The following is a 48,221-nucleotide window of genomic DNA, read 5'->3' as shown; positions in this document are numbered from 1 at the left end:
AAGAAAGTGTTTGGGTTGGAAGACCGCCTACGAATCATTCATGGAGGCAGTGTCGCACTTGGCTTGACAATCCGTCACATAAAAAGGATGCACAAATAGCCGTTCGATTCGCTTGCTTTTCAAATCGCTCAATGGTGACCTCACAAATGATTGTATCTCCCGTAAATACCGGCCTGATAAACTCAAAATTCATCGTGCGGGCGAGTACGTTGTAATCTCCCCCTACTTTGGTTGGCAAGGTAGCAGTTAATAACCCTTGGACGACCAGCCTTCCCTGTTCGTCCGGGGTAACATGATGAACTCCTTCATCACCGGAAATTTTCGTAAACCCTTTCACGTCTTCTGCCGTAAAAGTTCGTTCAAACGTGATAACCTCTCCCACTTTTAATGACACAGGAATCTCCTCCCTTATTTTCGAATGCCGACTGATTCGCGCTCGTCCAGATAACTTCGCTCAATCATCTACATGGCCTGCGTCCTCCGCCATTCACATGCGACAAATATTCAAAGGCAGTTGTTCCATACACGCTTTTAAAGTGTTTATTTACATGCGCCAAATCAACAAAACCACATTCGGCGACTGCTGAATAAATATCTCTCTTTTTTTCTATGAGTTGTTTAGCACGTTCTATCTTGCAATTAAGAAAGTACTGGTATGGTGAAATTCCGGTATGCGCCTGTTCCGGATGAAAAAGCATCACACCATTTTGATACGATAATTGCAAACTGCCATCCAACGTATAATGTTGAATCCCCCGCAATGTGACACCGATTGCATATTCCTTGTGGGAATGCTTTTTATACGTAAACTCCGTAATACTTGCCGCTAGGGCAGTAATACCTGCCGATTTTTTATAGATAAATTTGTCCATCCCGGTTCACCTCTTCCTTCGCTTCCCTACACCCATATCATTATGGCAGCATAAACCAAAAATAACGCCATGATTACATTCACTGTCTTTTTATGCTTCTGTAAAAACTGCCTGAAGATTGTACCGAAAACAATCCAGGTAATCATCGTTATCGCGATCACACTGAGAGTCACCGCAGGCATAGCGTTGTAGTAGGGCATGATATAGCTGGGAAAAACATTTAAAAACTGCATAAGGAAGCCGGTCAGAAAGGGGCCGGTCTGGTTTACAGTTCGGTCTGATGAATCCATTTTGTAAATTTGGTAAGCGAGATAGAACATATAAATGGTTCCGATTATCTGCATGATAATGAAAATTTTGGGGATGATCGTCGCCAGCATCGTATTCAACGTACCAGAAACAGCAAGTAAGATTCCAAAAGCAATCGTTGCTCCATACGTATATTCCATTGCCTTTTTTGTCCCCAAATGATTCACTGTGGACAATATGACGATGTTAGTAGGTCCTGGTGTAAACGTAACAATAAAACAGTAAATTAGCAAAGATGTAATATTCATGAGAAAAACTCCTTTCAGGATTCTCATGTAATTTACACCTTAAAATGAATGGCGATATAGTACATTATTGCAGGATGCCGATACGTCTGTTGTGTAATATCATTGCGCAGCCAATGCCTCGGGCATTTTTTCGCCGTTGTCTTCGCACACACACTTCGTTTATGATCGAATCATGAATGAAAGGAGTGTGTCGCCAAATGAACACTAGCCCGAATATTGCGGAAATTACCTCCCTGATCGGCGAGCCGTCCCGCGTCTCCATGCTGGTCAGCCTGATGGGCGGCAAAGCGCTTCCGGCCAGCGAGCTTGCCCGCCTCGCCAGGATCACCCCGCAAACAGCCAGCACCCATCTGGCCAAGCTGGTCGAAGGGGGGCTTTTGCAAAGCGAATCCCATGGCAGACACCGCTACTACCGACTGGCAAGCCCCGAGGTCGCTCACGCCATGGAGGCGCTTTTGACGATTGCGAACCCGGTGCCTGTGCGCTCGTTGCGCGAGTCCGAGCAACTGCGGGTGTTGCGCTATGCGCGCACGTGCTATGACCATCTCGCAGGAGAAGTCGGCGTCGCCCTGACGCAAAAAATGATAGAGCTGCGGCTTTTGGAAGCATCCGGCCAAGACTTTGTGCTGAATGAAGCTGGCAAAGTTAAGCTGCAATCACTCGGCGTCGAGGTGGACGCCCGCCCGAAAAGCAGACGGCGCTTTGCCCGCCAATGCCTGGACTGGAGCGAACGCCGCCATCATCTCGCAGGCAGCCTCGGCGCTTCTCTGACCAACCGCTTGTTTGAGCTAGGCTGGATCGAAAGAATTCCCGGCGGCCGGGCTGTACGCGTCACGCCGGACGGCGCGGCCGGATTTCTCGCTGAATTTGGCTTGGAAGTCAAAAGCGGCAAGGAACGCGTCTAGGCGAGCTTTCCTGAGGCCTTACGCTTTCGCCTTTGCCGCATGCGAGGAAGCAAGCAACTGTTTTTGGGGGCCAAACGTCCAGTTGACGAGAAATATGCCCGCAAAAATCAACAGGCCCCCGGCGTACACGTGCCACATGACGACCTCCCCCAGCAGCACCCAGCCCGAGAGCACGCCGAAAAACGGGGCGAGAAACAGAAAAGCGCTGATGCGGCCCGGATCTCCCTGACTGAGCAAGTAAAACCAGGTGGCGAACTGCACGATGGAAGCCATGATCGCAAGCCACAGCACGATCAACAGCGAAGCAGTGGTCACGATCAGCTTGGGCGTCTCCAGCGTCACGCCCATGAGCAGAAGCAGCAGGCCGCCGAACAGCATTTGATAGGCCGTCATCACCCAGACGTTAAAGCGGACGCCCCACCGTTTGACGAGGATCGTGGCAATCGACCAGGCGAGTGCCGAGCCTAGCCCGAACAACGTCCCCGACTCCCACTGCAAATGAAAGCCGAGCGTGATGAACACGCCGCACAGCCCGATCAGCACCCCGAGCCATTGCGAGAGCCGGTAGGTGACTCTGAGAAACAACGTCCCCCAGATGACGACGAGCAGCGGATTTAGGAACGTCAAGATCGAAGACTCGCCCGCCGTAATCGTGCGCAGGCTCAAAAAGATACAGCCCATGACCGCCGCCGTCTGCAAAAAGCCGATCAAACCAAGCTGCCCCCACTCACGCCCCGATCTCGGGAGCGGTTTTTTCCGTACCCACAGCGCCAGCAACAGCCCGGCGAGCGTAAAGCGCAGACCGACGAGCAAAAGCGGCGAGAAGTAGGCCAAGCCGATTTTTCCTACCGCAAACGACGAGCCCATCAGCGACGTCGTGACCACCACGAGCATTCCGAACCACAACCGATTCATCTCGTTTCCTCCTTCTTGCAAACAGGTAGCAAGTGATACCGTCAGTGTACACAAAGGAAGTTACGATGCGGATCGAAGTGTATAAGTTCGCCGTCGCTACAGCTCGTATTTTTCCACCAGCCTGATCCCGATTCGCTCCAGCAAAAAGGCCAGCGCCTGCCATATCCAGCGCCGATAGGGCGGCAGATGCCTGACGTAGACCGCGGTGTACTCCGGCTCGCCGATCGCGCCCCTGTCCGCCTTGAAGGCGCCCACTCCCGCGCTCTGATGCAGCAGCAGTCCTTCCCGCTCCGCCTCCTGCACCAACAGGCTTGACAGCATCCGGTACAGCCCCGTCTCTCTCGGCAGTCTCGTATCGTAGCCGAACAAAGGCGTGGTCATGACTCCGTTGCGCACGAAGTAGCCGAGAATCCCGTCCAGCCGCCCGTCCTTTTCCAGTCCGATCAAAGTCAAAGTCCGCCTGCGCATCGCCAGCCGGACGAACTCTTCGCTAAACTGCGGGTTTAGCCGCGAGTATTTGTCCAGGTACAAAGCGTTGTACAGCTCGACGATCCGCTCTGCCTGCCCTTCCGCCAGCTCATCGTGGCGCAGGACGCGGTAGCCCGATTTCGCCAGCAGCTTGCGGTCGCGGGACAGCGTATTGCGCACCCGCCACGTGCCCTCGCCCGGCCAATCCGGGTGGAACAGGTAGACGTAGCGGCTCGGCACCATGATGCAGCCCGCTTGCTTCAGACCGCTGTACAGCTCCGGGCACAGCCGCTGGCAAACAGAGCGAAAAGCAATGACGTGGCGCGGGAACTTTTTGGCGCAAAAGCGCGCAATCTCCCCGGCCTGCTCCGCCGTCCAGGCGTGGTACAAATTCGTCGACAACAACCAGTTGTTCACGATCGCAATCTGATTGCAGCGGCTTCTTTTCATCCATAGTCCAACTCCTGCCAGAACGGGGGTAAACAGCCTCTTCAACAGCCGGGAATCCAGCATGTCCAGTTCCTCGCGCGCATAGGCGACAAAGTGCGTGTACGGCGAGCACACATACGAGTTGTCGTACTCCGCGTCATTGACCGTCACAGGCATGACTCGCCCTCCTGCCAGCAGCCCGAGCAACTGCGTGCGCACGTTGTGGACGTGGCGCGTCGGCGTATCTGCCAGAAGCGCCGTCAAATAGTCGCGAGCGTACTCCCCGTCCTCAAGCTGCCCCCAATCCATGCGAGCCAGCTCTTGTGCCTCGCAAAGCCTAATTTCGTCCTTGCTGCTCATCGAACGCAAACACCCTCTCCACGCGCCGCAGTTTTTTCGTGCCCGAGTGAAGCTGGTACGGAACAAAGTCAATCGCTGGCACTTTTCCCCCATGCGAGCGAATGACCGCCGCGAGACTTTGCCGCACTTGCCGCTTTGCGTCCGCCGCCTGTGCGCCGTTCACGAGCAGCGCGACTTCCACCTGCTCCATGCTCAGTTGACGAACCGTATATTCCTCGATCTCGGCAGACGCGGCGATCACCGCCCGCCGGATGAAGTCCGGGAAGATCGAGACGGGGCGGTTCTCGGTTTCGTGCCAAAACCAAAACAGATCATCCGAGCGGCCCTCGACCGACTCCAGCGCCATGAAGATTGAACCGCACGGGCACGGCGTGCGCCTTTCCGTCAAAATGTCATTCAGACGGTAGCGGATGATCGGCTGCGTCTCGCGGGAAAAATCGGTCAGGATCGGGAAAAACCGCTCTTTTCGCTCATCGAGGTACTCTTTTTCCATCACCAAAATGTCTTCGTTTACGTGCAGCGTCCCGTGCGCGCAACTGACCGCCAAAAGCCCTTCCGTGCATTGATAAATCTGGTGAACCCGCTGATCGAAGCTCGCCTCGATGTACGCCTCGTCCAGCGGGTCGAGCACCTCCGCCACCGAGATCACTTTCACAGGTGACACCCGCAGGCTTCCTTGCCGCTGCGCTTTTGCCAGCATGCGCAGCATGGACGCCGGGGCCACCAGAACAGTCGGCTGATAGCGATTCAGCCGCTCCAGATGTTCGGCCAGCGCATGCTGCAAGTCGAAAAAGGCGAACTGAATGCGCCGCCTGTCGACCGCCTCGTACAAATTGCTGTTGGCCCGCAGGAAAAAGGCAATCCGCTGCTCGGACCAGAGCTGCCCTGGCAGCGCTTTGGCGAGAATCGTTCCGGCCCACTTCGCCTGTTCCTGTGGCCCGACGAGAAACAGCCCGCGATTGCCGGACGTGCCCGACGACAGGCCGACCGTAATCCCTTTGATCTGCGGCGTGAAGTCGCGCGTGTTCTCCGCCGCAAGCGCGATGCGAAACGCCTCTTCTTTAGCGATGCGCCGCGTGTTCAGTTCGTCAAAATGCTCCATCATCAGCTTTTTGTCAATCGGCGCAAGCTTGCGCCACTCGTCGAGCCGCAGCGTCCCCATCCGTTTCAGGTAAAAGGGAGAGGCCGGCAGCACGCGGGCAAGCAGCGTCTGTACTTGGCGATCCTGCCATTTTTCCAGTTGCTCGCGCGTGGAAAAGCGCCGCGCAAGCCATTTCGTCCGTATGTATTGCCCAAGCAGCGTCATGATCTCCATGAAAAATCTCCGCCCTCTCTCGTCGTCTCCCACACTTCCCCGCAATGGGTCGGCATGATCCGCACGTCCGCGCACTGGCGCGACAACAGGTGCAACCTGTGCAGCTCATCCCGGTATGCCTGGCGATCGGACATGATGAGCCTGGCCAGCGGATGCGGCAGCAAATTGCCCCGGTACGCCTCGCTCGACCAGGCCGCATCTGCGCATAAAAACAGCTCGCCGTGATCGCGGTCGCGCAGGAACAGCCCGAATTGCCCTTTGGCATGGCCGGGGAGGTCGACTGCGAGCAGGCTCCCGTCCGCAAACAGGTCGTACCCTGTCGTATAGGGCGCGTACTTTTGCGGCAAAGCAGTCGGCGCCATGCGGTCAACAAACGTCGCGCGCTCTTCGAAATCATCCGGCATGAGGTCCGGCAAATACGCTTCGCGCACGGCCGCCAAGCCTGTTTTGCCCTTGACGTGCAAATAGGCGCTCTCGAAGCAATACAGCCGGGCGCGCGGAAAATCGCGCAAGCCGCCGATATGGTCGGCGTGAAAATGCGAGAGCAAAATGCCCTGCACCGCGTCCGCCGCGATTCCGTGCCGCGCAAGCTGCGCCCGGACGCTTTGCTCGGCCTGTGTGACGACAGGCGTGATTTTGCTGTAGAGCGAATACGGAAACGCGCTCGTCGCCTCGAAAAACCGCGGCGAGTAGCCCGTGTCAAACAGCCACAGGCCGTGCTCCGGGTGCTCGATCAGCCCGGCGAGCGCATGGAAGCGGATCATTTTCAACTTCCCGCCTTGGCGCGAAAACAGCTCCAACTGGCGGCAGTAGCCCGTATCCAGCCATGTCAGTTTAACGTCCATGCTCCGTCCTCCACCATGCTGCAAAAGTGTCGATCCCTTCCGCGATGCTCACGCGCGGCTTGTAGCCAAGCTCCCGCCGCGCCTTGGAAATGTCCAGCGTCTGCGATTTGGCGAGCACCCCGACCGAGTAGCGCGTCAGCACAGGCTCGCGGTAGCCCAGGACGGTGCGCGAGAGGCTCTCCAGCACCCATGCGGCCGCGTAGGCTTTCCAGTAGGGCACTTCCTTTGCCCGCAGCGGCATGTCCAGCCGCCTGAACACGTCTGTCAGCACGTCAACGAGCGTGACAGGCTCTCCGTTCGTAATGTTGTAAGCTTGCCCAAACGTGCTGCCGGGCGAGTCCATGCACAACAGCAGCGCGTCGACGACATTGTCCACATACGTCAAGTCGATCAGCGCTTTTCCCCCGCCGATCAGCGGGACGTACTTCTGCTCGTTGGCGCGAATCAGCCGCGGCAGGATCGCATTGTCTCCCGGCCCGAACAGCGCGCGCGGCCGAATCGTAATCGTCGGCAGCCCTTCGCGGTACGCCTTGGCCACCGCAAGCTCTGCCAGGTGCTTCGTCTCTGCATATGTATTGGCGAATCGGCGCGGCAACGGCTGCTCTTCCTGGATGCCGTACGCATCGGCAAACGCAAAGTAAATGCTCGGGCTGGATACGTGAACGAGCCGCTCGATCCCGTGCTGCTTGCAGCCTTCGATGACGTGAACGGTGCCGCTCACATTCGTCTCGTACATGTCCCCGTACTTTCCCCATGGCGAGGAAAACGCGGCAACGTGCTGGACAATCTCCTGGCCGCGGCAGGCGTCCGCTACAGCCTGCCTGTCCCGGATGTCGGCGCGGACAAAGCGGATGCCGCGCTCCTGCAGCTTGCGCCCGATCGTTTCATCCCGCCCCAGCGCGGTCACCTCATGCCCCTCTTCGTGCAGCCGCTGCACCAGCTTTTGCCCAAGGAAGCCTGTGCCCCCTGTAACGAGTACGCGTTTTTTCATCTGCCTTTCCCTTCCTTTCCGGTAGAAAAAATCCGCTTTTGGCCGTTACTGCGGCGTTTCTCCGTTCCATTCGATATCGCTCGTACTGCAAGCGAGCAGGCTCGTCTTCGTCCGCAAGCTCTGCCAGGCCAGATCGCCGAGCATCATAAACTGGTCGAAAAACGGCCGCGGGTCCTCCGCGCGAAACAGCACGTCTCTTGCGTTGCACAGGTCGCGGACCCAGCGCGTCCAGCCGCGCCAGTCTTTGACGTTCGCCAGTCCGTAGGTCAGCATCGCCATCGTCAGCATGCAGGTCTGGCCCGCCTGCGGGACGACCGCTTCCGCCCTGCCTTCCGCTCCGCCCTGCGATTTGCCCGCCAAAAAAGCGTCCGCTGCGGCTGTTTGTCCCGCAAACAGATGGATGCCGCTCGTCAGCCTCGGGTTGCACTCGATCACGTACAGCTCGCCTGTCTTGCTCTCGATGAAGTCAAAAGCGATTTGCCCGCTAAGCCGGTGCCTGCGCACAAAGCGGGTGACAAAATCTTTGACGCCTGCGTGCGCGGCATAGGCGAAATGAATCGTCGCCCCCTGCCCCGCCGTATGCACCGTCTCGTAGTCCGCGTACAGCGCAAGCTCCCCTTCGCGCGCGACCGCGTAGCTGCACAACTGGCGCCCCGCGATAAACCGCTGGACGAGCCACGGCTGACGGGCGGAAGGGACGGGCAGCGCAGACAGCCTGGCCCGGGACGGCTCGGAGATGATCTGGACGTGGGCAGCGAATCTGGAGTAGACGGGCTTTAGCACGACCGGGCCTGTCGCCTGGCGAATCGCCGCATCCCGCTCATCTGCCGATTCCGCCCGAACCGTATGCGGAACGAGCGCCCCCGCGCCTCGCGCCAGCTTCCCGAACTCCGATTTGTCATGCAGCGTCCGCAGCACGGCAAGCGGCTCTACCAGCACATCGCCATGCGCAAGCAGACGCTCGCGGCCGTGCGCGACGTAAAAAATTTCCTCGCACGTCGGAATGAGCAGGTCGACCCGTTCCTTGCGCATGATCTGGCACAGCTCGTCGATGTACGCCTCTGGCTGCGTCCTGGGCGGCGGGACGCGATACGAGCGCTGCACGTAGCGGGAATGCGCGCACAAATGCCGGGCCGCGCTCTCGGCCACAATCACGCGCTGTCCCGCTGCACGCAGCAAACGGGCCAGCTCCAGCGTGGCAGGCGCCCTGCCTCCGGTCAGCAAAACCGTCCGCTCAATACGCAAGGACGATGCCCCCGAGCGACAAGCCAGCGGACGTGCCCAAGAGCAGCATGTAGTCTCCCCGCGCCACCCGCTCTTGGCTGATCGCCTCGTGCAGCGCCATCGGGATGGAAGCCGCAATCACATTGCCGTGGTCTTCCATGATGTTGACCATCTGCTCGGCGGAAAAGCCCAGCTTGCCTTGCATGATGCGCAGCGCCATGCCGCTCGCCTGGTGAGGGATCACGGCCCGAAGCTGTTTTTTGCCGACAGCCGCACTGGCGAGCAGGCTGTCTACAAACCCGGTAATCAACTGCGAGGTCAGCCGAAAAATTTTGCGCCCATCCATGTCAAAAGCAAAGTCGTCCTCGTACCCGTTCACGTACTCGCGCGGGTGCAGCATCGTTCCGCCGCCGCGAATTTCCGAGTAGTGGGCCCCTTCGCTATACGTTTTCATCGCCGAGCCAAGGATGCGGGACGCCTCGTGATCCGGCGTCCGGCCGACGACCACAGCCGCCGCGCCGTCTCCGAACAGCACGCAGCTTTCTTTTTGCTTCCAGTTCAGTCCCGCCGAGGCGATCTCCGTCGAAACGATCAGCACGCGCTCATACACGCCGAGCGCCATCGTACAGGACATGACATCCAGTGCCGTTACAAAGCTCAGGCAGGTAGAATTGATGTCAAAGCAGGCGATCCCCGTCCCTGCAAGCCCCAGCTCTTCCTGAATCAGCGCCGCCGTGCACGGAATCTCCTGCTGGGCCGTACCGCTCGCGCACACGATGCAGTCGAGCTCTGAAAGCGCGATGCCCGCCGCCGCGACTGCCTGCCGCGCCGCGCTTGCGCCCATCTGTGCCGCAGTTTCCCCCGTCACATAATGTCTGACGCGAACCCCGGATTTCTTTTCCGTCCATCCGGCGGCAAGCCCCAGCCGCTCATCCAGCTCGGCTGCCGTCACTTGCCGTGCAGGCAGGTACTTCCCGGTGCCCAACAACTTGATTCTTCTCTCCATCATCTGGCTCTCCCTCGGTTTTGATGTCTCTCACACTGTATGCCGTCACTTTTATCCATTTTACGAAAAAGAATGGCAGCTTGTGGGGATTATTTCTCAAAAGCAAAAAACTACCTTTCGCCTGTACGCAAAAGGTAGTCTCCAACAAAGACGTTTGTGCTAGCTTTTTCGTTTCCCCCACGGCTTGAAAACAGACAAAAGAAATAACAGGAAAAGCGAGAGCACCTGCAAGACAATGCCCGTCCAGAGCTGCCCGCTGTTGACGAGAAAAGCCGAGTTTTCCGCCGCCGCAAGCCCTTCTGCCCGGGAAATCGTCACCGCCTGCAGCGTCCACACATACATGCCGATTGGCCCGAGCAGTACAGCGACCAGCGTGAGCACTTCCTTGGCGATTATCCAGTAGTAGCGAAACAGTCCCCAGTGCGTCCAGACAGACAAAAGCACTCCGGTCACAATCGTCCCGATCGTCGACGCCCGCACACTCGTTTTCGCCAGCGCATGCATGGCGGTGTAACAGGCAGTAAAAATGCCCGCATCGTCCGTATTCGCCGCCACGATGCTCAACACGAGAAAGATGACGGCTCCGCCCAGCATGATCGCGGAAAAGAGCAAGTGCAAAAGCAGCAGCCATTTTTTCTGGTTCAAACCGATTCTGGCCATGGTTTCACCTCTGTGCGCTCCCCACCGCTACAGTTGAAAACGGTACCCGACTCCCCAGACCGTTTCGATGTACTGCGGCTTGGATGGATCGCTTTCGATTTTTTCGCGCAGCTTGCTGATGTGCACGGTCACAGTCGCAATGTCGCCAAGGGAATCCAGTCCCCATATTTTTTCAAACAGCTCGTTTTTGCTGAACACCCAGTTCGGATGCGTCGCCAAAAAAAGCAGCAGCTCATACTCCTTCGAGGTCAGCGGAACTTCCCCGCCATTGACGTACACTTTGCGCGCGAGCTTGTCGATCCGGATGCCGCGGATGCGCAGTTCGTCCTTCGGCGCGCGCTGCGCCGCTTCGGACACGAGGCGGTCGTAGCGCGCCAGATGTGCTTTCACCCTCGCCACCAGCTCGCCCAGGCTGAACGGCTTGCTGATATGGTCGTCTGCGCCCAGGCCCAGCCCGCGAATTTTGTCTACGTCTTCCTTTTTCGCGGAGACGAGCAGGATCGGAATGTTTTTCGCCGCGCGCACCTCGCGCAAAATGGCAAATCCGTCTACCACGGGCAGCATCAAGTCCAGGATGATGAGGTCGTAATCCTCCGCCAGCGCCTTTTGCAAGCCGACCTCGCCGGAGTGCGCGACTTCGACCGCATAGCCGTTCGCTTCCAAATAATCTTTTTCCACCTCGGCGATCACTGTATCGTCTTCAATAATGAGAATGTGCTTCATCCGCTTCACCCCCTGTCCCTTTTTGCAGTGGCAAGGAAACATGAATGCTCGTCCCGCGACCGACCTCGCTGTGCGCCCAGACCCGTCCGCCGTGTCCTTCCACCAGTTGCCTGACGATGGCAAGCCCGAGCCCGCTGCCGCCTGTAGCGGTAGTGCGGGCACGGTCCGCGCGGTAAAAGCGGTCGAAGATGTAAGGCATCGCTTCCTCGCTGATCCCCGTCCCGTTGTCGGCAACCGTCACGATCGCCTCGTCGGCTGTCGCTTCCAGTTGTATCGAAAGCCGCCTGTTTTCCTGCTCCATGTATTTCAGGCTGTTGTCGACGATGTTCATTAACACCCGGTGCAGCTTTTCGCGGTCCGCCATGACGATAAGCGGCTCGCCCGCCGTCCCTGCCGCGCTGATGTGCACACCGGACAGCCGCGGCTCCAGACGCAGCTCCTGCACGCAGTCTGCCACATAGGCGCGAATGTCGACCGGTTCCAGATGAAACGGCAGCTTGTTCAAATCCAGCCGCGAATACAGCAGCAGCTCGTCGATCAAGCGATCCATCTGCACAGATTTGCCCGCGATCATTCGCATATATTTTTCGCGCTTGGCCTCTGTGTCGGCAATTCCGTCCAGCACCGCTTCCACGCACGCCTTGATCCCCGTGATCGGCGTTTTCAAATCGTGCGAGATGCTGGAGATCAGCTCTTTGCGGTTTTCCTCGTATTGCAGTTGCAGCCGGATCGAATCGTGCAGGCGAACGCGCATTTCTTCGAACGCTTCGCCCAGCTCGCCCAGTTCGTCTTTTCGCCCGAGCAGGACAGGACGTTCCAGGTTGCCTTCCTTGATCTCGTGCGCCGCCTGCTTGAGCGCGTACAGCGGGCGGATGATGCTGCGCGAGACGAGGTAGGTCAACACGCCGTTCGTCAGCCCGACAATGGCGAGGAAGCTGACGACCATGGCCGCAAAGAAAGAAACGCCTGACGTAAACGCAGGGCTGTCATCGCGAAGAAAATAGAGCGTGCCCTCGCTTTTGTCCGCAAAGGCAAACGAATGCATCTCGACGGCGTAGCCTTTGCTGCTCCACGGCGGCAAGCGGCGCGTGCGCTCATCGTGCGCAGGCGGCTGCATATACTTCGCCCAGTCCGCCTGCTCAAGCGAAGGGGAAGCGAACAGCACCGCCCCGTTTTTAGCTAACATCAGCGCTCCGCCAAGACGCCGCAACTCTTCGTCTGTCTCGGCCAGCACGTCCTGCTGCAAAAGCCGCTCCGCGTCGTAGCGGGCCAGAAAAGCAAGCCCGGCGAACAGCTCGTCCCGCCGTTCTTGCGTCTGCCGGAACAAGGGCTTCCCCGGCTCTTTTCCTGTTCCGTGCGGGAACGACTCCCCCAGGAAAAAAGCGCCCAGCAACGAGGCCACCAGTGCGAAGCAGACGACGGGAACGACAATCATGGCGATATATGATAGCAGCAGTCTCGTTTTGATCGACATGGCCGTTCCCCTCCCGCGCGTATGATTGCTGCCATTATACTACAGTCGTTTGCAAAAGGCTTACTGCGCCTCGTGCTGTCCCCAGCCGCCTTGTTTCCAGTGGCTTCGCAGCTCCTCGCGGGTGACCTTCTCCACCTGTTTCCCCGTCAAGTCAATCTGCTCAGGCACAGTTGCGGCCAGGTCGGACAGGCGGATGTCCACAGACAGGCGCAGCGTGTGCTCAGTACCTGCCGCGTCTGTGCCCACCAGCTCTACCTCGGCGGTTTGCCGCTCGATCTGGTTCTTTTCGTTCATCGTCGCGTTCAGCACGACTTGCGCAAGCTGGACGTCTTCTTGCAGAAGCGGCAGCTTCACGGCTGGCCCGTGCTCGCGAGCCGCCGCTTCCTGACTGCGCTCGGCGATCTTCGCATAGATCATCGGCCCGGCGAATTTGGCGAACATCGGCAGTTGCTCCCGGGAGAGCTGCAAGGTGACCTGCTTGCCTCCGTTCGGCAAATTCTCGACGGTCGCCTCTCTGCCAATCTCGCCGAACAAGGCGTTGTGCAACTGGCTCATCATCGCACTCGGCTCCCCATGAGCGTCTCGCCGACCCTCGCGTCCCCAATCCATTGCTTCCATGACGCGATACACGTCGCGATCCCCTTGCTTAAAAACAACCTGATCCTGCTTGCGAAACGCCTGAAAGCTACCCTCGCCGTTCGCGCCGGAAAAAGTCCCGTTCACGCTGCCCAGCCGCTGTTCGTGGTCGACTTTTGCCACCCCGTCGACTGCGAGCAGCGTCGTTTTGTTGTCCGTCAGCTCAAGCTGCGCGTGCGCGGTCATGCTCCCCGCTTCTTTCGTCTGGCGCAGAGCCGATTGGTACACCGCAAAGCCCGTGCTGTCCGCATTCGCGGATACGCCGATTCCCCACGCCATCGCTCCGCCGATCCCGACAGCCAGTCCGATTGCCAGCCATTTTTTTCGCATTCCTCATCCCTCCAGTTCAGTTCGAAAGCGACTGCTTCACTTTCTCTACCTGCGATGATAAAGGCGAGGTCTAAACGCGCTCTAAACCAATTCTAAAAAAAGTGTAAAAACAGGCGCGTGCCCACAGCGCATCTGCGGCGCACAAATCTTCCAGACATGGTATATTGGTAAAAATAACTTTACAAGAATGGACGAAAAGCGAGGTTGGAAACGATGAACAAGCAGGAAGGCTACATAGAGGTTCCTGGCGGCAGAGTGTGGTACACCCGCGTCGGCACAGGCGAACAGACACCGCTGATCGTGTTGCACGGCGGACCCGGCAATACGCACGCTCCGCTCAAGTCAACACTGCACGTATTGGGCGACGAGCGCCCCGTCATTTTTTACGACCAGCTCGGCTCGGGCAACTCCGACAGGCCGACCGATGCGTCCTTGTGGAAAACGGAGCGGTTCGTGGAAGAGCTGGCCTGCATCCGGCAAGCGCTCGGATTGGCGCAAGCGCACATCCTCGGCCATTCGTGGGGAACGATGCTGGCGGCGGCGTACTTGCTTGACACCAAGCCTGCTGGCGTCTCGAGCGTGATTTTTTCCAGCCCGTGCCTGAGCGCCCAGCGCTGGAAGGAAGACGCAGACCGCCTGATCGCCCGCCTGCCAAAAGAGGTTCAGCAGACGATTGCGCAGCACGAAGAACAAGGAACGACCGACTCGGAGGAGTATCAGGACGCGATGAAGGAGTACTACGCGCGATACGTGTGCCGCCTGGAGCCATTGCCGGAAGTTCTCGCCGAAAGCCGCCCGAAAGCGAACAAAGACGTGTACATGACGATGTGGGGGCCGTCCGAGTTTTGTCCGACAGGCAACCTGAAAACGTTCGACTACACGCCGAAGCTGCATCAGCTCGACATCCCTGCCCTGTTCGTCTGCGGCCGCCACGACGAAGCGACGCCCGAGTCGACGCGCTACTACCAGTCGCTCGTGCCGGGCGCCGAGTTTCACGTCCTGGAAAACAGCTCCCATATGGGCTATTTGGAAGAAACGGCCGAGTACGTGCAGACCGTCCGCGAATTTTTGCGCAAGGCGGACAAGCGCTGATTTCCGCCGCCGCAAGCAAAAGCCCCGTCTCGCAGCTTTTTTTAGCGAGACGGGGCTTTGCGTTTATCCGGAAACGATTCGCATCGCAGCGGCTCGCTGCAAAAATTTGACCGTCCCTTCTCCGCTGTCGGGCAGAACCGCCGGATGGCAGTTTAAAAGGCAGCCTGCCGTCCCGCAGTGAAAAACTCCGTTCGTTTTGCTCGTCTGAGAGGTGATCTCCACTTGATAGCGATCGGGCTTAAAGAAGACAGCACGATCATCGGAATTTACGCCTATTACCAAAACGGCGCGCTCCCCCTTTCTCCCCGCTAATTTCTTCCCGAGAAAAAAACGATACTCCCGTCCGGGGAAGTATCGTTTTTTGCTTACAAGCCTTGATTGGCTGCGGATTGCCGGGATGTGACCGCCACTCTCCGCCCTGCCCGGTCCAGTACCTCTCCCCGCTTCGGACGAAACGTATTCACCCGCAGCTTGTCCCCGTGCTCCAGCTCGGGCAGCAGGAAGGACGGGTTCCAGTTGATGTACCAATCTTGCTTGTCGTTTTGCGTTTCTTTAACCAAAATGGCTTTGCCTGTAAAAGAAATCGGCTCGCCAAACGTCTGCACGCTGAGCCGGTAGTGAAAGCTGATTTTCCCGTCTTCGCCCGGGACGACGTCTTCGTTGTACAGCGGTTCCACGCTGATATGCGTAGCCTCGATCCCGCTGTAGATGTTTTCATAGCGCGAGACAAACTCTTCTTTGCTCACCTTTGCTTTCGCATCCAGCGAGAGCTGCTCGTACATGTCGCTGAACTGCTGCTGCTTCCATTTCGCCGTATAGGCGGTAAAAGCCGCCTTTGCCATTTCTCCCTCTTGCTTCGACCCCTGCTGCCAATAGTCCCAGATGAGGAAGAAAAATCCCGACAAAATGACGAGAAAGACACTCCAGAAGCAAAACCATGCCTTTTTCACCAGTTCCTCACCTTCCTTTTCACACGATAAACCAGCGGAAACAGAGAATATATGGAAGAAAGCTGATGAAACGATGATATTTTGCTCACAAACAGATGTTAAGTGTCAGACAATTCTCTTCGCAGGCCGCTCGTTCATTTGCTGGCCCCGTTTTTTGGCGCAGCCGTGTTTCGCGTACAGCCAAATTAGCCAGATTAGCCAAAACAGCCGCTCCCATTTTCAGCCATTTACAAAACTTGGCTGCGCCAAGCCTTTGGTGCAGCCTTAGTTGCCCTTATACTGGACAAGAATCTTATCCCTTCTTATCTGTACAAAAAGGAAGACCGCTGGCTCGTCTCCCTTTTTCACTCTTCCCACATGTAGCCGAATCGGGGAATGGTCGTTATTTTTTTCCCGTACTTGCCCAGCCGCTTGCGCAAACGGTAGACAAGCGCATTGATTTCGGCGCGCCCGACATCCGGGACGCTGGTTTCGGCGTGAACCATTCGCTCCGGCCAGATCGACACCATGATTTCCTCATAGCTGACGGCCTGATTGGCCCGTTGATACAAAAGCGTAAGCAAGTCCATATCTTTTCCCGTCAAAGGAATCCGCGCGCCGTCCAACCGGATTTCCCGACGCTCCAGATTGATGACCAGACCGGAGGACACGGCAGCCGGAACGGTTGACTGCAGCAGCGGAAAAGAAAATTCTCTGGTGACATCCAGCTCGCTGCCTTCCGCAAAAAAGACCAGCTCGACGACTCCTTTGGCGAGACTGATGAGATCGCCGTGAAACAGCGGCTGCGGCGTTTGGTGGATCGGTGTCCCGTTCACCTCTGTTCCGTGCTTGCTCTCCAGGTCGGATATTGTATAGCGATTGCCGATTTTGCGAATCACGGCATGTCTTCTCGATACATATGGGCTGGAAAAAGCGATGTCAGGTGCAAGCTGGCTCCCTCGCCGTCCAATCGTGTACTCGTCCCTGCGCAGGAACTGGCGCTTTTGCACAAGCTCCGGATCGCCTTTTTTGATAAGGACATAGACGCCGTCTTCCAACGTTCATCACCTCAAAAAAGAGTTGCAGCTATCCGTATTTAATTACATACCAAACTGCCGGAAAGTCAACCCTTTTTTCCCTATACAGAAAAGCCGCCATCATCTTCGGCTTCCGAAAGCGCCTGACAACGACAGCTATGCTCGTTCCTTTTTGTTTTGCCTGAAGTATGAACGTCCGTGCTCTTTCGCTTGCGAGGAACTCATGAACAGCGCTTGAGTGCCGCCAGCTTTTTTGGCTCGATCGTCAGCAGGTGGCATACCCCGTTCGGGACGAACAGCTTGTACGCCATTCCTTTTGGCACAACCAGCAGCTCTCCCGCCTCGATCCAAATATTGCGCTCATGGGACATCATCAGCAATCTTCCGTTGACGACCAGAAGCATCTCGTCCTGCTGGTCGTTTTGTTGCCAGGGATACTCTCCCGAAAGCTGCTCCAGCTTGATCGCCGAATCGTTCAACTCGCCCACGACCATTGAGCTCCAAGACTCCTGTAACAATGAAAACTGTTGCGCGATGTTTATTTTCTCCATGATGGTTCTCTCCCCTTTGTCCCCACGATAATACAAAAGAGAGCCAGGAAAAATAGCAGCGATCTGATAGATTTATGATATTTGCGATCACAAAGCGATAATAAGATGCAAAAAATTGCAACGAATCAAACAGGCCGGACGCGGCTTCCTCTCCGCCTCCCATCCCATAGCGAGTTTCGCCCGCCCTGGCTGGGGCTTGGCCAAGGCGAGCGTTGGAGATGGTACACCCTGAATGCGCCGCCAGCGACCTCATGTGTTTATTTTTTATTTTGATGGGGAGGCTCAAACATTTTCGTTTCAACCGGGACGTTCACGTGAAGTTCTACTGGTTTCAAATAGCTAACAACGTTGCTGTTTCCATCGTATAATTCGTATTTAACGAGAATCCCCGAATCTTTGTCGACCCAAAAGCGAAAGGTCTGCGCGCCATGTTTGTCGCTATTCTTAATCTTGCCTGTTAAAACGATCGTATAGTGATCTAGCAACCGTTCATCCTGTTTTTCAATCTCCCAGTCGTTGTAGTCGCGCGTAAAGTTTGAGGCGATTTCATATGGAAACAAGGAGCTTTGCGCGATGCCAATGGGAGGTCGCTCACGGTAGGTTGTCACTGTCATTCCCTGAGAATCGGTACGGAAAGCTTCTTCAGGAATAAGCGTCGCTCCCGAGCGGTTGAATTTGTACTTCTTTGCGTCCAATGTTGCCGAGGAACCGTCTTCCGTACGCCATAACGTACCGTTTTTGTAATAAGTCAGCCATACTCTTGAAGGCTTGGAATCGGCATCATAGTCAGTGACTTTACTGTATCCACCCTCCATTTCGCTCAGGCTGAGCTGATACTCAACAAGCGACTTTTTCCCTTTTCGCAAGAGCTCAAACTTGCCGACCGCTGTCTCAAAATAATCAACCGTATTCAGCAACTTCGTCAGAACTTCCTTTTTGGTCATGTCGCTTGCGATTTCCGCTTGTTTTTGTGGCGAAAAAACAGTCTCCTGTTCAAGCGGCTTGGGAAGCGACGGACCCTTTTGCGCATCGGCGTGCGGTTGTACAGCTTCGCTTTGTGCCTGGGGAGAATGATTCAGGTCGGCGGCATTTGGATGGGAACAGCCGCCTGCGATCAGTGCTACTAGCAGGTGTAACCATACGATTTTCTTCACGTTTCCTCCTGATTACATTTACTTCCAAACTTTCCTTACATAATAGACGAGCGTTTGCGCAATTTGTTTCTCGGAAAATTCAGGCCCAAGTGCGTTTCTCTGCTCTAAAAAAATAAGGAGGGGCTATTTCCCCTGCCTTAATTACCAATGCCCTACTTTTGATTTTTCTGCAAAATGTCCGCAGCTATCTGCTCGATCATCGCCTTTTTCCCGAGCGCGAAAAACGCTTCGTCGTAGTTTTGCTTCGTGGTTACGCGGTACACCTTGCCGTTTTTGTTCGCGCGCATATTGCTCCAGATCGCCGTGTCTTCCAGCACGTTTTGCTCGGAATCGGCGAGCAGCACGATGTGGTCAGGGTCGAGCGTCGACAGCCCCTCCAGGCTCGTCTCCTTGCCGCCCCACGGGTCCGGATCGGGAATCCCGGCCGCTTTCGGCAGCTTCAGGTCGGTGTAGATCATGTCCGCCAGCCCCGTTTTCGCGTAGATGCGAATGCCCTTCTGGGTGGCTTCGATGACCGCAAACGTTTCCTCGCCCGTCGCCGCCGCGATCTGGTCGTGCAACTCCTTCGCCCGGTCGTCATACGCCTTTAGCCATTCCTCCATTTGCGGCTTTTTCCCCAACGTTTCCGCGATGAAGTCAAACCGTTCGCGAAACGCGTTGAAGCCGTAGGGCACGCGCACAGTCGGGGCGATTTTGTTCAGTTGTTCGTATATCTTGTTTTGGCTCGGCCCGGCGAAAATCAGGTCCGGATTCGCCGCCGCAATCGCCTCGACGCTTACTTCGTTTTGAAACCAGCCCGCTACGGCGACGTCTGTACCCAGCTCTTGTTGCAGGATCGGCGTCAGCTCTGTCGGGCTCTGATACTGGCTGTTCCCCGTCAGCACCGGGCGAATTCCAAGCGCCAACAGCTCCTCTGTCGCCCCGGACACGTCCGCGATTCGCAGCGGGTTGGCCGGGATCGTCACCTCTCCGGCCGCGTCCTTGACCGTCCGTGTCTTTGGCGCTTGCGCCGCCGGCTTGTCCGCCTGGCCTGTTTGTCCTGCTTGACCGTTGTTTTCCGCCGCTTGGCTGCAGCCGCCTACGAGCAATGCCAGACCGAGCAGTCCTGCGATCCAGCCGTTCTTTCTGTTTGCCATACGTTCCGTCATCCCCCACCATTGTGATAATGATTCTCAACAACTATGCTTGATCGTACTCTTGCAAGCCGTTTGCAACTACCCGATGATGGCGAAAAATACGGTTGGCGGGATAAGAAAACCTGTAGCGAAGCCTCCCCAATGACGAGCGACTGCGTTTCGGCGGAAGGTTGTTCTCGCTGAATCGGGTAGTTTGCTCTCGAAGTTTGATCCTTTCCGATTCAGTAAAAAAAGCGGGCGAATTATCTCCCGCCTGATGCATACGGCAGCACGTGCCTTCCCCGCTTCACGTCGGACGGGTTAAGCCCGTACTGCTTGCGGAACGCCTCGGAAAAGTGGCTGAAGTTGGAAAAGCCCACAGTCAGCGCCACCTGGCTGACGTTCAGCTCGCCTGCGCGCAGCAGCTCCAGCGCTTTTTCCAGCCGCTTTTCCCGCAAATAGGCGAACACGCTCGTGCCGAACTCCTCTTTGAACCCGACTTTCAGCTTGTATTCGTTCAGTTGGGCCATGCGCGCCAGCTCGACCAGAGAAGGCGGCGCCTCCATGTGCGCGAGCAAAATTTCCCTGGCGTTGTGAATCTTCTCCCGGTCGCTGCGCGACATGCCGGGCTTGTTGCCCTCGGGTTCCCGCCCGAACAACAAAGTGTCGAACGCATGCGCGGCGATCTCCAGCGTCTTGCCTTCCGCATGCAGCTTGCGCAGTTTGGGCTGGGATGCCGGCGGCGCGATCAACTGCCGAAGCCGCATCGTCATATCCGGCCGTAGCGGCATGCGAAACATCCGGAAAGAACGGCCGCCGAGCAGCCCCTCAAATGTATAGGGCGTCCCTTCGTCCATCTGCGCGAGCCATTCGTTGAACAGCTCCACCGAAATGCCGATCGCCACCGAACGAAACGGCGCTTCGGCCAAATAGCAAAAATCCGCCTGAAAGTCGCGCATCAACTGCAGCGAGCAACTGTCCGGCACCAGGTCGTGCTGGGAACTGCCCGAGACAGCCACCTCTCCCGTCCCTTGGAGGCAAAAGCTCAACTCGACCATGGCCGCCTCCGAGCGAAAATGCATGGCGTGGTCATCCGGAAAACGGTGAAAGGAATCGACAATCTCCAAACCAGGGCGAGGCATCATTCTGTTGATGTATCCGTTCCAGCCGGACAACTCATCCCCCGCCAACTCTGTGCCGATGTCATCGAGCCGAACGTTCGGCAGCGCGTCAATGTAACTGTCGTAGATGGAATGTATGGATGTGGAATGCATGGCAATCTCCCTGTTATTAATATTTATTCTTTGCTGAAAACGATTCTTGTTCTCATCATAAAAAAAAAGCATGGCCTTGGCAACCTTTTCGCCACGAATGATTGCCTTGGCACATGCATCGACTAATGCAAAATGTTTAACAAAATCGTCAGCGTCCCTACGCTGAAAAGCGTCGTAACCAGCACGCTGCTGGAAACGAATTGCGGGCGCATGTTGAACTGGATGGCGTAAATCGCCGTAGTCGCCGCAGAAGGCATCGCGGCGAGGATGACCAGCACCTTTTGCAGCAGCGGGTCAATCGGGAAAAACAGGCAGATCACATAGGCCAGGACAGGCGAAGCGATCAGCCGAATTACGCTGGCGGCGCTGAGCCCTTGCCACTCCAACGCTTTGGACGACACGTTGGCAAGCTGCATCCCCAGGATGAGCATGACGACCGGAATCGCCGCTTGCGCCACGAGGTCGATCGCCTGATAGTAGCTCTCGGGAATGACGATGTTGAGCTGCTGCAACAAAATCGCCAGGACGACCGCGTAGTTGGAAGGCTGCTTGAAAATCGCCCGGATCGCCGTGCCCACGCCACCCCCGCCGCGCGAAGCGAAGTAGACGCCGAACACCCCCATGATGATCGAGTGAAACACCATGATCTGGACCGCGTACGTGAACCCGGCATCCCCGTATGCGAACAAAATGATCGGCGTTCCGTAGTTCCCGCTGTTCATGAAGGCGGTGGAGAGCATCAGGGCGCTCTCCTGCGACTTGTCGTACCTAAACAGCCGCGCCGTCAACTGCGTGAGCACGATCAGCGCGCCCAGCAGCAATAACGAGATGATGACGATGTAAAACAATTGCAGATCAAGCTCTGTCTTGTAAAACGTGCGAAAGACAAGCGCAGTAGTCAAAATGTAAATCGCCAGCGAAGAAATCGGCTTCAAATCCATTTGAAACTTGCGTTGGAGAATGTACCCCGATAAAAAAATGAGCAAAACAGGCAAGATGACTTCGAGGAAAATCATGGTCCATCCCCACTTCTGTATTCGAGTCTTGAATTAAGAATAGTATAGCAAAATTCACAAAACATTCATGACCGTTTTATCGGCCGCAAACGGTTTCATTTCCTTTTATGAAGCTCACCGGGATTTTTTCCCGAAAAAAGCCGATCCCCTCGCCAAAAAGCCGTCTCCCTGTTTCCAGGAAGACGGCTGGACGGCCGAGCCACTATTTTGCTTGTTGCAAAAAACGTTCTACCTCTGCCAAAACAGGCAGCGCGGGAATCGCGCCCGTCCGCGTCGTCGTAAGCGCACCTGCGGCGTTGGCAAAGCGGACCATGTCCCTTAGCCTCGCATCCGTCATGGCGGCCAACGGTTCAGCCGCATCCAGCAATTGGCTGAGCAGGCCGCCCCAAAAGGCGTCTCCCGCCCCGCCTGGATTTTGCTCATATGCCGCTTTTCCCGGCTCGGGATGGGGCATCGGCGTGAAATCAATCAACAGCTCGCCGCAGGCAACTACATCGGGCATGGTTCTCTCTCCTTTTCTTGCTCTGAAATCAACCTAGCCAGGCCGTCAAGGCAACAGGCAAAGCGTTCACTTCTTCGGCAAAAACAGCTCCGGCGCCGTGTACAGCGCGGGAGAGCCGCCTGTGTGCAGGAACAGCACGTGATCGTCCCGGCCAAAGCGCCCTTCGCGGACAAGCCCGATCAGGCCGGCCATCGCTTTGCCCGTGTAGACCGGGTCCAGCAAAATCCCTTCCGTCCGGGCGACAAGCTGTACAGCCTCGACCATTTCCTCTGTCGGAATCGCGTAGCCTGGCCCGACAAACCTGTCCTCGCACTGCACCCACTCCGGCTGAATCTGCCCCGTGAGGCCGACGGTCGCGGCTGTGCGCTGCAAAAGCTCCAGCACCTTCGCCTCTTGGGCGGCACGGTCGCGGCTGACGTTGACGCCAATCACCTTCGTGCCAGACTGCCTCGCTGCGAACCCGGCAATCAGCCCTGCCTGCGTCCCGCCGCTGCCTGTTGCCGTCACGACGTAATCGTATGGCGTGCAGCTCTCCCACGCCTGCTGCTCGATTTCCTCCGCGCACGCCATGTAGCCGAGCGAGCCGACCTCGTTGGAGCCGCCAACCGGAATCAGGTACGGCTTTCTCCCCGCTTTTCGCAAGCTTTCGGCGAGCACGTCCATCTCTGCCAGCAAATCTTTGTCTGCGGGAACGACTTCGATTTTTTCAGCGCCCAGCAAATGGAACAGCAGGTGGTTTCCGCTCGCCTGCGGATTGTAATCGCCTGTCTCGGGCGCGGACAAAACAAGCTGGCAGCGCAATCCTTCGCGAACCGCCGCGGCCAATGTCAGGCGGCAATGGTTCGATTGGACGGCTCCGCACGTAATCAGCGTGTCCGCTCCCTGCCTGATCGCGTCGGCGACCAAATATTCCAGCTTGCGCGTCTTGTTGCCGCCAGCGGTCAAGCCGAGCAAATCGTCGCGCTTGATCGAAATCGTCGGTCCGCCCAGCTCCTGCGACAGCCTGTCCAGACGCTCGATCGGCGTCGGTCCTGGCGTATATGTTCTGCGCTCATAGCGAATTGGCTTCATCTCATAAGGCTCCCTTCGAGCTTGATGGAATAATAATACGCGCTGGCTTTTGCTGATTCCTGCTCTCGTGACGGGCAGCCGCTTGCCAAGCTCTCTCGCCACAGCCGTACCGCTTTTGGACAAAAGCGCGGAAGTCTGCCGCCACCTCCGCCGATTATTTGGCTGCTGCTGCGAAAAAACCGCCCCGCCTGATAAGCGCAACATCGTTCTCGCCCGCTGTTCATCTCTTGTTCATCTTCTTCTACTACACTCCTTCTTGTAGACAATCACGAAGCGAATGGGAGATGATTTTTTTGCTGGTATGGGCTGTACTCTTCATCAATCTGGCACTGGTTACGTACACGATCGGCGTCTGGGCGGAACGCCGCTCCAGGGAGCTTGCCTGGGGGCACTTCGCCTTTTTCTGTCTGGGGCTTGTGTTCGACACGGTCGGGACGGCCTTCATGAAGCTTTTGGCTGACGGCGCCCCTTTGAATTTGCACGGCATCACCGGATTGGCTGCGCTCATCCTGATGTTTTTGCACACCGCCTGGGCAGGCTTCGTCCTGTGGAAAAAGCAAGACAGCCAGCGTAAGCAGTTTCACAAATTCAGCCTGTTTGTCTGGATTCTTTGGCTGATTCCGTACTCCATCGGTGTCGCCTTGAGCTTTCTCAACGGCTAGACGCCCCTTTTCAAAAATAAAAGCGACAAGCAGGCTGTCCAGGCGTTGGGCAGCCTGTTTTTGCGGAAGCGGAATGTGCTTTTCTCGCGCAAGAACGGGATTAGACTTCGCTTATTCCGGGTATAAAATACAAACGCCTGCTCGCGTGCAAAGGACAGGGAATCCGGCACGCGAGCAGATCGCTACAGTCTGCCAGCAAGAAGGGGTTTGGATGAAGAAAAGAAGAACCTATACGCTTCGCTTTATTTTGGAAATGCTTGTTGTTTTTTCTGTGCTCGCAACGATCTTGATTGAGGTCATTTCTTCTCTTCATGTCAACCGAACCTCACTCTCCAGCAACTATTTGGAAAACAACTATCATTACGCCAAAAAGCTGGCGAAAAATACAACAGACATATTGACGGCGCTGCAAAACAACATCGACGCGATTGCCAAACAAGCTGGCGACAAGCCGCTCAAAAACACCGACCTGCAAGCGTGGTACATGGCCAATCGGCAGTATTTCCACTCGCTGCTCATAGCAGATGCGACTGGCCACATCCAGGCGGTCAGCCCGGCCGCATCAGGTGTCACGGCAGGCACCTTGCTGACCTCCCATGCCGCCCGACTCGCCCTGTCCACTATCCGCTGCACGGCACCTGGGCGGTCGACATCATCACCTGTGCCGATCAGGCATTGTACCACTCCAAAGCTACAGGGCGGAACAAGACGACCTGCTTTCGCCTGGAGGTCGCGTCCCTGTAGTCCGGGCGCCTCCCGCTTTTGAATGGATGGGGGCTGCGCCTCCACTCTTCGGCCATGTTTTCGCACGCTGCCGCAATCAAACGGCCTTGCCCTGCCCGCAACTGTCCGCCAGAGCAAAAAAAGCTGCCGACAGATCGCGGTTGATCTGCGACAGCTTTTGCTCTTGCTCTAGCCAAACAAATAGTAGCGGGAAAGATCCACGCGGTAGTTTTGGACAATCTCGTCGATTTCCTGTTTGCCCCGCATCAGGATGTCCATGCACTTTGCTTTTTTCTCCTCGCTCATCCGGTAAATCGGGCCGGAGATCGTCAACGAGCCCATCACATGCCCGTCGTAATGGAACAGCGGACAAGCGATGGCCAAAACGTCCGGCGTGTATTCGCCCGAGCTGATCGCCCAGCCGTTTTCGCGAATATGCACAAGCTCCTCGCGCAGTTTGTCCGGATCGGCAATCGTATTTTTCGTGTACTGCCGCAGGCCCTGCAAAATGATTCGCTCGATTTGCTCCTGCGGCAAGTAGGCCATGATCGAGCGATACGAGGCCCCCACGAACAGCGGCGCCCGGCTGCCGACGGACACGGAGTATTTCACGACGTTGTCCGGCTCCAGCGCATCGAGGGTCAGTGCCTCATCTTCGTCCAGGCAAGTCAGGAAAATGGATTCTCCCGACTCTTCCATCATTCGTTGCAAAATAGGCCGAATCAGTCGTGATACATGGAACGACTCTCTCATTGTCAGTCCAAGCTCCCACAAGCGAATGCCTAATGAGTATTTTTTGGTCTTGGGATCTTTTTCCAGAAAGCGATTGGCTTCGAACGTAGACAATACGCGGAATACATTGGCGTGATTCAAACCGACTTCCTTGGCGAGTTCCCTGGCTCCCCACTCCGGTTTTTCTTTCGTGAAAAGCTGTAACAATTTGAGTGATTGATCCAACGTTTTTAACACGACGACTCCCCTTATTCACGATTACTTGTCTCGCAAGCGAAAGCTTTTCATCAGTTTTGCTCGTACAAAAAGTCGATGGCAGCCGCTACGTACACCTTCGCGCAGCGGATGACATCCTCCACCAGCACTTTTTCGTTGAAATTATGGATGCTCGGCAAGTACGCCGGACCGTATTGCAGGACCGGAATGTCGTACGCGCGGAAATGTCGGGCATCGCTGCTCGCCCACTGCTGAACGCCAAAAGCGTGCTCGCCTGTCACGTACGTGATGTTGTCGACAATCGCCCGGCAGACCGGGTCGTCAGGCGAGGTGTAGTTGGCGTGGCTTTGCGTTCCCATCGGCACGATTTCATAGTCGATGTCCAGCTCGTCCAACTGGCTGGTGATGTAGCCCATGACTTCCGCTCGCGTCACGCCGAACGGCAGGCGGCAGTCCACTTCTACCGTGCAAGTGTCCGGCACGACATTCGCTTTTGTCCCGCCCTCAATCGTCCCGATGTTGCAAGAGACGCGCTCCAGCACGTCCTGGTACGGTTCCCGCTCGGTGCCGAGCATGTACTCCTTGGACACCTTCACCAGTTCCTTGACTTCATCCGGAATGACGACGGGATAATCCCAGACGGTACGAATCCGTTCGATTGCGCGAATCGCGTCCATGATCGCGTTTTTTCCGGCAATCGGACCCAGGCTGCCATGTGCCGGTTTGCCTTTGACCGTAAGCTGGAACCAGCAGGAGCCCTTTTGCCCCAAAGTCGGATTGTGCGGCGAGGACGGCTCGGCAATCAGGCAGCCGTCGCCTTCGACCAGCTTGCGCTCCAAAATCCACGGTACGCCCAGCGCGCCGCCTGTCTCCTCATCGGGCACGATCGCCAAAATCAGTTGTCCCGGCAGTTCGATCCCCAGTCGCTGCAAAATCGTCGCGGCAAAAATCAGCCCAGCCAGGCCGCCTTTCATGTCGGAGGCGCCACGGCCCAAAATCCAGCCGTCTTTGACTTCTCCGCTGAACGGGGCAAACTCCCACTTGGAGAGGTCGCCCGCAGGCACCACGTCAGTATGCCCGCAGTAGATCAGCTTTTTGCCGCTCTCCCGATTGCCGATTCGGGAAATGAGGTTGTACATGTTCGGCCCTGCTTCGTGCCAGTCTGTCGCGATGCCAAAACGCTCCAGATATTCGGTAATATAGCGGCTGATCGGGCCAGAGTCGCCCGGCGGGTTTTCGCTCGGGAACTGAATCAGGCGGCAACACAGCTCGATCAGCTCGTCCTTGTTCTCTTCGACAGCGGCGATGACCTGGTCTTTTAACGCTTTGATCGCAGCGCTCATGATCCGCTCACCTTGCCATCCAATGTGAGCAGATGCTTCATCGAGCCGTACAGCGACGTCAGGCGCGCAAACTCAGCTTCGTCGTAAAACGCGCATTTGCCAACGCCGAACAGCTTGGCTACCTCGATCACGAAGCGCACCACCTGCTCGACGTGCACGAGATGAGTCGCTCCTGTCGCGCAGCCTGCCACTGGCACCTGCGTCGTCAGCGCGATGCCGACAACCGGGCTGTCCGTGACCACGCACGGCTGCATGATGCTGTTGATATGATGCAGATTGTTGCCGTACGGCGTAATGTCCTGCACCGTGATCGGCAGCGTCACGGGCATGTTGCCGGACGTCTGCTTCATCACTTCCAACAGATCGTTGCTGATGCGCAAGATGTACCCTTCCTTGACCGTCGGGGTAATGGCATAGCCTGTATGGTTGAGAATCATGTTTCCTTTTGTCGTGTCGATGGACAAAATCGCGTCCATCTCCGCCGCCACTTCGTTCGCATTCATGATTTGCATGTCGACAGGAGAGTTCATGAACGGCACAGGGTCGTGCGGCAACGTCGGCGCATCCGGGCAAATGTGCGTGGTGAGCAGGATATCGCCCGCCAAAACGTCCCCGCGCTGCTGCATCTCCGCCAGCTTGGCCGCTGCCGCCATGCACGCGAGAGCGCCGTCGCCATCGGATACGAAGCCGATTTGCTCGGGACGCGCACCGATCCCGCCCAGGCGGCCAATGACGCCCAGTGTCGGCGCTGTGCCGCCGCTGCTTTTGCCGTTCTTTCCTTTTATCAATACTTTGACGAAGTCGGTTTTTCCTTTTTGTCCATGGACCGTAGACATTTCTACGTCGCGAAAACCTCTTTGCTCAAAATACCGCTTCAGGTCGTCTCCTGTAACGTAAGCGCTATCCATGAGATCGTACATCTCGATTACATGCTTGAAAGACATAAAGCAAGTCCCCTTTTCATTATGATAGATTTCCTAAAAGATGACAAGAAACCATATGCTGCCCTTCGTACAGCGCGAGGGCAGGCGCTTCTGTCTGGCAGCGGTCGGTCGCATACGGGCAGCGCTTGTGAAAATGGCAGCCGGACGGCGGATTCATCGGGCTTGGCACGTCCCCCGTCAGGATGACCCGCTCCTTTTTCACCAAGGGGCTTTCCTTCGGCACGGCGGACAGCAAGGCGCGCGTGTACGGATGCTGCGCGTTGTGGTAAATCTCCTCGTACGTTCCCATCTCGACCACGCGGCCCAAGTACATGACTGCAATCCGGTCGCTGATGTAGCGCACGACGTTCAGGTCGTGGGAGATGAAAATGTAGGTGAGGTTGAAGCTCGCCTGTAGCTCTTTGAGCAGGTTGATGACCTGCGCCTGAATCGAAACGTCGAGAGCGGAGACGGATTCGTCGCAAATGACGACTTCGGGATTGAGCGCCAGCGCTCTCGCGATGTTGATCCGCTGTCGTTGTCCCCCGGAAAACTCATGCGGATAACGAGTCGCATGGTAGTCAGACAGGCCGACGACGGCGAGCAGCTCCTTCACCTTTTTCACCCGCTCCTGGTGGGTCCCGACCTGGTGGATGACGAGCGGCTCCATGATGAGCTGTTCGACCGTTTTGCGCGGATCGAGCGACGCGTACGGGTTTTGGAAAATCATCTGGATCGACTTGCGCGCCTTTTTCATTTCCTTGTCCGACAGCTTGGCCAAATCCTGGCCGTTTAAGATGACCGAGCCTTCAGTCGGGCGAATCAACTGCATCACCAGCCGGGCCAGCGTCGACTTGCCGCACCCGGATTCGCCGACGATGCCGAGCGTCTCTCCCCGTCTGACCTCGAAGCTGACGTCATCGACCGCCTTGACGACCTTGGAAGACTTGGCGAACAGCGACTGGTCCTTCACGGGAAAATACTTTTTCAACTGGTTGATCTGGATAATCGCCTCACTCATGTGCGGCTCCCCCCTTCCGTTCGAGACGTTCGTCTGCTGTCTGGAAATGGCACGCCACCAAATGGTTCGGGCCTGCTTCTACCAGCGGCGGTCTTTCGCTCAAGCATTTGTCTTTGGCATATGGACAGCGGGGAGCAAAATAGCAGCCCGCGATATCTTCGCGCAGATCAGGAGGATTGCCCGGAATAGATGGCAGCTTGCCTGCGGTGTCTGACTTGATTTGCGAATCGAGCAATCCCCACGTATAAGGATGAAGCGGATTTTGGTACAAATCTTCCACCGTCGCGTATTCCACGGTGTTTCCGGCGTACATGACGAGAACTTTTTGGCAGCTCTCCCACACGACGCCCAGGTCATGCGTAATCATGATGATCGAGGTTTGCAAATCGTCTTGCAGCTTTTTCATCAAATCCAAAATTTGCGCTTGTACCGTCACGTCCAAAGCGGTTGTCGGCTCGTCCGCAATCAACAGCTTCGGATTGCAGGCCAGCGCAATCGCGATCATGACGCGCTGGCGCATCCCTCCGGAAAACTCGTGCGGGTACTGCTCCAGACGCTTTTCCGGCTCCGGGATCCCGACCAGCTTCAGCATCTCGATGGCGCGCTCACGGGCGGCTTTTTTGTCGAGCTGCTGGTGCAGGCGAATCACTTCCATAATCTGATTCCCCACGGTAAAAACCGGGTTGAGGGAGGTCATCGGGTCCTGAAAAATCATCGAAATTTCATTTCCGCGAATCTTCCGCATTTCCGCCTGAGAAAGCTTCGTCAACTCTTTCCCCTCAAACAAAATGCTGCCTCGTTCGATTTTTCCAGGGGGAGACGGAATCAGCCCGAGAATGGCGGTCGAGGTGACGCTCTTGCCTGAGCCTGATTCTCCGACAATCCCGATCGTCTCCCCCTGCTTCAAGTCAAAGCTCACACCGTTTACCGCCTTCACGACCCCGGACGAATAAAAATAAACGGCCAAATCTTGCACGCTGAGTAGTACATCTGACTTTGCCAATGCCTCTTCACCCCAATCTATGTTTCGCTTTCGTCGCTTACACTTTCATTTTCGGGTCGAGCGCATCCCGCAAGCCGTCACCGAACAGGTTGAAGCCGAGTACGGAAAGCAAAATCGCCAGCCCGGAGAAGGTAGCCATGTGCGGGGACAGGACGAGGAAGTCTTTTCCGTCCTTCAGGATGCTGCCCCATGAGGCTGTCGGCGGCTGCACGCCCAGACCGAGGAAGCTCAAGGCCGCTTCGGAAATGATCGCGCCGGCTACGTGCATCGTCGCGTACACAATGATCGGTGCCATACAGTTTGGCAGGATGTGGTGAAAAATGATCCGGGAATCGTTTGCCCCGAGCGATCTCGTGACCTCGATATACTCCTCTTCCTTGACCGCCAGCACCTGGCCGCGGACAATCCGGGCAAAGCCGGGGATGTTGGCGATCCCGATGGCGAGAATGACGTTGAACAGTCCGGCGCCGAGCACGGTCATGAGCGAGATCGACAACAGAATGAACGGAAAGGCGAACAGGCCGTCCATGAGGCGCATGATGAGCGCGTCCCATTTGCCGCCGTAATAGCCGGCGAGCAGCCCGAGCAACGTGCCGATCATGCCGCCAAGCCCGATGGCAAAAATCCCGACGATCAGCGAAATTCGCGTCCCGTAGACGATCCGGCTGAACAAATCGCGTCCGTAGTTGTCCGTCCCGAGCAAATGGCCGTCGATGCCAGGCTCGGACAGCGAATTTGCCAAATCCATCTCATTCGGACCATGCGTGGCGATCAGCGGCGCAAACAGGGCGAAAATGACCATGATCGCGATGATGACCAGGCCGATCATCGCCAGCTTGTTTTTCAATAGCCGTCTCCAGACACTGTTTTCCTTGCTTTTTTTCTTCGGTGCGAGCGTCGCGGGAGCTGGCGATAGCGGTTGCGCATGGTTGCTCATATCGGATCAGCCCTCCCCTTTGTTCGATAGTTTCACGCGCGGATTGACCACGGTGTACAAAATGTCGACGAGCAAGTTAATCAACACGAAAATGACGGCGATGAACAGCACGGTTCCTTGGACAACGACAAAGTCGCGGTTTTCGATGGCGTCCACCACAAGCCGTCCCATCCCCGGCCAACTGAAGATCGTCTCCGTCAACACCGCGCCGCCGAGCATGGACGATATTTGCATCCCCATCACCGTGAGCAACGGCGTCATCGCGTTTTTCAGAGCGTGCTTCCAGACGACGAAAAATTCGCGCAGCCCTTTGGCACGAGCCGTCTTGATGTAGTCCTGGCGGATCACTTCCAGCATGCTGGAGCGTGTAATCCGGGCAAAAGTCGCCATCGGAATGGTCGACAAGGCGATGCTCGGCAAGATCAGGTGGGTGACGCTGCCGAAGCCTTCGGACAAAGAGCCCATTCCCGTTGCCGGCAGCCAGCCGAGATACACGCTGAAGTACAGGACGAGCATGACCCCGAGCCAGAAAATCGGCATCGACACGCCGACGAGCGAGAGGATCATGACGGTGTAATCCCAGACGGAATACTGCTTGGTCGCAGAAATGATGCCAGCCGGAATCCCGATCAAAAGCGAGAGAGCGAGCGCACAGGCGGAAAGCAAAAGCGTGTTCGGGAAGCGCTCCATAATGAGCGACATCACAGGCTGGTTGTAGCCGAGCGAAGTGCCGAGATCGCCCTGCAAAAGACTGCCGAGAAACTCGACGTATTGGAGGTACAATGGCTGGTTTAACCCGAGCGATTCCCGCATTTTGGCGATTTCATCCGGAGAAGCCTGCGGCCCGAGCAGTACCGCCGCCGGATCGCCGGGAATCAGCCGCGTGATGATGAAAACGGTCGTGGCTACAACAAACAGCGTCGGGATCAAGTCGACTAACCGTCTGAAAATCAGTTTGAGCAATCCATTCTCCTCCTTTCAACCACTCTTGCTTGATGAATCATGTCCGAAGAGAGGACCAGGCGGCCTCTCTTCGGACGGGAAAAGCTTGCCTGCTGTTTACTTGTTCAGCCAGACGTTCGTTTCGTCGTTCACCAGGAAGATCGAGCCGTCCGCGCGCACCTGGTAGTCTTGCACGTATTTTTTCATGCCCGTTGCCACGTCAAGCAGCCCCAGCTCCACATGCACGCTGTCGTCGTTGATGAGCTTCATGGCCTGGCTGTACAGCTCTTTGCGCTTCGCTTCGTCTGTCGTTTCCGCTGTCGCGCGCTCCAGGAGCTTGTCTACTTCCGGGTTGCTGTAAGCGTAGCCGTTTCCGAGAGAGCCGATTTGCTTGCTGTGGAACATTTGGTAGAGGAAGAAGTCAGGGTCTGGGTACCAGGACCAGCCCATGATGTAGAGCGGCGCTTTTCCTTTGGCGACGATGTCGCTGAACGTTCCCCACTCTACTGTCTTGATTTCCGCGTCAATGTTCAGGTTGTCTTTCAACTGCTGAGCCGCGATAGTCGCCTGCGGCACGCGGGAAGCGATTACATACAGCTCGGTTTTGAAGCCGTCCGGATAGCCTGCCTCTGCCAGAAGCTGTTTTGCTTTTTGCGGGTCAAAGGCAGGTACGGCTGCTTCGAGCGACGCGTCATAGCCCCACGATGCTTTCGGCAGCGGCAGAAACGACTTCTCCGCTCCGCCCCACTTGAACACGCCTTTTACCAGCCCTTCCACGTCAACCGCCATGCGGATGGCTTCCCGAACCTTTTTGTCTTTGGTCGGACCTTCGATCTGGTTCAGGCCCATGTACTCGATGGACAGGCCCGGCTTGGTCTGCAGGTTCAGGTTTGGATCCTTCTCGATGATCGCGCGGTTTTGGCCTTTTACATCCGTCACCATGTCGATGTCGCCGGAACGCAGGGCGTTGGTCATCATGTTTGCATCTGTAATGAATTTGAACTCTACGCCGTCCAGATGCGGTTTTGGTCCCCAGTATTTATCAGAACGCTTCAAATTTACAGAATCATCTTGATTGAACTTGTCGATCATGAACGGCCCGGTGCCAACGAGATGCGTGCCGAACTGATCTTTCCAGCCTTCTACTTCTTCACGCGGCACGATGATGTTGCCGCCATCGGTCAGCATCGCCAGCAAGGCTGCGTTTGGCGCATCGAGGTGAATCGCGACCTCGTTTTCGCTGATGACTTCGACTTTTTCCACGCCGCGCAGACGCTTGAGCGCGGATTGCTTCGCGGAGCGCTCCAGGCTGTACTTCACGTCTTCCGCTGTCATTTTGCGCCCGTCCTGGTATTTGCCAGGCTGGAAGTACACGTTGTCACGCAGCTTGAACGTGTACACCTTCATGTCATCGGACACTTTCCACTCCGTAGCCAGGCTCGGCTCGATTTTGGACAGGTCGCTCGTGTAGCGGACGAGCGTGTCGCCAATGCTGCGGATGATGTTCGATTCATAAGCTCCGGTGTACGCAATCGGGTCCAGCGTTTTTGCTGTAGACGACAAACCGATTTTCAGCACGCCGCCGTCTTTCGGCTGCCCGGCAGCCGCCTGCTGCTCACCGCCCTTTGACTCTTGGGCAGGTGCACTGCCTTGTCCCCCACATGCAGCGAGTGCCAACATTGACACGACCATGACAGAAGAAAACAACGCTTTGGCTTTGCTAATTTTCCTCACTACGATTCCCCCAGTTAATGTTTTTGTATCAAATAACGAAACACATATTCACTATGTGTTACGTTTTGGATTATAGCAAATGACTTTTTTAGTGTAAATAGTCGAAAAACAAAAAAAGTTAAGACTTGATTCACAGCGTTCGCTTTCAGTACAATCTCTTCAAGATTCGCACCTACTAAAAAATCAGGAGTGTCTAACCGATGAACCAACTTGTGGAAATTAGCCGCAATTTGCTGGCAACTTGTTTAGGGGTAAAAGAAACAGAAGAGCTGGTCATTGTCACGGATGAAGACAAGCGCCCTTTGGCGGAAGCCCTCTACGCAGCGGGAAAGCTGCTCGGAGCCGAAACGATGCTGCTCGTCATGCAGGAGCGTGAAAAATCAGGCCAGGAGCCGCCGCAGACGATTGCAGAAGCGATGAAGCAAGCAGACGTCGCCGTGTGCATCACGAAGTATTCGCTGACGCATACGCAGGCGCGCAAAAATGCCGCCGCCAACGGGACGCGCGTCGCGACCATGCCCGGCATTACCGAAGATATGTTCACCGCTGGCGCCATTTCCGCCGACTATCAGGAGGTCAAGCGGCTGACGGAAACCGTCACGGACATCCTGACCAAAGGCAAACAGGTACGGATCGAAAAGGGCGGGTACACGCTCGAATTTTCCATCGAGACGAGAAACGGCGTTCCCAGCACTGGGATGTATTTGGAAGCGGGCCAGTCGGGCAACCTGCCGTCGGGCGAGGCGTACATCGCCCCCGTGGAAGGTTCGGCGAACGGCCAGATTTTGGTCGACGGCTCCATCGGCGGAATCGGCAAAATTGACGCGCCGTTGCTGCTCACCGTCAAGGACGGGAGACTCGTCGACGCAGAGGGGCCGATGGCTGCCCGCCTGCTCTCCACGCTCGGGGATGGCGACGGACGGATGCTTGCAGAATTTGGGATCGGAACCAATCACAAGGCGAGAATTATCGGAGTTGTACTGGAAGATGAAAAAGCGTTCGGGACGATCCACGTTGCGTTTGGCAGCAACGCTACTTTTGGGGGAACGATTCAGGCGGGCGTGCACATTGATTTAATCGTAAACGAACCGGATGTGTACATCGACGGAGTGCCCTTGCAGGAAAAAGGACGCTTTCTGTTTGCGGCACAATAGCGAGCGACAGGCGTGAAAACGAAAAAGCAGAAGCGAATACACTCGCTCCTGCTTTTATTCATGCCCCAGGCCCGCGCCAAAACAGCGGACTGTGGACAGGGGACAGTGGGCACCAAGCCACCCGGGCGCTGCGCTCTTGCTCTTGCTCTTACTGTTGCTCTTGCTTTTGCTTTTGCCTTGCGCTAATTCGCTGCCGAGAGCTTTTCCACCAGCCGCTCGAGCAGTTCTTGCCCGTCGCTGCCCACGATATTTTTGCCGTTGTACAGCGCAAACGGCTTTTCCAGACATTGGCCGCAATAGTTGACACACCGCTCGTCGATCAACTGCACATCGGGAAATTTCCTGACCTCGTTTCTCACCCACTCCAGACTGCCTTGGAGATTGCACGGGCAAAATTTGATTGTATGCACCATCGTCTTCCCCCATCAATAAATGGCATTGCGCTTCTACCCAAATTTTACAGTCAATTCAGAATTAACAGCAAGAACACGCATAAAACCGCAAACGCTTTAAAGCGGCGAGGAAGCCGAAAAGGCCGGGCAGGCTGCCAGAACTTGGGCGTCTGGAACCGCTCGGCCTTTTTTGGTTATAGTCGCGTGCGTACAGCTCAAGCAGCCCTTTACGCCTCTTGCAGCAAAAACTGTTTGCCGTACTCTCCGTGATCGAGAATCATCGGATGCTCAATCTGGATCGTCGAATGCTCGATGCCGTACTTCGTTTTCAGCAGATGATTGATGCCGAGGATCACACAGTACGGCTGAATATCCTCGCGCACAAACACGTGTGCCGTCAGCGAGTAGTGCTCTGTCGATACCGCCCACAGGTGCAGCTCGTGCACGTCATAGACGCCTTCCACGCTGGCGAGGTCTGCCCGGATTTGGTCGAGATCAAACTGCTCCGGCACGGATTCCATCAGGACGGCCAGCGATTCGCGGATGATTTTGAAGCCGCCCATAAAGATGATTCCTCCGATCACCATGCTAATCAGCGGGTCGAAGAGGTAGTAGCCTGTGAAGTAAATGAGAATGGCAGAAGCGATGACGCCCACAGAGCTGAGCAGGTCGCCGATGAAGTGCCACAGGGCGCTTTTCACATTCAGGTTGTCTTCTTCCTTGGTGCTTCTGGACAGCACGATCGTCAGCACGATGTTCACGATCAGCCCGATGGACGCGATCGTCAGCATCAGTTGCAAGTCGACGTCTTGCGGGTGAATCATCCGGTTAATCCCTTCAATCGCGATGCCGATTGCAATTACGGCAAGCGCCAGGCCGTTCAAAAACGAAGCGATGATTTCAAAGCGCAAAAAGCCAAACGTGTACTTTTTGGTCGGCTTGCGCGTCGCCATGTAAATCGCGGTCATGCTCAAACCGAGCGCGATGACGTCCGAGATCATGTGCGCCGAGTCGGACAGAAGCGCCAGCGAGTTGGACAACAGGCCGCCGACGATTTCCACGATAGTAAAAAACAAAGTCAGGATCAGTGTAATCCACAACGTTTTCTTCGATTTTTGCTGTTCCTTCACGTGATCGAGATGATGATAATCAGCGTACTTCACGTGTTTCATAAGAGCCACCCCCACTATCAAAATAGAAAAATTACAATCTAATAATTAATTTAATTATAGGGTGTTTTTGCCACTTATTCAAATGAACATTTTATGGATCATACTACTGATTTTCATTCCCAGCCCAGTCGTTTCTCACGGAGAGACGCGGGGAAAACGCGGTTTCGTTCAGCATTTTGGCCCGGCTCCTGTTGCCAACGCAAAGCAAACAGCCTTCTCCCCCTCTGGAAAAGGCTGTTTGCTTTGCGCGATTTACTGGCAGCCTGTTTTGACACACCTCAAGCTACGAGACATACCCCTCGACAATGCGCCGAATATTCCCTTTGTGCTGCTCCAGCAACCGAAGCGACTCGGCCTGCGACAGCGCCGTTTTTTTCATCACAATCGCAAGCCTGGCGTCGCCTTGCGCCCTGTTCAACAGCTCATCGGCTTCCTCCAGCGAGACGTCGGCCGCTTCCGCGACGATCTGCTTGGCCCGCTCCTTCAGCTTTTCGTTCGTCACCTGCACGTTGACCATCAAATTTTTGTACACCTTGCCCAAGCGAACCATGCATGCGGTCGTAATCATGTTGAGCACCATCTTCTGCGCCGTCGCCGCTTTCAGCCGGGTCGAGCCTGTGACGACTTCCGGGCCGACCACGACGTTGATGGAGACGTCCACGCCTTCATTGATCTCAGCCGTCGGATTGCACGACAGCGACACAATTTTCGCCTTGAGCCGACTCGCCTCTGCCAGTGCGCCTTTTACATAAGGCGTGCGCCCGCTCGCCGCAATTCCCACTACAGCGTCACCGGCCCTGACTCCGTGCGCCCAGACATCCTCCTGGCCCAAATGCGCGAGGTCTTCCGCTCCTTCAATCGCTTTGACGAGCGCTTCCACTCCCCCGGCGATCACGCCTTGCACGAGGGAAGGGTCTGTGCCAAAGGTCGGCGGGCACTCCGCCGCATCCAGCAGTCCTAAGCGGCCGCTGGTGCCTGCGCCAAAATAAAACAGCCTGCCGCCGTTTTGCAAGCATTCGGCAATCATGTCCACCGCCCGGGCAATCGCAGGCAGCTCCTTTTCCACGCAATAGGCGACTTTTTTGTCCTCCTCGTTCATGAGCCTGATGATGTCGAGTGTCGAGAGCAAGTCCAGGTCTTCCGATTGCTTGTTTTTCGTCTCGGTCGTCAAACCGCTCAGTTGATTTCTCATCCGCTACCTCCCCGTCAGTCTCCAGTTCGTCCGTTTTCTTCATCAAAAGTGCCCCTGTTGCTTCCACATACTGACAGGCAAGCGACCGACTGCCTTTTGCTTGCCGAACAAAACGTCCGCAACGACTCCCAGCGCCCGTTCACTCTGGTCGTACACCGCAAGAAAAGCGTCCACCTCCGGAAAAGCGGTCAGGTCGTACGGGTTTCTGAGCGCCACTGCCACCACCTTTTTGCCTCGCGTGGACAGTTGCTGCACCAGTTGCGCCTGACCGCTGTAAAGATGGGCGTTGTACGTAAAAACGATCACCGTATCGCAGGGCGCCACGGCAGCGACAGCCTGCTCGATCTCCGCCTGCGCAGGTTGGAGTGCGGACAGAAAGTGGGCATGCACCTGTCTGTGCGCTTGCAGCGGCGCTACCAAAAGCTCCGCGCCCGCCTGCTGATCCTCTGCCTGCGTCAACCGGCCCACTCCCGGCAAAATCACGCCAAGCGCCCCCGCCTGCTCCGGCAAAGGGACAAGCCCCTGGTCGTTTTTCACCAAGGTCACAGCCTGCGCGAGCGCTTCTTTGGCCAGCCGCTCGTGAGCCGTCCGGTCAAAAACGGGACCTGTCGCCGCCAGACACTGCTCCCAGGAAAGATAGCGCTGCTTCAGTCCCGTGATGCGCTCGACAGCCTCCTGCACCCGGGAGTCGGGAATTTCACCGCTGCGGATCGCTTCGGCCAGACGATCATACGTCTTTTGCTGCACCTCGGGCGTATGCGAGACGAGCACCATGTCCACGCCCGCCTGTATCGCCTGCACCGCTGCTTCCGGCACGCCTGTGGAGTTGGCGATCGCGGCCATTTCCAGACAATCGGTAATCGCAACGCCCTGAAAGCCGAGCTGCCCGCGCAAAACGTCCGTCACCAGCCGCCGCGAGATCGAGGCAGGCGCACCGCTTTCGTCGACGGTCGGCAGGCTGACATGTCCGATCATCACCATCGGGGCTTTTGCCGCGATACAGCGGCGAAACGGAACCAGCTCCACCTGCGAGAGCCGCTGCCAGTCGTGCCGCAGCACCGGAATCGCTTCGTGCGAGTCTGTGCTCGTGTCGCCGTGGCCGGGAAAATGCTTGATCGCAGCAACGACGCCGCTTGCAAGCAGCCCTTGCATCGCGCTCTCGCCAAAACGCCCGACCGCTTCCGGCTCCGCGCCGAACGAGCGCACTCCGATCACCGGATTGGCCGGATTGTTGTTCACGTCGACGACAGGGGCAAAATTAACGGTAATGCCCGCGGCCCGCAGTTCCTCTCCAGTCGCCGCATAAACCCGTCCGGCCCACTCCGGGCTTCCCGTCGCACCGAGCGCCATCGCTCCGGGAAACCGGGTAGCACCGCGCATTAGCCTCGCCACGACGCCGTTTTCCTGATCGGTTCCGACCAACAGCGGATGCGGCTGTCCGGCTTCCTTCGCCCATCGTTGCAACGTGCGCACGCGCCGAAACGTCTCTGCGACTGAACCGATGTTGCGGCTGAACAAAATCACGTTGCCAATCTGCCGCTCGCGAATCCACGTCTCCATCTCACCGGGTACTTCCAACGTCGGGTAACCGATCATGAGCAGTTGCCCGACTTTTTGCTCCACACTCATCTGCTTTGCACGCATGGAGAACCTCCTTTTTTTCGCACGCTCGCAGCCGCGAATGACGCGAATGATTAGACAAGCTCCTTGCTGTACTTGGCGTACTGCTTCCAGCTTGAGTAGCCGAGCTTGGCGTAAAAGTCGACGAGCGCCGTCCAGTCAATCGCGATCTGCTGAATCCCGCGCTGCCGCAGCATGGCAATCCCCGCCTGCACGAGCGCCAATCCCAGGCCGCTTCCCCTGTGCGCCGGGTCGATGCCAAGCGGTCCGATCCCGCCCAGCTCCCGCGCAAAAAGCGGTGCCCAGTAGACGTTTTGCGCAATAAACGGCGACTTCGCGTCATTGATCCGGCAAAAGCCGACGATTTCCCCCTGCCGCTCCAACACGACGAACTCGCGCCCAGTCCCGCCGCGCTGAAAATAGTGAATCGCCTCGTACTCCCAGCGCCCGGGAAAGCAGCGATGCAAAAAGGACAAGAACGCGTCTTTGTCGTCCGCCGCAAGCAAGCGGAAGCGCCCGTCCGCGACTTGCGGCAATGGAACGGATTTCTGATCGTCCTGATCGGAATAGCGGCAAAGCAAATCGTTTTCCAACGGCTCCAACAAGCGGTACCCACGCGCGGCAAACCAGGCTGAAACCTCTGGCGACTCAACGGGAATCCCCGGGAAATAATGATACGGGTCGCGGCCGAGCCATATTTTTTGCACGCCGCGCTGCCGCAAAGCCCGCTCTGCTCGCGCCAGCAGCTCGCTTCCGATTCCTTGGCCGCGATCGTTGCGGTCCACGAGCAACGCCTGAATCCAGCCGACGCCTTTTCCCAGTTGCACATCGAGCTGTTCCTGCCAGCATTTTACCACGACAAATCCTACGGGACGCCGCGCAACCGCATCCATGGCAATCCAGGAGCCTGCCTGCAGCACATTGCGATCTTCCAGGCTGTTCTGGCGGAGCAGCTCGGGACGCATCGGGAAGCGCTCTCCCAGCTCCCGGTTCCACAGCTCGCACAGCGCATCCAGGTACAGCGCGTCCAATGGTACGTAAAACATGCGTTCATCCGCCTCCTAATGCCCTACTTCAACCCGGAAGTTTTGGAGCCTTCGACAAAGTATTTTTCCGCAAACAAAAACACGAGCAAAATCGGAATTAGGCTGATTAACGCCCCCGCCACCAGCAGTTGGTCGTCGGTCTTGTACTGTCCGCGCAGCGACAAAATCCCGATCGGCAGCGTAAAATGCTCCTCGGAGATGAGATAGATGACAGGCGCGAGAATTTCGTTCCATTTGCCCATGAACGTAAAAACCGCGAGTGTCGCGAGCGCCGGCTTGCACATCGGCAAAAACACGCGCCAGTATATTTGGAACGGATTGCAGCCGTCCAGCTTGGCCGCTTCCTCATAATCCTTAGGGATGCTCAGGAAAGCCTGCCTCATCAGGAAAATGGCAAACGGCTGGCCCAGCCACTCCAAAATCCACAGCGGCGTCAGCGAGTCGAGCATCCCTAAGTTTTTGAAAATGATAAACTGCGGGATGATCGTCACGATTCCGGGAATCATCATCGTCCCGAGCACGATCATGAACAGCGTATCGCGAAACGGAAAGCGCAGCCGGGCAAAGGCAAAGGCGATCATCGAGCTGGAGAGTAGCGTGCCGACTACGGACAGTACCACGACGATCACGCTGTTGACCGTGTAGCTGCTGAAGTTCGCCTGCTCCCACACTTGCGGGTAGTTGCTCCACTTCACAGGATCGGGCACCCATTCCGGCGGAAATTGCATGTACTGCTTGTACGTTTTCAACGAGTTGAACACCGTCGTCAAAAACGGCACGACCATAATCAAGGTGCTGACGAGAACAAACAAGTATCCCAAAACTTTATGGAGAGGAAAACGCTTTTGCATGGCTACCTCCTTTTCCTCCGCGCACGCCATCGTAAATTAATCATAGTGAACCCATTTCTTTTGCAGCTTGAATTGCAGCAAAGTAATCGCCAGCAAAATGAGGAACAGCACCCAGGCGATCGCAGAGGCGTAGCCCATCTTGTAAAAGCTGAAGCCTTGCCGGAACATGAGCAGCATCAGGACGAGACTCGCGTTGTTCGCGCCGCCCGTAGACCCGGCCTCGGTGGAGCCGCCCGTCATGACGAAAATTTGCTCGAAATTTTGAAACGAGTAGATCGTGTTCAAAATGATGACGAGAAACGTCGTGCCGGAAATCATCGGAACGGTGACCTGCCAAAATTTTTGCCAGGCGTTCGCGCCGTCAATCGACGCTGCCTCGTACATGTCATGGGAAATCCCTTGCAGCCCGGCCAAAAAAATAATCATCATGTAGCCAACCGACTTCCAGATCGCGATGAGCACGAGCACCGGGATGACCCACACTTCGTCAATCAGCCAGTTTTGCGGCGCGATGCCGAATTTGGCGAGGATGGCATTGGCAAAGCCGATCCGCTGGTTGAACACCGCATCCGCCACATACGCGATCACCGTCCACGACGAGATCACGGGCAAAAAGTGCGCCATCCGAAACAGCTTCAGCCCTTTCAGCTTCTGGTTCAGCGCGACTGCCAGCAAAAGCGCCAGAAACGTCTTGGCCGGAACGTACAACAGCGTGAAGTAGACCGTGTTCCACAGCGCCTGGTAAAACAGCGGGTCGGCGAACAGCTTTTCGTAGTTATCCAGCCCGGTCCACTTCGGCGGATTCAAAATATCGTAGTCGGAAAAGCTGAAGTAGAGCGAGGCAAGCGAAGTCCCCAGGACAAACACGAGAAAGTGGACCAGGTAGGGGGAGACGAGCAGCAGCCCCCATCTCCCCTCGCTGTCCAGCCAGTTTCGTTTCTGCTTCGTTTTCACATCAGGCTGTGCCTGTAGCTTGTTTGGTAGCTCCAACATCGTTGGCTACACTTCCTCCCTGATGGTTTGCTACTGCTTCTTGAAAAACTCATCCAGAACTTTTTGCACGCCCTCGTCTGTCTTGGTGATGTAGTCGTCCACGCTCATCTTGTCCATAAACAGCTCAGCCAGATTGTCCGTGACGACCTTCAACCATTCCGCGAAAACGGCGTTAGTGTCGATCGTGCCCGCGAACTCCAGGCTGTCGAGGAAAACTTGCTTGTTGTCCGGCTTGATGCTCGGGTTCAGAAACATCTCGGAGTTCGCCACCGATTTTTTCACCGGAATCGCTTCCCCTACCTCTGCCCATTCTTTTTGCGCCTCGTCCGACGTCGTCCAGTACGTAATCCATTCCTGGGCCGCTTTTACTTTTTGCTCCTCGGCTTTTTTGTTGATGACCCACGAGTTGGCGATGACTGGCGCGAACCGTTTGCCATCCGGACCTTTGGGCAGCGGCGCCACATCGTAGTTCAAGCCGGCTCCGTTCATCGAGGTCGTAGCCGCGTAAATGTCGATCTGCATTGCGGTCGCTCCGCTCAAAAACACTTTGAAGTTGCTCTGGAACGCCTTCAATTCGGCCGGGTTCGGGAACAGCTTGCGCTTCATGCCGTCCGCCATCCACTCCACCGCTTTTTTGTTTTCCGGAGAATTGACGATCGACTGTGTCATCGTCGGATCGAGCACGCCGCCGCCGTACGCTTTCATGATGTTAAACGCCCCGCGGGAGCTGCCGAAAAACGTAAAGCCGTACTGCTTCACCGCATTTTTGTCAAAGGCGGGGTCGTCTGCATTTTTCCCGTTAGCATCGAGCGTCAGCTTGGCGGCTGCCGCCTTCAGGTCATCCCACGTCCAGTCTGCCGTCGGATACGCGACTCCGGCCTGGTCAAACAAATCCTTGTTGTAGAAAAGCGCCCCTACCTGAATGCCCTGCGGCACGCCCCAGTATTTCCCCGAGGCGTCCTTGTTGAACTCCACGCCGAGCACCTCGTCCTTGTTGACTTCCTTCGTGACGTAATCGGTTATATCGCGAATCGCCCCGCGCTGCGCAAAGCCGAATACTTTCGTCCCGTCGCTTTGCCAGATGTCTGGCGCGTTTCCTGCGGCAATCTGCGTCGTCAGCTTCTGGTAAAAGTCCTCGTAAGGAGCCGTCACGGTCTTGATTTTGATATGCGGGTGCGACTGTTCGAATTTTGCGATAATTTCCTCCATCTTTTTCTTCGTAGGCGGATCAGAGGTGTAACCCATGTACAATTCCACCTGGTCCCCCTGCTGCGTCGAAGATTGGCTGCTACATCCGCCGACGAGCAACGCCGCTGCCAGACTGGCGATTCCTGCTGCTGCTAGAAACCTGCTTTTTTTCATGGAAAACCTCCCATTTTCGAAAAGATGCATACTTGTACAAAAAATGATTGCTCTGCCCTGCTCTTACGCGCTGCAGCGGATCGAGCCAGGCTTCGTATTGGCGTCTCGATCCGTCCGCCAGTTGCTACAGTTGCTGGTTAGCGACTCGCCCGTGGACAGCCAATCGCCCCGCACTAACGACAACTCCCCCCTCGTCCTGTATGAAGCGCGCTTCATTTGCGGGAATTTACTGTCAATTCGTTACATACCTGTATTATAGACTCTTGAAATAAAATATCAAGATATTAACGTAATCGTAAAATAAAATTTCAAAACAAATATTTCGACATTCTTCTCCCTGTTTCTTTTCCTGTGACGAAGCGGCTCGAACGCGCAGCTCGGCCCGGCCTGCCCTGTTTTCGCCAGCAAAAAGAGCAGGAAACGAACCGCTTGATCGCCCTCGTTTCCTGCCCTGAAGCCTTATCTTACAATCCTGTAATTTTGTGTAAGGTAATTCGATTTCTTCTTTTCTCGCCTTTGTTTACGATTTTCCTATTGTCATAAAAAAGGAGGATCACTGTTTGTGGACGCCATGGAGATGAATATTCATGCTTTCCGATTGATTAATGACCTGGGTAAGCAGTACCCGGCACTCAATCCCGCGTTTTACGCCATTGCCGAGTACACCGTGTACGCCCTGGCCGTCTGCGTGCTTCTGTACTGGCTGACGCGCAGCTACCACAATCGCGTGATGGTGGTTTGCGCCGCGGTCACGTTTGCGCTTGCGGAACTGCTCGGAAAAATCGCAGGCAGCCTGCACACCAACAACCAGCCGTTTGCCGAGTTGGCGAATGTGAATCAGTTAGTGCAAAAAGCGGTGGACAATTCCTTCCCCAGCGACCATACGATTTTGTTTTTTTCCTTTTGCATGAGCTTCTGGCTGTTCAAAAGAAAAGCAGGCATTCTTTGGATGCTGCTGGCAGTATGCGTAGGGCTTTCCCGCATCTGGGTAGGCGTGCACTATCCGGCGGACGTCATCGTCGGCGCCTTAATCAGCATCGGCTCGGCCTTGACCGTTTTTATGGTGGTACCGCGGCTATCCTTCGTACACAGCGCGCTGGCTCTGTACGAAAAAGCCGAACGGGCTGTTTTGCCTGCCCGGCTTAGCTCCAAAGACTTTTGAGAAAAGCGAGCCCAAAACACTCTGTTTTTGCAAAGTGCTTTGGGCTCGCTTTGTCGTTTGCTAGCGGATTTTGCCGAGCGTAATCAGGCCATAAACCAGTTGGATCACGATGCCGCCCACCACCACAGGCACAAACCACATGCCAAACCAGCTTCCCCAGCCCATCGCAATCGAAATCGCTTCCAGCAAAATGACAGAAAACACAATGACGCATATATTTTTGAGCTGGTTCACGATTTTTCGGCTTTGCAAGTAAAACTGCTCCGCGTTTGCTTCGTTGAACCGCTTCGGATAGTTATAAACTTCCGGATGCTTTTCCAGCGCCTGCATCAATCCAAACAGCAATGCCCCAATCCCTGGCAAAATGAGCAGCTCCCACTTCGAGCCCCAGCGATCCACTTCTCCTGCTCCGTTAAAATGAGCAGGCACCTTGTCAGGAAGATCGCCCCACAGCAACAGGAGAGAAACGATTCCCCCGATGTAAAAGACCGCTCCCAAAATGTCCCAGATCCATTCGCTTTTGGTCTTTGCGATGTTCAGCTTCGGACGCCCCCACCAATCGGCCATGCCTGTCCCTCCTTCAGATCGTCCATCCAGATTGACTTTTCTAAAATTTGGAGATAAGATTCATCCCATTCAGCCTATTGCGAACTATTCGACCCAACAAACCGTGAAAAAGAGGGGATTTCATGTCACACCCACCTAATCATAATTGGCAGGCCAGCCAAAATCAACAAGCCCACTTCCGATGTTACATCGATTCACCCCAAAAGCAGCAAAAGCTTTACAAACGAACGCTGGCCATCGTCGTCATCTCGCAAATTTTCGGAGGGGCGGGACTTGCGGCAGGCGTCACCGTCGGCGCTCTGCTCGCCCAGGAGATGCTCGGAACAGACAGTCTCGCAGGCATTCCCGCCGCGTTGCTCACACTTGGCTCCGCCTTGGCAGCGCTGTTTGTCGGCCGACTCTCGCAACGGTTCGGCCGCCGCTTCGGGCTGGCAGCAGGGTTCCTCGCAGGAGGCATCGGCGCAGTCGGAGTCATTCTCGCTGCGGTGACACAGCATATCTGGTTGCTGTTTGCCTCGCTGCTCGTATATGGCGCCGGAACGGCCACCAATCTGCAAGCCCGCTACGCCGGAACCGATTTGGCCCAGCCCCGGCAGCGCGCGACCGCCGTCAGCATCGCGCTCGTCTCCACGACCTTCGGCGCTGTAGCCGGACCGAATCTGGTGGAAACGATGGGCCACTTCGCCAGCTCGATTGGCGTGCCGCCACTGGCCGGGCCGTTTATTTTGGGCGCTGCGGCTTTCCTCTGTGCCGGGCTGGTCTTTTTATTCCTGCTCCGCCCGGACCCGCTGCAGGTCGCCAAAGCCATCGCCGAAGCGCAAGCAGAGGAACAGAAAGCCTCTGCGGACATCCCGAGAAGCCTGCCTGCCGCCGACAGTCGCGGCATCATCGTCGGCGCGACCATCATGATTTTGACCCAGATCGTCATGGTCGCGATCATGACCATGACGCCCATCCATATGAAGCACCACGGGCACGGCTTGAGCGAGGTCGGCCTCGTGATCGGCATTCACATCGGAGCCATGTACCTTCCCTCGCTGCTGACCGGCGTTCTCGTGGACAAAATCGGCCGCACAGCCATGGCCTTTGCCTCCGGTGTCACCTTGCTTGCGGCTGGCCTGTTGGCTGCACTTGCCCCGGCCGATTCCATGCTGCTGCTCATCGTTGCCCTTGCCTTGCTGGGGCTGGGCTGGAATTTTGGCCTCATCAGCGGTACCGCCCTGATCGTGGACGCAACCCACCCCGCTACCCGGGCCAAAACCCAAGGAACCGTCGACGTCCTGATCGCCCTGGCTGGCGCATCGGGCGGAGCGCTTTCCGGCATGGTCGTCTCCGGCGCCAGCTACGCGACGCTCTCGCTTGGCGGCGGCTTCCTCTCCCTGCTGCTCGTCCCAGTGCTGATCTGGTCGAGACGGAAGCAGAGGCAGATGGAGGTTCAAGCGGAGCAGTCGTTGCATCAGTGAGTCCGTTCACAGTCAACACTCGACTGACCGCCGCTTTTTTCGCCTCGCTGCGCAGGACCGGAACGTCGAGTCGAGGAATTGGCGCAAAAAACGGTCGCGCACGGCGGCAAGTTGCTCACGCCGATTCGCAAGTATTGCGGATTACCTGGGAGAAAAACCTTTTGAAACAGTTTTACTGTGCTGTGAAGATCCGTTCGGGGGGGCAGCGCGAAATTTACAGGGGCCTCTACAAGCTAACCTATTCTTCCGTGGCTTACTGAGTTTTTCTCAGAGAAAAAGAGGCAGAGCTTGTTCTGCCTCTTTTCTTTTTCCTGGGCCACGGAAAGTTAGCCGAGCTTGCTGCCGGAGACGTCTTCTATGACAATTCCGTTCAGCTTGAGGTTGACCGGATTGGCAATCGTGTCGCCCACCGGGCATGTCCGCTCCAAAAACTGAATGAAGGCTTCCACCTGCTCTTTGGCGGCATCGGTCTTGATGTGAAAGGTGTAGCGAATCTCAGAATACCCACGGCGCACGTCGGATTTGTTCATGAAGCCATCCGTATCCAGATCGCCTTCGACCTCCACCCAAAAATCGTCGAGATGAACCCCAAACTTTTTCGCATACACGCGAGCCACAATCGACTGGCACGCGCCCAACGCGGACAGCACCAGCTCGACAGGATTCATCGCGGTATCCGTTCCGCCAAGGCTTTTCGGCTCATCGACAGTGACCTCAAAATTTCTGGAACGCGCCTTGACGACCATTCCTTCCTGCAAATGGGCGGTGGCTTTGAATGTTTCTACTGGCATGCTCAGCACTCCCTTTCAGATCGTTTGTGTGTTATTTTGAATTTTAGCACACTTTTCCGATTTGTATTATATGAATTATTGCGAAAGGGCTGAAAAAAACAGAAAAACGACTATCTTTGACCGGTCTGCCTATATGTAGTGCGACCGAACAAAGATAATCGTTTTTTCTCTTTAACTACAAGGAGCTATAGCGAGATATATTCAATCCCAGAAGAACGTCTTTCCTTGCTTCTCCCCTGCAAAGGATTAGTAACCCGGTTTTATTTTTTTAAGGGCTGTCTGGCGATACTGAACAGGTGTCAAGTATGCCAGCGTTCCGTGAATCCGATGCTTGTTAAACCAGTTGACGTAATCGTATAGCTCCAATTCCAGATGACGAAGGCTTTGGAAGCTCATCTGGTTGATGAACTCCGTTTTCATGATTTTGTAGGTGGCTTCAGCCACGGCGTTGTCATAAGGACAGCCTTTCATGCTGAGAGATCGACCGATTTCAAAGGTCTCCAGAAGCTCATCCATCTTTTCATTTTTAAACTCACTGCCACGATCCGTATGAAACCACTGTCAGATCACTAACGACGAAGCGTTTGGATTCCGTTTGCTCAAACTCACGATCCAGAACATTCTTCGTCGTCGCTTCATTGCAAGCCGTTTTATTGGGCTTATACTGAGCTATGGTGTAGGTGGAGACCAGCTGTAATGCCCCCCTTTGTCAAGACACTTTGAGAACGAAAATAAGTTATGTCCTCCCATCTTTTTGAATGGTGGTACA

At 56.1% G+C, this 48,221-nt stretch carries 48 protein-coding genes and 1 pseudogene; 7 read left to right on the top strand and 42 right to left on the bottom strand.

Annotation, left to right across the window (positions count from 1 at the left end; genetic code table 11):
- Nucleotides 1-34: 34 nt before the first annotated feature.
- The 3 genes from AC3WJN_RS18855 to AC3WJN_RS18845 all read right to left on the bottom strand — a co-directional run bounded on the left by AC3WJN_RS18855 (nucleotide 35) and on the right by AC3WJN_RS18845 (nucleotide 1,429).
- On the bottom strand, nucleotides 35-394 hold the full coding sequence (locus AC3WJN_RS18855) for a hotdog domain-containing protein (protein WP_433947768.1): 360 nt from the start codon (nucleotides 392-394) through the stop codon (nucleotides 35-37).
- 64 nt (nucleotides 395-458) lie between these two features.
- On the bottom strand, nucleotides 459-872 hold the full coding sequence (locus tag AC3WJN_RS18850) for an AraC family transcriptional regulator (protein ID WP_433947767.1): 414 nt from the start codon (nucleotides 870-872) through the stop codon (nucleotides 459-461).
- A 26-nt stretch (nucleotides 873-898) separates the two neighbouring features.
- A complete protein-coding gene (locus AC3WJN_RS18845; RefSeq protein WP_007780281.1) occupies nucleotides 899-1,429 on the bottom strand; it encodes a LysE family translocator in 531 nt (176 codons plus the stop codon).
- A gap of 197 nt (nucleotides 1,430-1,626) precedes the next feature.
- On the opposite strand from AC3WJN_RS18845, the gene AC3WJN_RS18840 reads away from it, so the two are divergent.
- Nucleotides 1,627-2,334 (top strand): ArsR/SmtB family transcription factor, encoded by a 708-nt coding sequence (locus AC3WJN_RS18840; protein WP_122952997.1) that lies wholly within the window; start codon nucleotides 1,627-1,629, stop codon nucleotides 2,332-2,334.
- Between the two features lie 18 nt (nucleotides 2,335-2,352).
- Here AC3WJN_RS18840 and AC3WJN_RS18835 read toward each other — a convergent pair whose 3' ends face one another.
- From AC3WJN_RS18835 to AC3WJN_RS18785, 11 genes are all read right to left on the bottom strand, one after another.
- Complete coding sequence (locus AC3WJN_RS18835) at nucleotides 2,353-3,249, bottom strand: DMT family transporter (RefSeq protein ID WP_433947766.1); 897 nt, start codon at nucleotides 3,247-3,249, stop codon at nucleotides 2,353-2,355.
- Between the two features lie 96 nt (nucleotides 3,250-3,345).
- Entirely contained in the window at nucleotides 3,346-4,506 is a 1,161-nt protein-coding gene (locus AC3WJN_RS18830; protein WP_051353958.1) for a GNAT family N-acetyltransferase, read from the bottom strand.
- On the bottom strand, nucleotides 4,484-5,821 hold the full coding sequence (locus tag AC3WJN_RS18825) for a F390 synthetase-related protein (RefSeq protein WP_026558139.1): 1,338 nt from the start codon (nucleotides 5,819-5,821) through the stop codon (nucleotides 4,484-4,486). Before AC3WJN_RS18825 ends, AC3WJN_RS18830 begins: the two co-directional genes overlap by 23 nt.
- Nucleotides 5,809-6,666 (bottom strand): MBL fold metallo-hydrolase, encoded by an 858-nt coding sequence (locus tag AC3WJN_RS18820; protein ID WP_005827454.1) that lies wholly within the window; start codon nucleotides 6,664-6,666, stop codon nucleotides 5,809-5,811. Before AC3WJN_RS18820 ends, AC3WJN_RS18825 begins: the two co-directional genes overlap by 13 nt.
- The gene (locus AC3WJN_RS18815; protein WP_025849078.1) at nucleotides 6,656-7,657 is read right to left on the bottom strand and encodes an NAD-dependent epimerase/dehydratase family protein; all 1,002 of its coding nucleotides are present in this window, start codon (nucleotides 7,655-7,657) and stop codon (nucleotides 6,656-6,658) included. Before AC3WJN_RS18815 ends, AC3WJN_RS18820 begins: the two co-directional genes overlap by 11 nt.
- 45 nt (nucleotides 7,658-7,702) lie before the next feature.
- Nucleotides 7,703-8,902 carry an ATP-grasp domain-containing protein gene (locus AC3WJN_RS18810; protein WP_005827457.1) on the bottom strand — a complete coding sequence of 400 codons (1,200 nt, stop codon included), beginning with the start codon at nucleotides 8,900-8,902 and terminating at the stop codon, nucleotides 7,703-7,705.
- Nucleotides 8,892-9,887 (bottom strand): beta-ketoacyl-ACP synthase III, encoded by a 996-nt coding sequence (locus tag AC3WJN_RS18805; protein WP_025849082.1) that lies wholly within the window; start codon nucleotides 9,885-9,887, stop codon nucleotides 8,892-8,894. Before AC3WJN_RS18805 ends, AC3WJN_RS18810 begins: the two co-directional genes overlap by 11 nt.
- Nucleotides 9,888-10,046: 159 nt before the next feature.
- Nucleotides 10,047-10,547, bottom strand: a complete 501-nt coding sequence (locus AC3WJN_RS18800; protein ID WP_005827460.1) for a hypothetical protein — start codon at nucleotides 10,545-10,547, stop codon at nucleotides 10,047-10,049.
- A 27-nt stretch (nucleotides 10,548-10,574) separates the two neighbouring features.
- Nucleotides 10,575-11,270, bottom strand: a complete 696-nt coding sequence (locus tag AC3WJN_RS18795; RefSeq protein WP_005827462.1) for a response regulator transcription factor — start codon at nucleotides 11,268-11,270, stop codon at nucleotides 10,575-10,577.
- Complete coding sequence (locus AC3WJN_RS18790; RefSeq protein WP_007780256.1) at nucleotides 11,248-12,744, bottom strand: sensor histidine kinase; 1,497 nt, start codon at nucleotides 12,742-12,744, stop codon at nucleotides 11,248-11,250. The genes AC3WJN_RS18795 and AC3WJN_RS18790 overlap by 23 nt, the downstream gene beginning before the upstream one ends.
- Nucleotides 12,745-12,804: 60 nt before the next feature.
- Entirely contained in the window at nucleotides 12,805-13,710 is a 906-nt protein-coding gene (locus AC3WJN_RS18785; protein ID WP_005827465.1) for a hypothetical protein, read from the bottom strand.
- Between the two features lie 213 nt (nucleotides 13,711-13,923).
- Here AC3WJN_RS18785 and AC3WJN_RS18780 point away from each other — a divergent pair, with 213 nt between their 5' ends.
- Nucleotides 13,924-14,802, top strand: a complete 879-nt coding sequence (locus AC3WJN_RS18780; RefSeq protein ID WP_005827466.1) for a proline iminopeptidase-family hydrolase — start codon at nucleotides 13,924-13,926, stop codon at nucleotides 14,800-14,802.
- Nucleotides 14,803-15,167: 365 nt separating this feature from the next.
- Here AC3WJN_RS18780 and AC3WJN_RS18775 read toward each other — a convergent pair whose 3' ends face one another.
- From AC3WJN_RS18775 to cuyA, 9 genes are all read right to left on the bottom strand, one after another.
- A complete protein-coding gene (locus AC3WJN_RS18775) occupies nucleotides 15,168-15,752 on the bottom strand; it encodes an NTF2-like N-terminal transpeptidase domain-containing protein (RefSeq protein ID WP_007780251.1) in 585 nt (194 codons plus the stop codon).
- A 344-nt stretch (nucleotides 15,753-16,096) separates the two neighbouring features.
- A complete protein-coding gene (locus AC3WJN_RS18770) occupies nucleotides 16,097-16,789 on the bottom strand; it encodes an FHA domain-containing protein (protein ID WP_007780247.1) in 693 nt (230 codons plus the stop codon).
- 200 nt (nucleotides 16,790-16,989) lie between these two features.
- The gene (locus tag AC3WJN_RS18765; protein WP_005827474.1) at nucleotides 16,990-17,262 is read right to left on the bottom strand and encodes a cupin domain-containing protein; all 273 of its coding nucleotides are present in this window, start codon (nucleotides 17,260-17,262) and stop codon (nucleotides 16,990-16,992) included.
- Between the two features lie 314 nt (nucleotides 17,263-17,576).
- Nucleotides 17,577-18,473 (bottom strand): LolA-like protein, encoded by an 897-nt coding sequence (locus AC3WJN_RS18760; protein ID WP_007780242.1) that lies wholly within the window; start codon nucleotides 18,471-18,473, stop codon nucleotides 17,577-17,579.
- A 152-nt stretch (nucleotides 18,474-18,625) separates the two neighbouring features.
- The gene (locus AC3WJN_RS18755) at nucleotides 18,626-19,609 is read right to left on the bottom strand and encodes an ABC transporter substrate-binding protein (protein ID WP_007780240.1); all 984 of its coding nucleotides are present in this window, start codon (nucleotides 19,607-19,609) and stop codon (nucleotides 18,626-18,628) included.
- A gap of 242 nt (nucleotides 19,610-19,851) precedes the next feature.
- The gene (locus AC3WJN_RS18750) at nucleotides 19,852-20,862 is read right to left on the bottom strand and encodes a helix-turn-helix transcriptional regulator (protein WP_005832578.1); all 1,011 of its coding nucleotides are present in this window, start codon (nucleotides 20,860-20,862) and stop codon (nucleotides 19,852-19,854) included.
- Between the two features lie 122 nt (nucleotides 20,863-20,984).
- Entirely contained in the window at nucleotides 20,985-21,878 is an 894-nt protein-coding gene (locus AC3WJN_RS18745) for an AEC family transporter (RefSeq protein WP_005832580.1), read from the bottom strand.
- 202 nt (nucleotides 21,879-22,080) lie between these two features.
- On the bottom strand, nucleotides 22,081-22,380 hold the full coding sequence (locus tag AC3WJN_RS18740; protein ID WP_007784498.1) for a PfkB family carbohydrate kinase: 300 nt from the start codon (nucleotides 22,378-22,380) through the stop codon (nucleotides 22,081-22,083).
- Nucleotides 22,381-22,446: 66 nt separating this feature from the next.
- The gene (cuyA, locus tag AC3WJN_RS18735; protein ID WP_005832585.1) at nucleotides 22,447-23,451 is read right to left on the bottom strand and encodes a D-cysteate sulfo-lyase; all 1,005 of its coding nucleotides are present in this window, start codon (nucleotides 23,449-23,451) and stop codon (nucleotides 22,447-22,449) included.
- Between the two features lie 293 nt (nucleotides 23,452-23,744).
- Between cuyA and AC3WJN_RS18730 the strand changes: the two genes are divergently transcribed.
- Nucleotides 23,745-24,113, top strand: coding sequence for an HsmA family protein (locus tag AC3WJN_RS18730; protein WP_007784503.1), 369 nt, complete (start codon nucleotides 23,745-23,747; stop codon nucleotides 24,111-24,113).
- 211 nt (nucleotides 24,114-24,324) lie between these two features.
- Nucleotides 24,325-24,879 (top strand): hypothetical protein, encoded by a 555-nt coding sequence (locus tag AC3WJN_RS18725; protein ID WP_005832589.1) that lies wholly within the window; start codon nucleotides 24,325-24,327, stop codon nucleotides 24,877-24,879.
- Nucleotides 24,880-25,025: 146 nt separating this feature from the next.
- Here the strand turns inward: AC3WJN_RS18725 and AC3WJN_RS18720 are convergent, their stop codons facing one another.
- The 8 genes from AC3WJN_RS18720 to AC3WJN_RS18685 form a co-directional block, all read right to left on the bottom strand.
- Nucleotides 25,026-25,805: an IclR family transcriptional regulator gene (locus tag AC3WJN_RS18720; protein WP_429776114.1), complete on the bottom strand. Its 780-nt coding sequence runs from the start codon at nucleotides 25,803-25,805 to the stop codon at nucleotides 25,026-25,028.
- Between the two features lie 50 nt (nucleotides 25,806-25,855).
- Nucleotides 25,856-27,127: a M20 family metallopeptidase gene (locus AC3WJN_RS18715; protein WP_005832594.1), complete on the bottom strand. Its 1,272-nt coding sequence runs from the start codon at nucleotides 27,125-27,127 to the stop codon at nucleotides 25,856-25,858.
- Nucleotides 27,124-28,071, bottom strand: coding sequence for a DUF1177 domain-containing protein (locus AC3WJN_RS18710; RefSeq protein ID WP_005832596.1), 948 nt, complete (start codon nucleotides 28,069-28,071; stop codon nucleotides 27,124-27,126). Before AC3WJN_RS18710 ends, AC3WJN_RS18715 begins: the two co-directional genes overlap by 4 nt.
- 19 nt (nucleotides 28,072-28,090) lie before the next feature.
- A complete protein-coding gene (locus AC3WJN_RS18705) occupies nucleotides 28,091-29,071 on the bottom strand; it encodes an ABC transporter ATP-binding protein (RefSeq protein WP_005832598.1) in 981 nt (326 codons plus the stop codon).
- Nucleotides 29,064-30,074, bottom strand: coding sequence for an ABC transporter ATP-binding protein (locus AC3WJN_RS18700; protein WP_026558134.1), 1,011 nt, complete (start codon nucleotides 30,072-30,074; stop codon nucleotides 29,064-29,066). The genes AC3WJN_RS18705 and AC3WJN_RS18700 overlap by 8 nt, the downstream gene beginning before the upstream one ends.
- Before the next feature lie 37 nt (nucleotides 30,075-30,111).
- The gene (locus AC3WJN_RS18695) at nucleotides 30,112-31,011 is read right to left on the bottom strand and encodes an ABC transporter permease (RefSeq protein WP_007784508.1); all 900 of its coding nucleotides are present in this window, start codon (nucleotides 31,009-31,011) and stop codon (nucleotides 30,112-30,114) included.
- 6 nt (nucleotides 31,012-31,017) lie between these two features.
- On the bottom strand, nucleotides 31,018-31,974 hold the full coding sequence (locus AC3WJN_RS18690; protein WP_492329315.1) for an ABC transporter permease: 957 nt from the start codon (nucleotides 31,972-31,974) through the stop codon (nucleotides 31,018-31,020).
- Between the two features lie 96 nt (nucleotides 31,975-32,070).
- Entirely contained in the window at nucleotides 32,071-33,687 is a 1,617-nt protein-coding gene (locus AC3WJN_RS18685) for an ABC transporter substrate-binding protein (RefSeq protein WP_007784512.1), read from the bottom strand.
- 200 nt (nucleotides 33,688-33,887) lie between these two features.
- Between AC3WJN_RS18685 and AC3WJN_RS18680 the strand changes: the two genes are divergently transcribed.
- Nucleotides 33,888-34,841 carry an aminopeptidase gene (locus AC3WJN_RS18680; RefSeq protein WP_005832608.1) on the top strand — a complete coding sequence of 318 codons (954 nt, stop codon included), beginning with the start codon at nucleotides 33,888-33,890 and terminating at the stop codon, nucleotides 34,839-34,841.
- Nucleotides 34,842-35,023: 182 nt separating this feature from the next.
- Here AC3WJN_RS18680 and AC3WJN_RS18675 read toward each other — a convergent pair whose 3' ends face one another.
- From AC3WJN_RS18675 to AC3WJN_RS18640, 8 genes are all read right to left on the bottom strand, one after another.
- The gene (locus tag AC3WJN_RS18675; RefSeq protein WP_005832609.1) at nucleotides 35,024-35,254 is read right to left on the bottom strand and encodes a DUF1450 domain-containing protein; all 231 of its coding nucleotides are present in this window, start codon (nucleotides 35,252-35,254) and stop codon (nucleotides 35,024-35,026) included.
- 206 nt (nucleotides 35,255-35,460) lie between these two features.
- Entirely contained in the window at nucleotides 35,461-36,396 is a 936-nt protein-coding gene (locus tag AC3WJN_RS18670) for a cation diffusion facilitator family transporter (RefSeq protein ID WP_025849111.1), read from the bottom strand.
- A gap of 292 nt (nucleotides 36,397-36,688) precedes the next feature.
- Nucleotides 36,689-37,597, bottom strand: coding sequence for an N-acetylmuramic acid 6-phosphate etherase (gene murQ, locus AC3WJN_RS18665; RefSeq protein ID WP_007784517.1), 909 nt, complete (start codon nucleotides 37,595-37,597; stop codon nucleotides 36,689-36,691).
- A 42-nt stretch (nucleotides 37,598-37,639) separates the two neighbouring features.
- Nucleotides 37,640-39,241 (bottom strand): glycoside hydrolase family 3 protein, encoded by a 1,602-nt coding sequence (locus tag AC3WJN_RS18660; RefSeq protein WP_492329314.1) that lies wholly within the window; start codon nucleotides 39,239-39,241, stop codon nucleotides 37,640-37,642.
- 50 nt (nucleotides 39,242-39,291) lie between these two features.
- Nucleotides 39,292-40,263: a GNAT family N-acetyltransferase gene (locus AC3WJN_RS18655; protein WP_492329313.1), complete on the bottom strand. Its 972-nt coding sequence runs from the start codon at nucleotides 40,261-40,263 to the stop codon at nucleotides 39,292-39,294.
- A gap of 23 nt (nucleotides 40,264-40,286) precedes the next feature.
- Nucleotides 40,287-41,114 (bottom strand): carbohydrate ABC transporter permease, encoded by an 828-nt coding sequence (locus AC3WJN_RS18650; RefSeq protein WP_492329312.1) that lies wholly within the window; start codon nucleotides 41,112-41,114, stop codon nucleotides 40,287-40,289.
- A 36-nt stretch (nucleotides 41,115-41,150) separates the two neighbouring features.
- Nucleotides 41,151-42,107, bottom strand: a complete 957-nt coding sequence (locus AC3WJN_RS18645; protein ID WP_005832620.1) for a carbohydrate ABC transporter permease — start codon at nucleotides 42,105-42,107, stop codon at nucleotides 41,151-41,153.
- A gap of 30 nt (nucleotides 42,108-42,137) precedes the next feature.
- Nucleotides 42,138-43,469 (bottom strand): ABC transporter substrate-binding protein, encoded by a 1,332-nt coding sequence (locus AC3WJN_RS18640; protein ID WP_290426490.1) that lies wholly within the window; start codon nucleotides 43,467-43,469, stop codon nucleotides 42,138-42,140.
- 562 nt (nucleotides 43,470-44,031) lie between these two features.
- Between AC3WJN_RS18640 and AC3WJN_RS18635 the strand changes: the two genes are divergently transcribed.
- Nucleotides 44,032-44,631 (top strand): undecaprenyl-diphosphatase, encoded by a 600-nt coding sequence (locus tag AC3WJN_RS18635; protein WP_007780514.1) that lies wholly within the window; start codon nucleotides 44,032-44,034, stop codon nucleotides 44,629-44,631.
- A 60-nt stretch (nucleotides 44,632-44,691) separates the two neighbouring features.
- Here the strand turns inward: AC3WJN_RS18635 and AC3WJN_RS18630 are convergent, their stop codons facing one another.
- Nucleotides 44,692-45,198 (bottom strand): DUF1648 domain-containing protein, encoded by a 507-nt coding sequence (locus AC3WJN_RS18630; RefSeq protein ID WP_005832623.1) that lies wholly within the window; start codon nucleotides 45,196-45,198, stop codon nucleotides 44,692-44,694.
- A 122-nt stretch (nucleotides 45,199-45,320) separates the two neighbouring features.
- Between AC3WJN_RS18630 and AC3WJN_RS18625 the strand changes: the two genes are divergently transcribed.
- Complete coding sequence (locus tag AC3WJN_RS18625) at nucleotides 45,321-46,661, top strand: MFS transporter (protein ID WP_492329311.1); 1,341 nt, start codon at nucleotides 45,321-45,323, stop codon at nucleotides 46,659-46,661.
- Between the two features lie 326 nt (nucleotides 46,662-46,987).
- On the opposite strand, the gene AC3WJN_RS18620 is transcribed toward AC3WJN_RS18625, so the two are convergent.
- On the bottom strand, nucleotides 46,988-47,452 hold the full coding sequence (locus tag AC3WJN_RS18620) for an OsmC family protein (RefSeq protein ID WP_007780521.1): 465 nt from the start codon (nucleotides 47,450-47,452) through the stop codon (nucleotides 46,988-46,990).
- Nucleotides 47,453-47,698: 246 nt separating this feature from the next.
- Nucleotides 47,699-48,017, bottom strand: a pseudogene (locus tag AC3WJN_RS18615) (transposase); the annotation flags it as partial.
- Between the last annotated feature and the right edge of the window lie 204 nt (nucleotides 48,018-48,221).

This window comes from Brevibacillus sp. FW306-2-1A-C05A (genome assembly GCF_058781555.1).
This window is presented reverse-complemented; position numbering and strand designations above follow the sequence as displayed.

Bases quoted from the DNA above. Each gene is read 5' to 3' on its own strand.
- AC3WJN_RS18845 (WP_007780281.1), bottom strand. From the start codon at position 1,429: ATGAATATTACATCTTTGCTAATTTACTGTTTTATTGTTACGTTTACA.
- AC3WJN_RS18745 (WP_005832580.1), bottom strand. From the start codon at position 21,878: ATGATTTTCCTCGAAGTCATCTTGCCTGTTTTGCTCATTTTTTTATCG.
- AC3WJN_RS18640 (WP_290426490.1), bottom strand. From the start codon at position 43,469: ATGAAAAAAAGCAGGTTTCTAGCAGCAGCAGGAATCGCCAGTCTGGCA.
- AC3WJN_RS18825 (WP_026558139.1), bottom strand. From the start codon at position 5,821: ATGGAGATCATGACGCTGCTTGGGCAATACATACGGACGAAATGGCTT.
- AC3WJN_RS18790 (WP_007780256.1), bottom strand. From the start codon at position 12,744: ATGTCGATCAAAACGAGACTGCTGCTATCATATATCGCCATGATTGTC.
- AC3WJN_RS18800 (WP_005827460.1), bottom strand. From the start codon at position 10,547: ATGGCCAGAATCGGTTTGAACCAGAAAAAATGGCTGCTGCTTTTGCAC.
- AC3WJN_RS18840 (WP_122952997.1), top strand. From the start codon at position 1,627: ATGAACACTAGCCCGAATATTGCGGAAATTACCTCCCTGATCGGCGAG.
- AC3WJN_RS18780 (WP_005827466.1), top strand. From the start codon at position 13,924: ATGAACAAGCAGGAAGGCTACATAGAGGTTCCTGGCGGCAGAGTGTGG.
- AC3WJN_RS18765 (WP_005827474.1), bottom strand. From the start codon at position 17,262: ATGGTCGTGGGCGAGTTGAACGATTCGGCGATCAAGCTGGAGCAGCTT.
- AC3WJN_RS18715 (WP_005832594.1), bottom strand. From the start codon at position 27,127: ATGAGCGCTGCGATCAAAGCGTTAAAAGACCAGGTCATCGCCGCTGTC.
- AC3WJN_RS18820 (WP_005827454.1), bottom strand. From the start codon at position 6,666: ATGGACGTTAAACTGACATGGCTGGATACGGGCTACTGCCGCCAGTTG.
- AC3WJN_RS18750 (WP_005832578.1), bottom strand. From the start codon at position 20,862: ATGCATTCCACATCCATACATTCCATCTACGACAGTTACATTGACGCG.
- cuyA (WP_005832585.1), bottom strand. From the start codon at position 23,451: ATGAAGCCAATTCGCTATGAGCGCAGAACATATACGCCAGGACCGACG.
- AC3WJN_RS18725 (WP_005832589.1), top strand. From the start codon at position 24,325: ATGAAGAAAAGAAGAACCTATACGCTTCGCTTTATTTTGGAAATGCTT.
- AC3WJN_RS18795 (WP_005827462.1), bottom strand. From the start codon at position 11,270: ATGAAGCACATTCTCATTATTGAAGACGATACAGTGATCGCCGAGGTG.
- AC3WJN_RS18620 (WP_007780521.1), bottom strand. From the start codon at position 47,452: ATGCCAGTAGAAACATTCAAAGCCACCGCCCATTTGCAGGAAGGAATG.
- AC3WJN_RS18655 (WP_492329313.1), bottom strand. From the start codon at position 40,263: ATGTTTTACGTACCATTGGACGCGCTGTACCTGGATGCGCTGTGCGAG.
- AC3WJN_RS18660 (WP_492329314.1), bottom strand. From the start codon at position 39,241: ATGCGTGCAAAGCAGATGAGTGTGGAGCAAAAAGTCGGGCAACTGCTC.
- AC3WJN_RS18805 (WP_025849082.1), bottom strand. From the start codon at position 9,887: ATGGAGAGAAGAATCAAGTTGTTGGGCACCGGGAAGTACCTGCCTGCA.
- AC3WJN_RS18850 (WP_433947767.1), bottom strand. From the start codon at position 872: ATGGACAAATTTATCTATAAAAAATCGGCAGGTATTACTGCCCTAGCG.
- AC3WJN_RS18830 (WP_051353958.1), bottom strand. From the start codon at position 4,506: ATGAGCAGCAAGGACGAAATTAGGCTTTGCGAGGCACAAGAGCTGGCT.
- AC3WJN_RS18755 (WP_007780240.1), bottom strand. From the start codon at position 19,609: ATGGCAAACAGAAAGAACGGCTGGATCGCAGGACTGCTCGGTCTGGCA.
- AC3WJN_RS18710 (WP_005832596.1), bottom strand. From the start codon at position 28,071: ATGTCTTTCAAGCATGTAATCGAGATGTACGATCTCATGGATAGCGCT.
- AC3WJN_RS18625 (WP_492329311.1), top strand. From the start codon at position 45,321: ATGTCACACCCACCTAATCATAATTGGCAGGCCAGCCAAAATCAACAA.
- AC3WJN_RS18695 (WP_007784508.1), bottom strand. From the start codon at position 31,011: ATGAGCAACCATGCGCAACCGCTATCGCCAGCTCCCGCGACGCTCGCA.
- AC3WJN_RS18815 (WP_025849078.1), bottom strand. From the start codon at position 7,657: ATGAAAAAACGCGTACTCGTTACAGGGGGCACAGGCTTCCTTGGGCAA.
- AC3WJN_RS18705 (WP_005832598.1), bottom strand. From the start codon at position 29,071: ATGAGTGAGGCGATTATCCAGATCAACCAGTTGAAAAAGTATTTTCCC.
- AC3WJN_RS18630 (WP_005832623.1), bottom strand. From the start codon at position 45,198: ATGGCCGATTGGTGGGGGCGTCCGAAGCTGAACATCGCAAAGACCAAA.
- AC3WJN_RS18645 (WP_005832620.1), bottom strand. From the start codon at position 42,107: ATGTTGGAGCTACCAAACAAGCTACAGGCACAGCCTGATGTGAAAACG.
- AC3WJN_RS18680 (WP_005832608.1), top strand. From the start codon at position 33,888: ATGAACCAACTTGTGGAAATTAGCCGCAATTTGCTGGCAACTTGTTTA.
- AC3WJN_RS18650 (WP_492329312.1), bottom strand. From the start codon at position 41,114: ATGCAAAAGCGTTTTCCTCTCCATAAAGTTTTGGGATACTTGTTTGTT.
- AC3WJN_RS18785 (WP_005827465.1), bottom strand. From the start codon at position 13,710: ATGCGAAAAAAATGGCTGGCAATCGGACTGGCTGTCGGGATCGGCGGA.
- AC3WJN_RS18835 (WP_433947766.1), bottom strand. From the start codon at position 3,249: ATGAATCGGTTGTGGTTCGGAATGCTCGTGGTGGTCACGACGTCGCTG.
- murQ (WP_007784517.1), bottom strand. From the start codon at position 37,597: ATGAGAAATCAACTGAGCGGTTTGACGACCGAGACGAAAAACAAGCAA.
- AC3WJN_RS18740 (WP_007784498.1), bottom strand. From the start codon at position 22,380: ATGCCCGATGTAGTTGCCTGCGGCGAGCTGTTGATTGATTTCACGCCG.
- AC3WJN_RS18675 (WP_005832609.1), bottom strand. From the start codon at position 35,254: ATGGTGCATACAATCAAATTTTGCCCGTGCAATCTCCAAGGCAGTCTG.